This is a genomic window from Segetibacter sp. (genome assembly GCF_025963695.1).
Lineage (GTDB): Bacteria > Bacteroidota > Bacteroidia > Chitinophagales > Chitinophagaceae > Segetibacter.
This window is the reverse complement of sequence record NZ_JAOQAH010000098.1, coordinates 57,672-115,342: the sequence shown is the minus strand read 5'-3', so window position 1 is coordinate 115,342 and position 57,671 is coordinate 57,672. Positions and strand designations below refer to the sequence as shown.

49 protein-coding genes (2 of these 49 cut by a window edge) are annotated in these 57,671 nt (G+C 39.8%); 31 read left to right on the top strand and 18 right to left on the bottom strand.

Annotation, left to right across the window (positions count from 1 at the left end; all coding sequences use genetic code 11):
* On the bottom strand, window positions 1–365 hold the start of the coding sequence (locus JWR87_RS18085; protein ID WP_297822852.1) for a BatD family protein. 1,441 nt of this gene lie to the left of the window's left edge; 365 of the gene's 1,806 nt are visible here — the first part of the coding sequence; the start codon lies at window positions 363–365; the stop codon falls past the left edge of the window.
* Window positions 366–799: 434 nt separating this feature from the next.
* Here JWR87_RS18085 and cysS point away from each other — a divergent pair, with 434 nt between their 5' ends.
* Window positions 800–2,314, top strand: a complete 1,515-nt coding sequence (gene cysS, locus JWR87_RS18080) for a cysteine--tRNA ligase (protein WP_297822849.1) — start codon at window positions 800–802, stop codon at window positions 2,312–2,314.
* A 58-nt stretch (window positions 2,315–2,372) separates the two neighbouring features.
* On the opposite strand, the gene JWR87_RS18075 is transcribed toward cysS, so the two are convergent.
* Window positions 2,373–2,618: a hypothetical protein gene (locus tag JWR87_RS18075; RefSeq protein ID WP_297822847.1), complete on the bottom strand. Its 246-nt coding sequence runs from the start codon at window positions 2,616–2,618 to the stop codon at window positions 2,373–2,375.
* 201 nt (window positions 2,619–2,819) lie between these two features.
* Between JWR87_RS18075 and JWR87_RS18070 the strand changes: the two genes are divergently transcribed.
* The 4 genes from JWR87_RS18070 to JWR87_RS18055 all read left to right on the top strand — a co-directional run bounded on the left by JWR87_RS18070 (window position 2,820) and on the right by JWR87_RS18055 (window position 9,782).
* On the top strand, window positions 2,820–3,290 hold the full coding sequence (locus tag JWR87_RS18070) for a ribosome maturation factor (RefSeq protein ID WP_297822845.1): 471 nt from the start codon (window positions 2,820–2,822) through the stop codon (window positions 3,288–3,290).
* Window positions 3,291–3,333: 43 nt separating this feature from the next.
* Window positions 3,334–4,581, top strand: a complete 1,248-nt coding sequence (gene nusA / locus JWR87_RS18065; RefSeq protein ID WP_297822843.1) for a transcription termination factor NusA — start codon at window positions 3,334–3,336, stop codon at window positions 4,579–4,581.
* Between the two features lie 373 nt (window positions 4,582–4,954).
* Window positions 4,955–8,242, top strand: a complete 3,288-nt coding sequence (infB, locus tag JWR87_RS18060; RefSeq protein WP_297822841.1) for a translation initiation factor IF-2 — start codon at window positions 4,955–4,957, stop codon at window positions 8,240–8,242.
* A gap of 151 nt (window positions 8,243–8,393) precedes the next feature.
* Window positions 8,394–9,782: a peptidylprolyl isomerase gene (locus JWR87_RS18055; RefSeq protein ID WP_297822838.1), complete on the top strand. Its 1,389-nt coding sequence runs from the start codon at window positions 8,394–8,396 to the stop codon at window positions 9,780–9,782.
* Between the two features lie 151 nt (window positions 9,783–9,933).
* Here JWR87_RS18055 and JWR87_RS18050 read toward each other — a convergent pair whose 3' ends face one another.
* The 3 genes from JWR87_RS18050 to ssb form a co-directional block, all read right to left on the bottom strand.
* Complete coding sequence (locus JWR87_RS18050; RefSeq protein WP_297822835.1) at window positions 9,934–13,689, bottom strand: DEAD/DEAH box helicase; 3,756 nt, start codon at window positions 13,687–13,689, stop codon at window positions 9,934–9,936.
* 630 nt (window positions 13,690–14,319) lie between these two features.
* Window positions 14,320–15,057: a 2-phosphosulfolactate phosphatase gene (locus tag JWR87_RS18045; protein ID WP_297822833.1), complete on the bottom strand. Its 738-nt coding sequence runs from the start codon at window positions 15,055–15,057 to the stop codon at window positions 14,320–14,322.
* A 295-nt stretch (window positions 15,058–15,352) separates the two neighbouring features.
* Entirely contained in the window at window positions 15,353–15,679 is a 327-nt protein-coding gene (ssb, locus tag JWR87_RS18040; RefSeq protein ID WP_297822831.1) for a single-stranded DNA-binding protein, read from the bottom strand.
* A 183-nt stretch (window positions 15,680–15,862) separates the two neighbouring features.
* On the opposite strand from ssb, the gene JWR87_RS18035 reads away from it, so the two are divergent.
* Window positions 15,863–16,237, top strand: a complete 375-nt coding sequence (locus JWR87_RS18035) for a hypothetical protein (RefSeq protein WP_297822828.1) — start codon at window positions 15,863–15,865, stop codon at window positions 16,235–16,237.
* 16 nt (window positions 16,238–16,253) lie between these two features.
* Here the strand turns inward: JWR87_RS18035 and JWR87_RS18030 are convergent, their stop codons facing one another.
* Window positions 16,254–16,616: a septal ring lytic transglycosylase RlpA family protein gene (locus JWR87_RS18030; RefSeq protein ID WP_297822826.1), complete on the bottom strand. Its 363-nt coding sequence runs from the start codon at window positions 16,614–16,616 to the stop codon at window positions 16,254–16,256.
* 135 nt (window positions 16,617–16,751) lie between these two features.
* Window positions 16,752–17,837: a glycine cleavage system aminomethyltransferase GcvT gene (gene gcvT, locus JWR87_RS18025; RefSeq protein WP_297822823.1), complete on the bottom strand. Its 1,086-nt coding sequence runs from the start codon at window positions 17,835–17,837 to the stop codon at window positions 16,752–16,754.
* Window positions 17,838–18,577: 740 nt separating this feature from the next.
* Between gcvT and JWR87_RS18020 the strand changes: the two genes are divergently transcribed.
* The 4 genes from JWR87_RS18020 to JWR87_RS18005 all read left to right on the top strand — a co-directional run bounded on the left by JWR87_RS18020 (window position 18,578) and on the right by JWR87_RS18005 (window position 25,126).
* Window positions 18,578–19,765 (top strand): hypothetical protein, encoded by a 1,188-nt coding sequence (locus tag JWR87_RS18020; protein WP_297822821.1) that lies wholly within the window; start codon window positions 18,578–18,580, stop codon window positions 19,763–19,765.
* 306 nt (window positions 19,766–20,071) lie between these two features.
* Window positions 20,072–20,635 carry a hypothetical protein gene (locus JWR87_RS18015; RefSeq protein ID WP_297822818.1) on the top strand — a complete coding sequence of 188 codons (564 nt, stop codon included), beginning with the start codon at window positions 20,072–20,074 and terminating at the stop codon, window positions 20,633–20,635.
* The gene (locus JWR87_RS18010; protein ID WP_297822815.1) at window positions 20,622–24,272 is read left to right on the top strand and encodes an ATP-binding protein; all 3,651 of its coding nucleotides are present in this window, start codon (window positions 20,622–20,624) and stop codon (window positions 24,270–24,272) included. The genes JWR87_RS18015 and JWR87_RS18010 overlap by 14 nt, the downstream gene beginning before the upstream one ends.
* A complete protein-coding gene (locus tag JWR87_RS18005; protein WP_297822812.1) occupies window positions 24,269–25,126 on the top strand; it encodes a hypothetical protein in 858 nt (285 codons plus the stop codon). Before JWR87_RS18010 ends, JWR87_RS18005 begins: the two co-directional genes overlap by 4 nt.
* Window positions 25,127–25,433: 307 nt before the next feature.
* Here the strand turns inward: JWR87_RS18005 and dnaN are convergent, their stop codons facing one another.
* The 3 genes from dnaN to JWR87_RS17990 form a co-directional block, all read right to left on the bottom strand.
* Window positions 25,434–26,549 carry a DNA polymerase III subunit beta gene (gene dnaN / locus JWR87_RS18000; RefSeq protein WP_297822809.1) on the bottom strand — a complete coding sequence of 372 codons (1,116 nt, stop codon included), beginning with the start codon at window positions 26,547–26,549 and terminating at the stop codon, window positions 25,434–25,436.
* Between the two features lie 279 nt (window positions 26,550–26,828).
* Window positions 26,829–27,920: a DNA methyltransferase gene (locus tag JWR87_RS17995; protein WP_297822806.1), complete on the bottom strand. Its 1,092-nt coding sequence runs from the start codon at window positions 27,918–27,920 to the stop codon at window positions 26,829–26,831.
* A 102-nt stretch (window positions 27,921–28,022) separates the two neighbouring features.
* Window positions 28,023–28,643, bottom strand: a complete 621-nt coding sequence (locus tag JWR87_RS17990; RefSeq protein WP_297822803.1) for a hypothetical protein — start codon at window positions 28,641–28,643, stop codon at window positions 28,023–28,025.
* Window positions 28,644–29,322: 679 nt separating this feature from the next.
* Here JWR87_RS17990 and JWR87_RS17985 point away from each other — a divergent pair.
* A complete protein-coding gene (locus JWR87_RS17985) occupies window positions 29,323–29,976 on the top strand; it encodes a peptidase M10 (protein WP_297822800.1) in 654 nt (217 codons plus the stop codon).
* Between the two features lie 128 nt (window positions 29,977–30,104).
* Here the strand turns inward: JWR87_RS17985 and JWR87_RS17980 are convergent, their stop codons facing one another.
* Window positions 30,105–30,521 carry a response regulator gene (locus JWR87_RS17980; RefSeq protein WP_297822797.1) on the bottom strand — a complete coding sequence of 139 codons (417 nt, stop codon included), beginning with the start codon at window positions 30,519–30,521 and terminating at the stop codon, window positions 30,105–30,107.
* 99 nt (window positions 30,522–30,620) lie between these two features.
* Between JWR87_RS17980 and JWR87_RS17975 the strand changes: the two genes are divergently transcribed.
* The 5 genes from JWR87_RS17975 to JWR87_RS17955 all read left to right on the top strand — a co-directional run bounded on the left by JWR87_RS17975 (window position 30,621) and on the right by JWR87_RS17955 (window position 34,737).
* Complete coding sequence (locus tag JWR87_RS17975; protein WP_297822794.1) at window positions 30,621–31,097, top strand: regulatory protein RecX; 477 nt, start codon at window positions 30,621–30,623, stop codon at window positions 31,095–31,097.
* A gap of 102 nt (window positions 31,098–31,199) precedes the next feature.
* The gene (locus JWR87_RS17970) at window positions 31,200–32,006 is read left to right on the top strand and encodes an amidohydrolase (RefSeq protein WP_297822791.1); all 807 of its coding nucleotides are present in this window, start codon (window positions 31,200–31,202) and stop codon (window positions 32,004–32,006) included.
* Window positions 32,007–32,016: 10 nt separating this feature from the next.
* Window positions 32,017–33,114 (top strand): N-acetylglucosamine-6-phosphate deacetylase, encoded by a 1,098-nt coding sequence (nagA, locus tag JWR87_RS17965; protein ID WP_297822788.1) that lies wholly within the window; start codon window positions 32,017–32,019, stop codon window positions 33,112–33,114.
* 158 nt (window positions 33,115–33,272) lie between these two features.
* Window positions 33,273–34,256 (top strand): aldo/keto reductase, encoded by a 984-nt coding sequence (locus JWR87_RS17960; protein WP_297822785.1) that lies wholly within the window; start codon window positions 33,273–33,275, stop codon window positions 34,254–34,256.
* A gap of 55 nt (window positions 34,257–34,311) precedes the next feature.
* Window positions 34,312–34,737 carry a DoxX family protein gene (locus tag JWR87_RS17955; protein ID WP_297822782.1) on the top strand — a complete coding sequence of 142 codons (426 nt, stop codon included), beginning with the start codon at window positions 34,312–34,314 and terminating at the stop codon, window positions 34,735–34,737.
* A gap of 55 nt (window positions 34,738–34,792) precedes the next feature.
* Here the strand turns inward: JWR87_RS17955 and JWR87_RS17950 are convergent, their stop codons facing one another.
* Window positions 34,793–35,551: a PIG-L deacetylase family protein gene (locus tag JWR87_RS17950; protein WP_297822778.1), complete on the bottom strand. Its 759-nt coding sequence runs from the start codon at window positions 35,549–35,551 to the stop codon at window positions 34,793–34,795.
* Window positions 35,552–35,676: 125 nt separating this feature from the next.
* On the opposite strand from JWR87_RS17950, the gene JWR87_RS17945 reads away from it, so the two are divergent.
* Window positions 35,677–36,399, top strand: coding sequence for a DUF1080 domain-containing protein (locus JWR87_RS17945; protein ID WP_297822775.1), 723 nt, complete (start codon window positions 35,677–35,679; stop codon window positions 36,397–36,399).
* 314 nt (window positions 36,400–36,713) lie between these two features.
* Complete coding sequence (locus tag JWR87_RS17940) at window positions 36,714–40,382, top strand: AAA family ATPase (RefSeq protein ID WP_297822772.1); 3,669 nt, start codon at window positions 36,714–36,716, stop codon at window positions 40,380–40,382.
* A 42-nt stretch (window positions 40,383–40,424) separates the two neighbouring features.
* On the opposite strand, the gene JWR87_RS17935 is transcribed toward JWR87_RS17940, so the two are convergent.
* Complete coding sequence (locus JWR87_RS17935) at window positions 40,425–41,036, bottom strand: L-threonylcarbamoyladenylate synthase (RefSeq protein ID WP_297822769.1); 612 nt, start codon at window positions 41,034–41,036, stop codon at window positions 40,425–40,427.
* Between the two features lie 343 nt (window positions 41,037–41,379).
* On the opposite strand from JWR87_RS17935, the gene rplM reads away from it, so the two are divergent.
* The 4 genes from rplM (at window position 41,380) to tsf (ending at window position 44,299) form a co-directional block, all read left to right on the top strand.
* On the top strand, window positions 41,380–41,823 hold the full coding sequence (gene rplM, locus JWR87_RS17930) for a 50S ribosomal protein L13 (protein WP_297822766.1): 444 nt from the start codon (window positions 41,380–41,382) through the stop codon (window positions 41,821–41,823).
* Between the two features lie 21 nt (window positions 41,824–41,844).
* Complete coding sequence (gene rpsI, locus JWR87_RS17925; protein WP_297822764.1) at window positions 41,845–42,234, top strand: 30S ribosomal protein S9; 390 nt, start codon at window positions 41,845–41,847, stop codon at window positions 42,232–42,234.
* 113 nt (window positions 42,235–42,347) lie between these two features.
* The gene (rpsB, locus tag JWR87_RS17920; RefSeq protein WP_297822762.1) at window positions 42,348–43,247 is read left to right on the top strand and encodes a 30S ribosomal protein S2; all 900 of its coding nucleotides are present in this window, start codon (window positions 42,348–42,350) and stop codon (window positions 43,245–43,247) included.
* Window positions 43,248–43,459: 212 nt separating this feature from the next.
* Window positions 43,460–44,299, top strand: coding sequence for a translation elongation factor Ts (gene tsf, locus JWR87_RS17915; RefSeq protein ID WP_297822760.1), 840 nt, complete (start codon window positions 43,460–43,462; stop codon window positions 44,297–44,299).
* A 78-nt stretch (window positions 44,300–44,377) separates the two neighbouring features.
* On the opposite strand, the gene galK is transcribed toward tsf, so the two are convergent.
* Both galK and JWR87_RS17905 read right to left on the bottom strand, forming a co-directional pair.
* Window positions 44,378–45,532 carry a galactokinase gene (gene galK, locus JWR87_RS17910; protein ID WP_297822757.1) on the bottom strand — a complete coding sequence of 385 codons (1,155 nt, stop codon included), beginning with the start codon at window positions 45,530–45,532 and terminating at the stop codon, window positions 44,378–44,380.
* 8 nt (window positions 45,533–45,540) lie between these two features.
* On the bottom strand, window positions 45,541–46,491 hold the full coding sequence (locus JWR87_RS17905) for an aldose 1-epimerase (protein WP_297822755.1): 951 nt from the start codon (window positions 46,489–46,491) through the stop codon (window positions 45,541–45,543).
* Window positions 46,492–46,967: 476 nt separating this feature from the next.
* Between JWR87_RS17905 and JWR87_RS17900 the strand changes: the two genes are divergently transcribed.
* The 7 genes from JWR87_RS17900 (at window position 46,968) to JWR87_RS17870 (ending at window position 54,618) form a co-directional block, all read left to right on the top strand.
* Window positions 46,968–47,291, top strand: a complete 324-nt coding sequence (locus JWR87_RS17900) for a hypothetical protein (RefSeq protein ID WP_297822753.1) — start codon at window positions 46,968–46,970, stop codon at window positions 47,289–47,291.
* 119 nt (window positions 47,292–47,410) lie between these two features.
* Window positions 47,411–48,478, top strand: coding sequence for a 3-phosphoserine/phosphohydroxythreonine transaminase (gene serC / locus JWR87_RS17895; protein ID WP_297822750.1), 1,068 nt, complete (start codon window positions 47,411–47,413; stop codon window positions 48,476–48,478).
* A 119-nt stretch (window positions 48,479–48,597) separates the two neighbouring features.
* Window positions 48,598–49,830 carry a DUF1015 family protein gene (locus tag JWR87_RS17890; RefSeq protein WP_297822748.1) on the top strand — a complete coding sequence of 411 codons (1,233 nt, stop codon included), beginning with the start codon at window positions 48,598–48,600 and terminating at the stop codon, window positions 49,828–49,830.
* Between the two features lie 57 nt (window positions 49,831–49,887).
* Entirely contained in the window at window positions 49,888–50,919 is a 1,032-nt protein-coding gene (locus tag JWR87_RS17885) for a hypothetical protein (RefSeq protein ID WP_297822746.1), read from the top strand.
* Window positions 50,920–51,148: 229 nt separating this feature from the next.
* On the top strand, window positions 51,149–51,409 hold the full coding sequence (locus JWR87_RS17880; RefSeq protein ID WP_297822744.1) for a 2TM domain-containing protein: 261 nt from the start codon (window positions 51,149–51,151) through the stop codon (window positions 51,407–51,409).
* 152 nt (window positions 51,410–51,561) lie between these two features.
* Window positions 51,562–53,346 carry a long-chain fatty acid--CoA ligase gene (locus JWR87_RS17875; protein ID WP_297822742.1) on the top strand — a complete coding sequence of 595 codons (1,785 nt, stop codon included), beginning with the start codon at window positions 51,562–51,564 and terminating at the stop codon, window positions 53,344–53,346.
* 282 nt (window positions 53,347–53,628) lie between these two features.
* Window positions 53,629–54,618 (top strand): DNA topoisomerase IB, encoded by a 990-nt coding sequence (locus JWR87_RS17870; protein ID WP_297822740.1) that lies wholly within the window; start codon window positions 53,629–53,631, stop codon window positions 54,616–54,618.
* A 91-nt stretch (window positions 54,619–54,709) separates the two neighbouring features.
* Here the strand turns inward: JWR87_RS17870 and JWR87_RS17865 are convergent, their stop codons facing one another.
* From JWR87_RS17865 to JWR87_RS17855, 3 genes are all read right to left on the bottom strand, one after another.
* Window positions 54,710–55,063, bottom strand: a complete 354-nt coding sequence (locus JWR87_RS17865; protein ID WP_297822738.1) for a response regulator — start codon at window positions 55,061–55,063, stop codon at window positions 54,710–54,712.
* Window positions 55,064–55,198: 135 nt separating this feature from the next.
* Window positions 55,199–55,585, bottom strand: coding sequence for a response regulator transcription factor (locus JWR87_RS17860; protein WP_297822736.1), 387 nt, complete (start codon window positions 55,583–55,585; stop codon window positions 55,199–55,201).
* 103 nt (window positions 55,586–55,688) lie between these two features.
* Window positions 55,689–56,450, bottom strand: coding sequence for a response regulator (locus tag JWR87_RS17855; RefSeq protein ID WP_297822734.1), 762 nt, complete (start codon window positions 56,448–56,450; stop codon window positions 55,689–55,691).
* A gap of 309 nt (window positions 56,451–56,759) precedes the next feature.
* Between JWR87_RS17855 and JWR87_RS17850 the strand changes: the two genes are divergently transcribed.
* Window positions 56,760–57,548, top strand: coding sequence for an outer membrane beta-barrel protein (locus JWR87_RS17850; RefSeq protein ID WP_297822732.1), 789 nt, complete (start codon window positions 56,760–56,762; stop codon window positions 57,546–57,548).
* Window positions 57,549–57,635: 87 nt separating this feature from the next.
* On the top strand, window positions 57,636–57,671 hold the start of the coding sequence (gene hflX, locus JWR87_RS17845) for a GTPase HflX (protein WP_297822730.1). 1,155 nt of this gene lie beyond the right edge of the window; 36 of the gene's 1,191 nt are visible here — the first part of the coding sequence; its start codon is at window positions 57,636–57,638; the stop codon falls past the right edge of the window.

Here is a 57,671-nt window from a genome sequence, read left to right as displayed (position 1 = left end):
CTTACAACTATAGTTACGCCATTGCTTCTTTGTGGCTTGTTGTTTATAAGTGCTGTAGCCCCTGGTATTAAAAATGTTCCTGGTTTAGTAGGTTGCAACATCACCGAATAAGAAACCTGTTGCTTAGTAACATTTCCGATCTGGGTGGTACTACTGCTTACATTCGGACCCGAAACCACATTCCATTTATTAAATCTGGGAAGTACAAATTGATCTACAGCAACATCTTGCGCTATATATTCAATTTGTACAACGTCGTTTTTACCAATGCTTGTCGCCGAGGCTCTGGTAATGAAAGATTGCGCAAAAGAGCTTTGAACTATTAGCAGCAGAATTATAAATAAATTTCTTTTCAATACTTGCATAAATGGTTAGAGCAAAAGTAGCGTTTCGTTTAAATGAAAACTGTAATAACCGGTTAACCCGTAGTTAAAAAGTAATTTACGGTTACGAGCTACAGTTTTTCAAATTAAACATTGTTGTGTCACTCACTTGTACCGCATTTCCGGTGGCAGCTTTTCTCACAATTTTTTATCTTCCTTTAATTATTGCAGATGCACATAATACTGGTTACCCCCGACAATTTCTCGCTACCGAAATATTATAGAAATGCTCCTGAAATACTCGTTCTCCTATGTGCACCCTTAGCTGCATCTTAAAAATCTCTCTACGTCTTATAGTACAATATTCAAACTCCGGACTATAAATAATCTTCTTTTTGTTTCTTGCTGCTGCTAAGCAGTTCGGTTACCTTTGTGCCTATTTTTCCAAAACTTTAGTTTAATTAATTAGCAATAGCATGTCACTTAAAGTGTATAATACTTTAACCCGCCAAAAAGAAGAATTTAAGTCAATTACTCCTGGTCTTGTTGGTATGTATGTGTGCGGACCAACAGTAAGCGGCGAAAGTCATCTTGGTCATGCAAGACCCTACATCACCTTTGATATTGTTTATCGTTACCTGCAATACCTCGGCTACAAAGTAAGATATGTACGAAACATTACTGATGCCGGACACTTCGAAGAAGAAGGGCGGGAGGCTGAGGATAAGATCAGCAAAAAAGCAGTGCTCGAAAAGTTGGAACCAATGGAGTTGGTTCAGAAGTACACCAATTTATTCCATTGGGCAATGAAGCAATTCAATACAATAGAACCAAGTATTGAACCTACTGCAACGGGTCATATTGTTGAGCAAATTGTAATGATTGAAAAAATCATTAAAGATGGATACGCCTATGAAGCGAATGGAAGTGTTTATTTTAATGTAGAAAAATACAATACTGATTTTTCGAAAAAAGGACTTCCTTATGGTATGCTAAGTGGTCGTGTTTTAGACGATCAACTTGATACCACCCGCGATCTCGATAACCAGGAAGAGAAAAGAAACAAGCAGGACTTTGCCCTTTGGAAGAAGGCGCCGCCCGAACATATTATGCGTTGGGCAAGTCCATGGGGCGAAGGGTTTCCCGGATGGCACATTGAATGTTCTGCAATGAGTTCGAAATATTTAGGTGATCAATTCGACATTCACGGTGGAGGGATGGATCTTCAGTTTCCACATCATGAGTGCGAAATCGCACAGAGTGCCGTTTGCAACGATAAAATGGCTGCCCGCTATTGGATCCATAATAACATGATTACCATCAACGGTAAGAAGATGGGTAAAAGCTACAACAATGTTATAAAGCTTACCGAGCTGTTTAGTGGTAATCATCCGGCTTTAGAACAAGCTTACAGCCCAATGACTGTCAGGTTTTTTATTTTGCAGACCCATTATCGCAGCACTTTAGATTTTGGCAATGAAGCCCTGCAGGCTGCAGAAAAGGGTCTTAGAAGACTTTGGGAAGCACATGAAGCTTTGCAGAAAATGAATCTAGCCGAATGTCAATTCGATAAAGAATCTACCGATAAAGAACTTGATGCTAAAGTATTAACGCTGCTTTCGCAGTTTGAAGAATTTATGGATGATGACCTGAATACAGCAAAAGTTCTGGCCAATATGTTCGAGATAGTCCCTGTCATCAACTCAATAAAAGACAAACATATTTTGCCATCAGCTCTGCAGCGCGAGACCTTCAACCAAATTCAGTTGAAGATGAAGCTTTTCGTTGAAGATATATTTGGGTTGAAAAGCGAACTGCAGGGTGATTACACCAAACTAGAAGGAGTATTGCAGGTTCTTATTGAATTGCGTAAGCAAGCAAAATCAAAAAAAGATTATGTCACTTCAGATACTATCCGAAAGCAATTAATGGAGTTGGGAATTGCTTTAAAGGACGAGAAGGATGGAAACATTAGTTATTCCTTTGTTTAAACTAATCTGCCAAAAGAAGTATGATTTGTGAGAAAGCTGCAGCCATTTAAACCTCGGCTTACTTAACCTCTTCAAAATCTATATAGTCACCACTGCGGGGTGTAGTTGTTTCTTTTTTAGTAAAGGACTGAGAGTTGGTACTTGTATATTGATTCTTATTTTCGAATTCTCCCATGTTCTGCTGCATGTTCTTAATCTTCGATTGTAATGTATTTTTTATTAAAAGAGGTAACACAACACGGATAAGTAGCTTAAAAATCGAATAAAATACAATAAACCAAAAAAGAATGCGTATTAGTATCATTTAACGAAGGTAGTGTTAGTGAATATTACCAATAATTAAAAAAAGGCACTTTTCTGTTTTTTGCAAAAGGTTAACGCAAAAGAGAGCATTAAAAGGACATTAAATACAAGTGCATTTGGATTATATATAGCCTTTTACATACATTTGCTACAGAAATGAACAACTGAAGGGAACGAAAATCGTTCCCTTCCTCTTTTTTACATGGCTAACGAAACAATTATTGCAGAAGTGGAGGGCATGCTAAATGACCTTCTTGCAGCACAACCTGAAGACTTTTTGGTTTCCATTAAAGTGAGACCAACTAATAATATCAAGATTTTTATAGACAGCGATCTGGGAATGTCTATCGAAAAGTGTGTCCGCTACAATCGGAAACTGTACGCTCAAATTGAAGAAAAAGCGCTTTTCCCTGATGGCAATTTTTCCCTTGAAATTTCTTCACCTGGGGTAGACGAGCCTTTAAAAACGCATCGGCAGTTCGTAAAAAATATCGGGCGAAAAGTGCTAATCGTTTTTAACGACGAGACCGAAAAAGAGGGCAAGTTGCTGGAGGTAACCGAAACGGATTTGTTGTTAGAACAAATCACAGGAAAAGGGAAAAAAACTGAGACAAATCAATTTCTCATTCCTTTTGATAATATTAATAAAACGATTGTTCAGGTTGAATTTTAGAAAATAACGCTGTTAAAGAACCGTGTAATTCAATTCATAAATTATGGCAAGTATAAATCTCATTGAGGCATTCCAGGAGTTTAAGGACGCTGAAAATATTGACCGCCCTACCCTTATGAAAGTGGTAGAGGACGTGTTTAAAACCTTGTTGCGTAAGAAGTTTACAAGCGACGAAAACTTTGATGTAATCGTAAACGCAGAAAAAGGAGACCTTGAAATTATTCGTCGTCGGGTAATCGTCGACGATGGAGAGGTAATGGATCCACTTGCTGAGATTGCCTACAGCGACGCCACTAAAATTGAACCCGACTTTGAAGTTGGCGAGGAGCTGTATGAGGAAGTAAATATTTACGACTTTGGTCGCCGTGCTATACTCGCTGCCAAGCAAACCCTGGCTAGCCGTATTAGCGACTTGAAGAAAAATGTATTGGTTAAAAAATATGGTGAGCGCATAGGTGAGATTATTAGCGCCGAGGTTTACCAGGTCTGGAAAAAAGAGGTGCTGTTGCTCGATGAAGATGGAAGTGAATTAATTCTTCCAAAGTCCGAGCAGATTCCAAGTGACTTTTTTAAGAAAGGCGAAAGTATTCGAGCAGTCGTGGAAAGAGTGGACTTGAAAAACAATACCCCCGTTATTATTTTAAGCCGAACCAGCCCCAAATTCCTTTCTAAATTGCTTGAAATTGAAGTTCCTGAGATCTTCGATGGCCTGATTGTTGTTCGAAAAATCGTTCGGGATCCTGGTGAGAGAGCCAAGGTAGCAGTGGAAAGTTTTGACGACAGAATAGATCCTGTCGGTGCTTGCGTAGGTATGAAAGGAAGCCGTATTCATGGCATTGTTCGGGAGCTTAAAAATGAAAACATCGACGTAATTAACTGGACGAATAATATTAATCTTTTAATTCAAAGGTCTCTTACTCCGGCTAAAATAACCAGCATGGATATAGATCAGGAAACAAAACACGCGAGTGTTTACCTGAAGCCCGACCAGGTTTCTTTGGCTATTGGCCGACGGGGTGTTAATATAAAATTGGCCTGTGAATTAACTGGTTTCGAGATAGACGTTTACCGTGACAATGAAGGTGATGTAGAAGAGTTTGACATTGATCTTGAAGAATTCAGCGATGAAATTGAAGCATGGATTATAGACGAACTTAAGCGTATAGGTTGTGATACTGCCCGCAGCGTGTTGGAATTGACGCCAGAAGAATTAGAACGTCGTACGGACCTTGAGAAAGAGACAATAGATGAAATTCGCGGCGTATTAAAGCAGGAGTTTGAGAAAGAATAACTAGGTAAGATGTTTGGTAACGGACAGGGCAACACTTAGAAACATCGTTGCGACGCTCCGTTCATCTTCCTTTTTTTACGCAGCTAAAGGCATCGGCTTTTAATCATCGACACATTATTCATTCTATCGAAAATTCAAATAGTTTTAGTAAGAGTAGCTAAATAAATGTAAAGCCTAAAGGTTACATTTACACTTTTGCTGAATAAAGAACAGGTATATAAAAAGCGGCAGAGGCCGCAAGGCAGAAAACAGAACAGAAAGTTTCATCCATAACAAGAAAAGCGCTAAAAAAACAAAGGCTTTGGGATGTTACCATAGGATTACTTTTGCGTGCATTTTCAGAAATGTCGCCGACGAAAAATAAAAAAACTGAATGTTAGAACTTAAATTACCGAGATTATTAGCCGCTGCCAAAGAATTTAATGTTGGACAGGATACTATTGTTGACTTTTTGGTTGGCAAAGGTTTTAACCGCGATGAGCTAAAGCCTACTGCCAAGCTTAGCGAAGATATGTACCGCTCGCTCCAGCACCAGTTCCAGGGAGATAAGGTGGCAAAGAATAAAGCTGACCTGGTTGACATACCAAAAGGTGTGCAGCAGGAAAGCAGAAAAAAACGCGACGAACAAGAAATTACTTTTAATAGAAAAGAGGTACCTAAACCAGTTGCACCACAACCAGCACCAACACCAGTTGCCGTTGCCGTCACTGTGGCCGAAACAAAAGTACCAGAGCCGGTTGTAGAAGTACAACCACCGGTTCAGGAACAAATTAGACCAGCACCTCAAGCTTCGGCTCCTGCTGAGGAACAGCCAAAAGCTGAAGCACAACCAGCTGCACCGGTACCTGTCGCAGTAGTTACGCCGGTACCCGCTATTGTTCCTGTTGAAGAGCCTGCCATTACACCTGCACCAGCAGACGTACCGGTAGAGGAGCCAGGAACGACTGGTAACAACACTTCTCCTACATCACTAAAAATTGAAGCCCCCGAGCTTGAAGGGCCTAAAGTGGTAGCCAAAATTGATTTATCTGCAATAGACTCATCAACAAGACCAAAAAAAGGTGCTAAAAAGGCCGACGTCAAGAAGCCTGAAGAGAAGAAACCGGCGGTGAGTGCTGCTACTGACGAACAGCGACCCAATGAGCAGGTAAGACAAGTTGCACAGGCAACACCCTTTGTACCGACGCCGTTTGTACCTACGCCCGTCATTCCGCCAGCACCACAACTTCAACCGCAACAGGTAGAACTATCGCCCATTCAACCATTGGCTCCCGCTGCCGCGTTTGATGCCCCTGTTATTTCAAACATTAAAGCTGAAAAACTAGAGGGTCCTAAAATTTTAGGAAAAATTCAATTACCAGTAGAATCTGATACACGCCCTAAACCTCTGACCGCACAGGAGAAGCAGCGTAAGCGCAAACGAATTCCGGTAAAAGGCGAGCAAGCCATAGGCGGCCCGCAGCCAAGACCGGGACAGCCCGTAGGTCAAACACAAAGCACAGGTCCAAACAATCGTTTCGGTCCTCGTTCTTCTGAGTTGCCAGGTGCTCAACGTCCACCAGCTGGAGGTTCGGGTGGTTACAACCGGCCAGGCGGCGCCCCACAGGGGGGAGGCGGATTCAATCGTCCGGGCGGAGGACCAGGAGGTCCCGGCGGACAAAATCGCCCACCTGCAGGAGCAGCCGGACAGAACGCGAATCGTTTTGGTCCTCGCTCTACAGAAAAGCGCAGAGATGATAAAGAAATTGATCAAAAGGAAATTCAGGATAAAATACGGGAAACACAGGCAAAACTTGCTGGTGGATCGGGTCGTGGAAAGAGCCTGAAAGCAAAATACAGAAAAGCAAAAAGAGACGGTGTTGCAGATAATGCAGGGCCGGATGGAGATGATAACAAATTATTGGTAACTGAATTTATCAGTGTTAGTGAATTAGCTAACCTGATGGATGTAAGTTTTGCTGAGGTGATCGGTAAATGTATGGGGTTGGGTATAATGGTATCTATCAACCAGCGTTTGGATGCAGAAGTAATAGAACTGGTTGCCGGGGAATTCGGCTTTGATGTAGAATTTATTGACATGGAGGCACAAGCCGAAATGGAAGAAGAAGATGATATTGATGATGAAGACAACCTGGTACCAAGAGCGCCTATTGTTACAATAATGGGTCACGTTGACCACGGTAAAACCTCGTTGCTTGATTATATAAGAAGTGCAAACGTGGTTGCAGGTGAAGCAGGAGGAATTACCCAACACATTGGAGCTTACGAGGTAAAAACGGCTTCTGGAAGAAAAATAACCTTCCTTGATACGCCTGGTCACGAGGCGTTCACAGCAATGCGTGCAAGGGGTGCAAAAGTTACCGACATATCGGTGATTGTGGTAGCTGCAGACGATGCGGTAATGCCACAAACAAGGGAGGCTATCAGCCACTCTCAGGCAGCAAGTGTACCGATGATTTTTGCTGTTAATAAAATAGATAAAGACGGAGCTAATCCGCAAAAAATTTACGAGCAGCTTGCGGGAATGAATATATTGGTAGAGGAGTGGGGTGGCAAATATCAAAGCCAGGAATTGAGCGCCAAAAAAGGACAGAATGTTGATTTGTTGCTCGAAAAAATATTGCTCGAGGCCGAAGTTCTTGATTTAAAAGCAAATCCTGAGCGTGAGGCCGGCGGAACAATTGTAGAAGCAACGCTTGATAAAGGGCGTGGATATGTGGCAACCATACTTGTACAGAGTGGTACTCTTCGCCAGGGAGATATAATGGTAAGTGGACAGTATTTTGGAAAGATCAAGGCGATGTTCAACGAACGTAACCAACGACTTACTGAAGCACCTCCGTCAACACCGGTTCTGGTTTTAGGATTGAACGGTGCGCCACAAGCAGGTGAGAAGTTTCGCGTTTACCAGGATGAAGCGGAAGCGAAAGACATTGCGACCAAACGTGCACAAATACTACGTGAGCAGGGATTACGTGCAAGAAAACACATTACCCTTGATGAGATTGGACGTCGTTTGGCTCTGGGTAACTTCAAAGAGTTGAACCTGATTATTAAAGGTGACGTGGATGGATCTGTAGAAGCTCTAAGCGACTCATTGCAAAAACTTTCTACCGAAGAAATTGCAGTTAGAGTAGTACATAAAGGAGTAGGTCAGATCTCTGAAAGCGATGTAAACTTAGCTACTGCATCTGATGCTATTCTAATAGGGTTTAACGTGCGGCCTTCAAGCCAGGCAGCAAGAGTTGCTGAGAATGAAGGTCTTGAAATCAAGCTTTATTCAATCATCTACCAGGCCATCGACGAATTGAAGAGTGCAATGGAAGGTATGTTAGAGCCTAAGTTCACGGAGAAGATTACGGCGAATGTTGAGGTTAAAGAGGTTTATAAATTCGATAAAGCTACCGTCGCTGGTTGTTTGGTATTGGATGGTAAGATATTCAGGAACTCAAAAATTCGTGTCATTCGAGACGGTATTGTTGAATACCCTAAGGGAGAAGGTGCAGCTGCAGAACTAGGTTCGTTGAAGCGCTTTAAAGATGATGTGAAGGAGGTTGCGAACAATATGGAGTGCGGTCTTACAATTAAAAATTATAATGACCTGCGGGCAGGAGATATTATTGAGGCATTTGAATCAGAAGAGGTAAAGAGGACGTTGTAGTATATAACAGGTGCCTAGTTATTTGTAAAATAGAAAATAGCTTCGTGAAAAATTGCACAGCAATTTCCGAAGCTATTTTTTTTGTTAAAACAAATTCAATCACCTCTTTTGAGTTTCCGATTCGATATTTTTGAGTGAGTAACAAAAAGTTATGAATAATACTAAAGAGAAGTTTTTCAGGGCTCTTACCGTAATTGCCACTATCGCAATTTTGTCTGGCAATGCACTTGCCCAAACGAAAAAAGTTATTGCCGATAAAATTGTGGCGCAGGTAGGAGACAAAATTATATTACGTTCAGATATTTTCAATTCAATACTTGACGCCCAGCGTGAAGGTGTTCCTTTGCCTCCAAATCCTGAATGCGTTTTGGTTGAAAGAGCTTTGATTGAAAAGGCGTTGGTATTACAAGCCCAGAAAGACTCTCTTCCCTTAAGTGAGGAAGACATCGAGGCTGAGCTGGATAACCGGATCCGTGGATTTATAATGAAATATGGCTCGAAAGAGGTGTTGGAAGAGGTTGCTGGCAAAAGCGTTTATCAATTAAAGGAAGATTTCCGTGAGCCGATTAAAGAGCAGAAATTAAGCATGCAAATGCGAAATAAAATAGTTGAAAATGTAAAAATAACGCCTAATGAAGTGCGGGATTATTTTGAGAAGATTCCAAAAGACAGTCTTGCATTTTACGAAAGTGAATTAGAAATAAGTGAAATTGTTGTTTATCCGAAAGCCAACCGCGATGTTGAAAGTTATGTAACTCGCGAATTGAACGACTGGAAGAAGCAGGTTGAGGATGGAACAAAAAAGTTTGAGCAACTTGCCAAGTCTTATACAGAAGACCCGGGCAGTAAAGAAACTGGCGGTCAATATAGCATTAACAAGAACGACAAGTTCTGGGATCCTGCTTTCATTTCCGCCGCATTTAAATTAAAGGAAGGACAGGTATCACCTGTAGTAAAATCTAAATTTGGATTACACCTTATTCAAATGGTTAGTCGTGCTGGTGATGATGCAGTTATTCGTCATATCCTCAGAATTCCTCCTGTTACTGACGAAGAGGTTAAAGAGGCTGTAGCCAAAATGGATTCAATAAAATCGAGAATTATTGCGGGAACAATGGGTTTTGGTGAGGCTGTGAATAAGTACAGTGAAGATGAGTCAAGCAAATTTAGTGGTGGAAGAAAGCAGGGTCGTGATGGATCAAGCTTTGTAACCATTGACCAATTGGATAAGGAAATGGTTTTAGCACTTAAAGATTTGAAGCCTGGACAATATTCTAATCCTGTAGCTTATGCTGATGAAAGAGGTAAAAAAGCGGTAAGAGTTATTTTTCTTCAAACGCGAACGGAGCCGCATAGAGAAAACATCAAAGACGATTATAGTAAAATTTCGGGCCGTGCTATCGAGCAAAAAAAGAATGATGTTCTTGAAAAATGGTTCAAGTCACATATTCCAAGTTACTACATTACCATCGATAAAGAGTTTGCGGGTTGTGCAAGTGTAAAAGACTGGTTAGGAAATTCTGTAGCATCTAATCCATAATGGATAGTTAGAAGACATACATCTTATAGGCCTCCTTTTGTAAGGGGGCCTTTTTTGTATTAATATGGTTTTCTACCCAATGCGAACGAGACAGGTAGTTTATAAAAAAGCCGCCATCTTTTTTATTGCCGGCTTTCTTAACTTTTAAATCTTAGCTGAATAAATATTCAAGGTCTTCTCTTGTAAGATTTTTTACAAAACCTGCATCATCTGTTATCAGGTCTGCTGCTAAAGCCTTTTTCTTTTCCTGCAATTTTAAAATTTTATCTTCGACAGTATCCTTACAAATCATTCTGTAAGCAAAGATGTTTTTTGTTTGACCAATACGGTGGGTTCTGTCAATTGCCTGTTGCTCCACTGCAGGGTTCCACCAGGGATCTACTATATACACATAATCCGCTGCCGTAAGGTTTAGACCTACACCACCGGCTTTTAGTGATATAAGAAAAACACGACAGGTTTCATCGTTCTGAAAACCTTGTATAGCCTTTTCTCTGTCAATAGCAGTAGTACTGCCATCAAAATATTCATATTTGATTCCCATTTCTTCAAGCCTTTGCCTGATTAAAGCAAGCATTCCTAGAAATTGAGAAAAAATAAGTGCTTTATGATCGCTTATGTTCTCTGTTATTTCCCTAACCAGCTCATCCAGCTTAATTGAAACATTAGGAAAAGGTTCGTCATCTTTCATTATTGCAGGGCTGTCGCATATCTGGCGCAGCTTCATCAAACCCTGTAGAATAGTTAATTGCGATTTGCCGATCCCCTGGTTCTCAACCACGCCCAGAATTTTATCTCTGAAGTCATTTCGGAAAGCTTCATAAATTTTACGTTGCTCATCTCCCATTTCACAAAACAGGATCATTTCTGTTTTATCAGGCAAATCTTTCGCAACCTGTTCTTTCGTTCTGCGCAAAATAAAAGGAAACAACAATCTTCTTAAATGCTCTTTCTGCTCTTGTTCTCCGAATTTGTCAATGGGAACAGCGAACTCCTGTTTAAAAAATTCCATAGTACCTAACATACCTGGATTTAAAAAATTCATCTGAGCAAAAATGTCAAAAGTGTTGTTTTGCAAAGGAGTACCGCTTAAGCATAACCGGCTTTTCGCCTTTAAAAGACTTGCCGCTTTTGTTACTTTGCTTGAAGGGTTTTTAATTGCCTGGCTTTCATCAAGAATGATATAATCAAAATCAGGCTCAACAAAAGATTTAATATCGCTCCTTAATGTTCCATAGGTTGTAATAATAATATCTACCTCTGGTTTTGCAACCCGGCTTTTGTCCCTAATACCTCCGTGATGTATATAGTAAGTAAGCGAATGGGTAAACTTTTTAATTTCATTCTCCCAGTTGTACATTAAAGTGGTTGGGCAAACAACCAGCGCTTTTAAAGCGCCCTTACTCTCTTTTATATGTTGTATGAATGAAAGCGCCTGGATAGTTTTACCAAGGCCCATGTCGTCCGCAAGAATGCCTCCCCATTTCACTTCGTGCAAATAATTTAACCACTGAAAGCCCGACTCCTGGTAGGGTCTCAATATCGATTTAAGATGTTGCGGTGCTTCGATCGGTTCAATGTTCTTAAACTCCTTTAGTTTGTCGTAACGTTCTTCAAGCTGAAAAAACAATTCTTCTTCGTCACGATTCTCGTACAGTTCTTCAATTACGCTAAAATGGTAACGGCTTAGCTTCATCTTTTCGCTTTTACCCTCGCCAATTCTAAATAGCAATGAATATTTTTTTATCCATTCTTCAGGTAGAATTCCTAAAGATCCGTCCTGTAACTGTACAAACTGTTGCTTGTTACCCAGCGCTTTCTTTACATCCGCTACCGTTATCTTTTGTTCACCAAAAAATATTTCAACTTTAGCATCGAACCAGTCTGTGTGGCTGCTGATGTAGATTTTAGTAGATGGCTTTGAAGTATTAAACCTGAAATTCTTCAGTGCCTCAAATCCAAACACCGGAATTTCTAATTCCTTCATTGCATCTATAAAAAGAAAAAACCAGTTGTTCTTTAAAACTTCGGCGCCTTTTAATACAAGATTATCAGATTCATCAGGACGAATAAACTGAGAGTGAAGGCTTTCTATCTTACTAACCAACGCCTTCTCATCCTCCATGTTCCGTTGAATAACCAATAATTTGTCTTGCTGCGGAATTATTATTTTTTCTTTATCCGATGGTTTTACTTCATAGCCTTTGTAAACAAAAAGGGGCTGAAACATTAAGTAGTCTCCCTTCTCTTTCAACATCAGCTTTACTTCGGGCTTCAAATCCTTTATATCTTCCCGCTTAACATTATTGAATTGTACGTTGTAGTCTTTGGCGAGTGGCAAAACCATGTCCTGCAGTTTTTGACTCCAGTCTTTTTCTTCTATTCGTACTTTACCAAGAGGTAAAAATTTTTCTACCAGCAACACATCGTTTGGCCTTTCGTAGAGGAACAACGTTTCGTTGTGCAAAAAAAGAAGAGGAGAACTTATTTCACTTTCTGTTAATGGAACTTCGATGTGATTTAGCTTAACAAAGCATTGTACATCATAATAATCTTTATGGTAGGTAATATTGAAATTTAATATAGCAGGATCTTCACTTAAATGAATTTTTTGAAGATTAGCAGTAGTAAATGCCTTGCGCTGAGGTAACAGGAAACTAAAATGTGGGCTGGCATCAGTAAAAAGCTTCTTAAAACGTGGTTGCAGAAATTCTACAATCAGTCTTCGTGTTTCTTCCGGCAGTTCGTCGTTATGTTGCTGTACTATATTCTCCCAAATACCACTAAAGGGGGAATTTCGGTTAAGGTAGCGGGTAATCTCCGATGGTTGAAACTTTCGTAATTGCTGTACCAGCATTTTGTCATCATCACTGAAAACCTCGGTATTGATAAACTTATTAAGATCAAGCTTTTCAGATTTATTAGCAAATGCATTTCTCTCCTCGTTTGGTTCACCTTGTACACCTTCTACCTGCACAAATGGATACTGCTCGCTTGTTTCTATAAATACAAGACCCAACTGCATCGGTGCTGGTTTGGCTGTTTCTTCCTCAACCTCTATGTCGGCTACAGGTGCATACTCAGGTCTTTTTTGCAGGGCAATGGTAGGTGGGGCAATCCGCTTTATTGATGAGTCAAGAACGCGTAGAAAAGGCTTTCCATCTTTATAAGCAAATTCAAACTTGCCTTTTAAATTGTCGTTTAGTGAAAAGCCATACGCTTCAAGCAATTTGTTTTTTTCTTTATCCCAGTTGCGAATGCTGTCAAAATAGCTTACTCCATACCTTGATAGCAACTGCACGAGCACAATTGTTTTATGAATACACAAAGGATGTTTATCATCGCTATCGCAATTGCAGCTGGTATCAAAGTTTCTCTCTTCATTTTTTTGAATCAGGACTTTGTATTTCTCTTTATCCTTTTCAACTTCTGCCTTTACACGCTCGTCTTTTGCTTCAATTATGTTGGCTTTATTATTTCTTAAATATTCTTCTGCTTCAGTATAAGATTGAGGAGAAGTTAGCAGCCGGATCATTTTTAAATCAAGTTGCTTCATTTTTACAACCGTATGCTTCTGATCGTACAAAAGATCTTTTTCATCCAGCATGTTTCTATCCAGCAACTCTTGCAACTGAAACAAAGCAGCAGATTCATGACGACAAATTTCGCCAAGATTGTATGGACAGCTACAACGAAGAGATAGTGTTGGGGCTTCTTTAAATTTATTGATTAGTACCTTATAGTAGGTGGAATATATGTCGTCTTTTACCCTAAAAGTTACAGCAGCCATTAGGTCGTCGTAGTCCATCAGTTCTACATTACCAATTGCGTGTATCTTTTTTCCCCGTCGGATTACTTCGTCTGTTCCGTTGTTATATATATGTTTGATCAGGTGCGGTAAAGCCATGAATAGTTATTGTAGTTTCAATTGACAATTGCTGTACGATCTCTCACCAATTCTTCCTGTTCCGCAACTGCCAACCGTCTTTTGTGTTCAAAAAAAGGCAATTCACAAAAGTAACGTAAAGCGTCGAGGTACCCGTATCAAAAAGAAACGTGTAAATGAAATGTTTGTTAAGAAAAATAACTTTTAATGATTGAAGTAATGCAAGGAAATTGAGGGGCAGTTGAAGACACTAAGGAGTGGAAGCATCGTTTGGTGGCAGGAAGTATTTTGACCGCAGAAAGGAAAAAGCATAGTAGTGCAGGAGTAAATAGTAAATTCTTACCTTTTTAGTATAAGCATCAAATCCTCAAATCTTCATCAACTTTTCGGGGGTACTCCCAGTAATAATAATGCAAGTAGATTTCAAAGTGCAGTTATAAAGTAATTCACCAGGCCTTGCAATTAAAATCTGGATGTTCAAAAACAGTATTTTGTCAAATTGAAAAGAGACAAGTATTGTATTACAATGGTGACGAGGTAAGTTGTAAGCCAGGATTGCGGCTACATAAATGGGTGATGAAATTGTGCCAGCAATGGCGAAAAGAAGAAGATTGAAGCTTCCTTATTGGCCGATGATCGCTGCTAGAATTTTTACTTTGGATATTCGTACGCTACCAATTCTCCGTTTTTAAAAATGGGCAAAACATTAGCAATATCATTGGTAATGCAATAGTGAAGATCTTTTTGTAAACCATAGGCGGCAAGCCGATGCCAGTGAGTTGTATTTTGTATAAACTTATAGAGGTTATTCTCGTGCAGTCTATAAATCTGTTGCGCCATTAAACTGGCGTCGTCATGTATAATGAAACGTTCCTTTACGCGGTCAATAACAGCACCGGCAAATAAGGTGTCTTCGAGGTTTACCATGTCTTTCCATCCCGAGCAGCCCAATACCACATTTTTGTTCTCGTTTACCAGGTATTCGCATACTGCGCTCAAATTAGTAAACGAGCCGGTTACAACTTCAGCACACCCTTTTGCAAAAGCCATATGGAGCAATTTAGTTCCATTGGTGGTAGTTAATACAAGCGTTTTGCCTTCGATAAATGATCTTGGATACTCTGCAGGAGAGTTACCATACTGTAAGCCTTCGATTACCTTGCCTTCGCGTTCGCCTGCTGTAACAGCGTTAGGAATTTGACTGCCTAATCTTTTGCAATCATCCACCGCTGCAACGGGAATAACCTTTTCCGCCCCATTGTATAGTGCAGTGGAAATAGTAGATGTAGCACGAAAAACATCAATAATTACAACTATAGCATCTGTCAGGTTAGTTAAGTGAAGCAAGGCAGGAGATAAGGATGTAAACAGCGTCGGCTTTTTATTCATATCGGCAAATATAAAACTGATATGAGTGTAATGAACTCAACTATGTTTTTAATAACATCAGAAAGTAGATTGTTTTTAATGGAGAGAAGGAATTGGGTTCTTCGCCGGTTTCCAATATGTAATGTAAATGCTCCGGAATACGATGAGAAAACGCCCACCCTTTCTTTTTTTTAACCTGCAAGCAAAATTGAAGTATTAAAAATGCCGAATAAAAAAATTATGGTACAAGTGAGTGACACAACGATGTTGCAAAGAGTGCTGGCCCTTGTACCATAATTTCAATTCGCTTTTTCAATTACTTTCTTGAGAAAACCAATAACTCATTTGCCTGCACTTCCGTTACATACTTTTTATTCCCCTCTTTATCTGTAAAACTTCGATTAACTAATCTGCCATCAATCAAAACTTCCATGCCTTTTAAGAAAAGCTTTTCTGCTATTTCAGCTGTCTTCCCCCACGCTACCACATTGTGCCATTGGGTTTCTGTCACCTTTTCGCCTTTAGCATTGGTGTAGGTCTCATTTGTAGCAATATTGATGCGTGCTAGTTTCCTTCCGCCTTCCATTGTTTTGATCTCGGGGTTTGCGCCTAGATGTCCGATCAGTTGTACTTTGTTCTTCATCTTGTTTGTTTTTATAGTTTTAAAATTTAAGACCCTAATAACTTGACAAGACAAAGATGAATGACAGTGTAAGCGGTAGTAGGTTATTACTCATTTACATCCGCATATAATTGCTTTTAACCGTTTGAAAACGGATAATTAAATAGTAGTTTTATTTATGCCTTAGAACATAGGAATGTTTGTATGGAAACAAATGAAAAAAAATGCAACGAATGCAATAAAACGCTTAAAGGCAGAGCCGATAAGAAGTTTTGTGATGACTTATGCAGAAACAGCTACAATAACAAACTCAATAGCGACACAAATGGCTATGTCAGAAACATCAATAATATTTTAAGAAAGAACCGTAGGATTCTGGAAGAAACACTTTCAGCAACCGAGGAAATGGCTAAAATACCAAGGCATAAAATGATGGAGAAAGGTTTCCAGTTCAAATATTTTACTCACACCTACACCAACAAAAAAGGTAACATGTACTATTTCTGTTACGAATACGGTTACTTGTTGCTGGAGGGTGACTGGGTATTGATTGTAAAAAGAAAGGAATTGGGAGTGTAAGTACTATCTAGAAAAATTATTTAACGGGTACTCCTTTGTATTTGATTTCTACGTTTGCAACGCCGGCATTTACCATATCGAGTTTTTTAGCTGCTCTTTTACTTAGATCAATCATCCGTCCTTTTACGAACGGGCCTCTATCGTTGACACGAACTTTCACTGTTCTTCCATTTGCCAGGTTTGTAACGGTTACTTTAGTTCCGAAAGGAAGTGTACGATGTGCTGCGGTCTTTTTTCTTTGTTTAAAGATTTCTCCATTAGAGGTTTGCCTGCCGTCAAACTTGTCTGCATAAAAAGAGGCCTTTCCGGATTCTACTATTTTAGGAGAACAGGAAACAAGAAGCATTATTAAAGCAGCACCCATTAGCCTTACCACCATTTAGCAAAATTAGAAGTATGAAAAAGCGATAACGTAAAAGTGGATTAATAATGTTGGTTCGTTTTGTAATGCACAACCATTAAAAAAGCCAGAGCAACTAATGCTCCGGCTTTTTTAATATTTATGTTCTAATATTTATACAAAAGGCATTTTAACCACCTTAGCTTCCAGTTGCCGGTCCCTAATTTTTACGAATATTTTTGAGTCTATTGCAGCGTATTCTTTGGCTACATATCCCATGGCAATAGCCTTTCCTAATGACGGAGCCTGGGTGCCACTTGTTACTTCGCCAATCTTTTTTCCGTCTTCACTTAATATCTCATATCCATGACGGGGGATACCTTTCTCAACCATTTCAAGACCCACAAGTTTTCTTCTGATACCTTCAACTTTCTGCTTTTCAAGAATTTCCCTTGCTGTAAAATCTTTAGTAAATTTTGTGATCCATCCCAATCCACCTTCTAAAGGAGTAGTGGTATCGTCTATATCCATTCCGTAGAGGCAGTAGCCCATTTCTAGCCGTAGCGTGTCACGGGCGCCTAAGCCGATGGGCTTTAATCCCTGTGGTGTACCCACTTCAAATATTGCATTCCATATTTTATCTGCATTATCATCTTTGTCTTCAAAATAAATTTCTACACCCCCGCTACCTGTATAACCCGTAGCACTTACCATCACATTGTCTACACCTGCAAATTTTCCTCGTACAAACGTATAATACTTCAAATTCATAATGTCCGTCTCAACAAGAGGTTGCAATATTTTACTTGCGTTCGGTCCTTGTATTGCCAGTAAGCAAGTTTTTTCACTGATATTATGCATCTCAACTCCCTCCGTATTGAACCTGGTTAACCAGTTCCAATCCTTTTCTATGTTCGATGCATTTACTACTATCATGTACACTTTATTTTCTTCAATGCAGTAGATAATAAGGTCATCGACAATGCCCGCATTTTCGTTAGTGAAACAACTGTACTGCGCTTTGCCTGCTGTTAGTTTCGAAGCATCGTTAGTTGTTACCCTTTGAATTAAATCTAAAGCATTCTCTCCTTTTAATATAAACTCACCCATATGGCTTACATCAAATACTCCGGCATTGTTTCTTACAGTAGCATGTTCGTCATTAATGCCGGTATAACTAATGGGCATGTTATATCCTGCAAATTCTGCCATTTTAGCCCCCATTGCCTTATGCTTTTCTGTAAAAGGAGTGTTTTTCATACATGTGGTTTAGGCGGCAAAAATAGGGAAAGAAGCGAAGGTATAAGGTGGAAGGTTTAGTACTTAGGGTCTAAGTTTAAGGGGTTCAGACGTTGTCTTTTTTGAACCAGAGAGACACACAATGACCCACAATGACACGGAGTTACAAAAAGAATGCATTCTTAATATCCCAACAAAGCAAAAAACCGGACTTTTCCAGTTTAGGCTTTCATCCACGGATGCTTCAATAACCTGACGAAACCTTCATTATTTTCATTTGGATAATTCTTGTCGATTCCATGTTAATGTCTTTTGGGGTCAAGTTTCATAAAGGTGCCGGGTACGCAGTACCAGGTAGAAAACACAGCACGCTGTCGGTAAAAGTTAATTAGTAGTGGGGATGAACTTTATGCATGTTTGGATAGACCGTAATCCAACTCAGGCTCTTGTCGAGCCAGAGCTAGGTAAATTAATGTTTGGATGTGAAAATTGAACTGTAATCACGAGTAGGGTCTGAAAGATTATTACAGCATATACCGGCACTTATACCGCCCTTCAGGTTCCAAAAGAAAAGCTTCACAAAGATGTGCCGACGAACGAAATGCGACGCAACGGTGATGCTTCGGGAACTTCCGCTGGTACCAAAAAAAATAATTTCTATTGTATGAATGATACGTTCATGTCGACAAGCTCCATCTAAGACTGGTTGAGTAAATTAGGGATAGCATTCTTCCAACTATTTTCATTCTTTTGCAGCCTGTATGTCGAGCTTTAGTAACATAAAAGAGTTGATTAACACCCTGGCGTGGGCAAGAGAACTGCTGCATGAGATGTTTGAAAAACGGAAGTCGTTCGTTTACAAATACGATCATGCGCTTGAAATTTTGAGCCAGGAGCGAGTGGAAACACTAATAAGTAAAGGCGTTATCAGGAACAATGGTTCATACCTGGAAATGGACGACCAGTTCCAGCTTTTTTTCGAACAGATATTAGAGGTTAACGAAGAGATTAACACTTCATACATTAATGAAAATATTCAGCAGGTAAAACAGCAAATCAACTTTTACCTGCAGGAGAATAATGAAAACCGTAAGTATGCGTACCTGAAACAGGTGAAATCTGCCTTACGAAAAATTGGCCGGATTACCCTACGCAATATTATAGACCTTAACAGGAACATAGAAAATGCATTTAAGGCTGAAGCCAATTATACCATAAAAATTGCGCGACTGGAAGCGTTTGACGAAAAGCGAAGGGTAATTTTTATGTTGATAGAACAGACAGACAGGCTGGTAACAGAAGAAGAACGCACGTTTTTTATATCTGCAACGGACGAGGAACTAAAGCAATTGGTGAACCAACTAAGGCAACAGTTAACAGAGGCTCGCCACAACCTGATAGAGACACAAAAGCAGATCATTGAGTACCTGAACCAGGTAAAATACCACAGCAGCATCATTGAAAAAATTAAGCAGGTTAAGTATCTCAAGGATCAGTTCGAGTTACGTGCGAAGACAAACGTTTTAGAAATATTAAAGGAGAATAATGCGGTGATGTTTGAGCCGAAACCCTCTTATCCGCTCAAACTATCGCTTGATTTTTTACAGACCGACGCCGGACATCAAAGCAAACTAAAAGTGGCGGCCCGCGCAAAACTGTCAAAAGGCAGGGGACTGCCTGTGGCGGAAATGATTGCCGGTGAGTATCTTATTACAGAAACAGAAGATGAAATATTCATTAACCTTGACGAGCTTAAGAACGGCTTCATCGCTTCGGGCACCCACCTGTTCAACTTTATCAATAACTACCGATATCCCCGTTCTGTTAGCTTCGAAGAAAAAATTACCATTTTCTGCCAGATGGTCGGCATTTACGAAAACGAGTTTATTGTTTCGGATAAATATTACCAGGATGAAACGGTGGAATATGCATTGGTTTACCCCAAATAATTAAAGAAATATTTTAGGAAGCGCGGGCGAAAAGCCCGCCAGCCCCCTCAGGGTCATTCCGGAGCACGGGGAGTGACTGACTTCTCGCATTTGTTTGGTGTCGGCGCCAACAACTTCGGGAATAAAGACCGTTTAAAACTATGTGACAAGTAGCAAGCCCGCTTCTTTTTTTATGGTAACTGCTCCTGATCTATTTAATTTTATGGTGAAACACGTAAAGCAAGCTTCAATTCCTCGTTCGTTACAATTAATTCCTAAAAAAGAAAGCTCATTTTATCTCTCAGCTAGAAAAATTACTTTTGCCCCATGAATATGCCCGGGCAAGCGAAAGAGATTTTTGAAAAGATGAGTAAGGGCGATTTTATTTGCTCAAATAGTGTCGAAGACAGCAACAGGAAGCTTTTTAATATTATTGACGACAACTTTGAAGACCTGTATACTTACTTTTCAGCAATAGGTTTTAACCTTGAAAAGGGAGACGAATATTTTTATTTTTCGCGGGATGAGGCAAGAGCGAGCCTTGAAGACAAGATCGAGCAGGTATACCGGTGGATAGATATCCTCGACTTTTTTAAAGCCTTTGATAACGGCTTTAGTTCCGGCTATCGCTTTACAGCCAGCGATATCATCACTCAAATGAAAATGGATGCGAGCCTGAATGACAAATTGCAGGGTATGAAGAAACTAACAGGTGAAGGTACCCAGCGCGAGAAGGTGCAGGCACTGATTGAAAGAGTGAAAAAGTACGGGGTGATAGAGCTTGAAAATGAAATCAACGAACAATACAAGGTTCTTTCTTCTTTTAAGTACCTCGAACAATTAATTATTAGCGTTCATATTTCCGAAGAGGTTAAACATGAGATTTCTTAATAAAGTCGTTTTTATAAACAGCGCAACCATTCGTTATGCCGAAGTGATGGTGAACGGTAATGTACACCTGATAGGTACCCAGGGGGTTGGTAAGAGTACCTTACTGCGGGCAGTGCTATTTTTTTATAATGCTGACACCCTTAAACTGGGTATTAGCAGGGAGAAGAAGAGTTTTGCGGAATATTATTTTCCATACCAGAACTCATACCTGGTATACGAGGTCATGCGCGAAAATGGTGCTTATTGTATTGTTGCAATGAAAAGTCAGGGCAAAGTTTGTTTCCGTTTTATGGATACAGGTTATGACCGAAAGTATTTTTTAAATGATGACGGACTTGCTTTTGATAAGTGGGAAGATAGCCGTCAGACTTTGGATAATGACAAGATCTTCTACAGCAACAAAATTGACCGCTACGAAGACTACAGGAATATACTATATGGCAATAACGATGGCATGAAGCGTGACTTTGCAAGATTCGCCTTGTTGCAGAGCCGGCAGTACCAGAACATTCCAAGAACGATTCAGAACGTGTTTCTCAATTCAAAGCTCGAGGCCGAGTTTATTAAGCAGACCATTATTATGTCGCTGAATGAAGAGGACATTTCGATAGACCTGCAGAGCTATACGCATCACCTGAAAAATTTTGAAGAGCAACTGGCTGACATCCACCAGTATAAGCAAGCTTCGGTACAAAAGCTGGCCGAAAACGTGGTGAAATTGCACCTGGCTATTCGTCACCTGGAAAAGGAAAAGAACCAGCAGGCATTGCAGTTGGCGTGGGCAGCTGCAAATGTTGAACGGCTAATTCCGAAACTGTATGATAAAAAAGAAAAAGGCCAGGCAGATAAAGACAGTCTTAGCCAAAAAGCAGAGGGTGCTGTAACGCGGTTTCGGAATAAGGCAGAAAAAATCCGTGGTGAAATAAGCGTGCTGGACAATGACTTGAAACGTGCAAAAGATAAAGCGGAATACTACAATAAGTTGAATATAGAACAGTTGGTGAATTTGGTAGGGAAGAAGAAGGACCTGGAAGCCGAATTTAACCAGATGACGAAAGAGCGCGAATTGCTGACATCCCAATTTGGTGAGGTATCACAAAAATATACTGCACTGTTGCTGGCCCTCGAGAATGGGCTGAAAGGTTTTGAGCAGGAGAAAAATGGAGAGCGATTACAAGTTCATCAACAGGCGGTTATTGAGGAGAAGGCAGTACGCAAGTGGCTCGACAAAAGCCTGGCGGAAGTGAGACAAAATAATTTGCAGGCTGTAGAACAAGCTAAAGAGGGTTTGGAACAGCAAAAACAGTTGATCGTTACAGAACGGCTGAAAAGAGAAGCCATTAAACATAAACGATTTTTTGAAAATGAAACAACCGCAACCCAACAAAATATTGTTGACCTCGATCTTTCAGTTAAACAGGCAACGCAGCAAATAGGTTACCTGAAAAGCCTGGAGGAAACCCTGAAAAAGCAATGGGAGCTGGATGAGACAGGAGTAAAGCAACAGGCCGAAAGGAAACAGGAGAAATTACAGGATAAGGTGGCAGCTTTAAAGCTTCAAACACAGGAAATAGAGACGAAACTTCAAAACAGTGAAAATTCTTTTTATGGCTGGCTCAACAGAAATCGAAAGGGATGGGAAAATAACATAGGAAAAGTTTGTAGTGAAGCCGTCTTGTTTAGTAGTTCTCTTGAGCCGAAGAATAATGCACCTGCCAACAGCCTTTTTGGCGTTGAACTGGATTTGAACGAGTTGAATGTGCAAGTGAAAACAGTTGCTGAACTAGAGGTGGAAAAGAATAAGTTGGAGCAGGAAATTGCCACAAATCAAAAACAATTGCACGAATTGCAGCTACAGCTGCAGGAGCAACTCGATAAATTACGTCGAAAATACCAGCCGCAGATCAAAGAATGTAAAGACGGCATCATTGAGCAACAATATAAAGCAGAGCAGGATAGCCACCAGTTGCAGCAAGCCCAATTGCAGAAGAAGGACCTGGAGATAAAAGCGGGTGACGAAAAGAAGAAGGCTTTGGCCGAGGTGGACTCAGCCATTGCAGCAGCAAATGAAGCACTGGTAATGGCTGAGCAATCTTTGCGTGAAGTAGAAAATGAAGTTCATAAACAGCTTAAGTCTAAAGAAAGAGAATTTGATAAAAGAGTTGACGCAATTGAGCAAAATGTGACATCAAGGGAACGTTCGGTTGATGCGAGTATAGCCGAATATAGGAGTGAATACGAGGAGCAAAGAGCACAGGTACTTGCTCGCCAGCAAGCTGAGTTGGCGGGTAAAGGGGCAGATACAAAAAGGATCGCAGCGGTTGAGGAGCGGTTAACAGAACTACAGCGAGAACTGCTTCGAATAGAAAAAAACAGGGATATAGTTGCTGAATACAAAAAGGACAAACGCGAGCTGATAGATAAGGCCGATGAATTTAAAAGCCGTAAAGTAAACCTCGAGCAACAATACCACCACGAAGAACAAAAGCACCAGTTGCAAAAAGAAAACTTCAGGCAGGAGGTTCAATTAATAGATGAACGTATAGAACAAATTAAAGAACAATTGCACCTGGCTGAGGAAGATAGTGAAACATTTAATGCATTTTCGGTTACCGAAGCATACGCAAGTATTGATGCAATTTATAAAGAAGAAAAAGATACGTACAGAACGGATAAGCGGAGCAAGACCTTGATAGATGATATTAATCGCGTTTATTATACAGCTATCAAAAGATTGGATGATTTGAAGGAGGCCGTTAACAAATTTCTTGGCAACTTTTCGGAGCGGAATATATTTAATTTCACCACAAGTCTTTCTGACCGGCAACAATACCTGGAGTTTGCCGAACAGTTGAATGAGTTCATCAACAACAGTAAAATTGAAGAATTTGAGAAGCGGGTAAATGAACGCTTTGCAACCATCATTCATTCTGTGGGAAGAGAGACAGGAACACTAATGTCGAAAGGCGGTGAAATTCAAAAAGTGATTGCATCTATTAATAATGACTTTGATAACAAGAATTTCGTTGGTGCAATCAGAAAGATCGAATTACGACTCGATGAAAGTGAAAATAAGGTTGTTCAGTTGTTGTTGCAGATAAAGAAGTTCAACGATGAGCACAGCTTTGATCTTGGAGGAATGAACCTTTTCTCAACCATTGACCAGGACAGTAAAAATAAAAAAGCTTCAGACCTACTAAAGCAGCTGGGCAAAGCAATCGCCGAGTATAAAAAAGAAAGCATTTTGTTATCCGACTCATTTGAGTTGAAGTTCAGGATTGAAGAAAACCAGAATGATACCGGTTGGGTAGAGAAACTTTCGCATGTAGGTTCTGAAGGAACAGATGTGTTGGTAAAGGCAATGATCAATATTATGCTGCTCAACGTTTTTAAAGAAGGGGCATCTAAACGGTTTAAAGATTTCAGGCTGCATTGTATGATGGATGAGATCGGTAAACTGCATCCTAATAATGTAAAAGGAATTTTGCAATTCGCCAACGACAGGAATATAAACCTCATCAATGGCTCGCCAACCGAAACCAATGCAGTGGACTATAAGCATATATACAAACTGGAAAAGGATAGTAGCCGCCATACCAGGATAAAGCGAATCATTACTAATTATGGCATGTCATGAGACTTTCAGCAAGCATAGCAAACAAATTATGGAAGATGATAGAGGAGGGAGCAGCGGTTCCCTCTTCTTCTTTAAAGGATGCTATTGTTGAAAAAATGGTTGACGATGGCGTGCTGCATAAATTACAAAGCGGAAGAACTAAGGCCTTGCTTTATATAAAAGATAAGGCTGCCATTAATGCTTATTTACTCAATCATTTTGGTATCAGTGACCTTGCTGATTACATTGAAAAGCTGGCATCGGCAGAATTAACGCGAAGCGAATCTGTAGTCGTTTCCGGTAATTCGAAACTAAAAAATATTAGAACTTTTAAAGGGTTTTTGGTAAATAGTTATTTAACTGTTGAAGGTACTTTAAACCGAAAGCCCTTTGTTGTTCAACCTGCGGAAGGCAGCTTCACATTCATTTATGATTATGAAAACTTTGCCCCCAATACAACTGTTACCATTGTTGGTATTGAAAACCCGGAGAACTTCAGGAAAATTGCAAATCAACAGTATTTGTTTAAAGACATTCAGCCATTGTTTGTAAGCCGGTATCCGCAAAGTAATGACCTGGTGAAGTGGCTACAAATAGTTCCAAACCACTACTTACATTTTGGAGACCTTGATTTTGCCGGAATGCAGATTTATTTGAACGAGTATAAGCGCCATCTTGGTGAAAAAGCTTCCTTTCTTATTCCTGGTAATGCCGAAGAGCTTTTGCAGAAGTTCGGTAACCGGGATCTGTATTACAAGCAATTGCACCTGGCAAATAATTCGTTCAACGAGAAAGGAATGGAGGCACTGGTGAAGCTTTTTCACAAGTATAAAAAGGTGTTAGAGCAGGAGGTTTTTATACAGGTTGAAAAGTAGTTAGCGGGTTGCCGGGCTTATGCCTGCAGGGTTTTTTGAACCAAAAAGACACAAAGGCAGAATGCTACACAAAGGGATCCATCTTAACCATACCACAAATCCATTCGTCTCCTATTCCACGCTTTAGTTAAAAAAGCAAAACAAATAAGGCCGCACAAAGCTTTGCGGACGAACGAAATGCGACGCAACGATGAATCATTAACTTCCTTCCGCCTGTACCAAAAGAAACAAAAAACCCCTTCGCAAAAGAAGAGGTTTTAAAAACATTTTATTTCACTAAATCTAAATTATTTCCAACATCCTGGTTCTAATTATTCAACATCAACGGCATCACCAACATCAGCAAATCTTCATTTGGCTCACTCTCAGTTGGTTTCAAAATGCCTGCTTTTGTAGAAGTTGCCAATTCAACTTTTACGTCGCTGGTCTCAGCTGCATTTAACATTTCAATTAAGAAACGGGCGTTGAAAGCAATCTGCAGGTCTTCGCCATCGTAGGTGCAATTCATTCTTTCGTTACCCTCAAAACTAAAGTCGATGTCTTGAGCCGCCATTTGGAGTTCGCTTCCGCTAATGCTGAGCGCTACCTGGTTAGTGCTTTTATTACTGAAAACACTTACGCGGCGAAGCGCACCCTGAAAGTCGCCTTTGTTCACCACTAATTTATACGGGTTGTCGGTAGGTATTACCACTTTATAATCAGGAAAACGGGCATCAATCAAACGGCAAATCAACTGGGTAGTACCAAGAGAAACAAACAGGTGATTGCTATTATAGCTAATTGTAAGCAGTTCCTCGTTATCGGGCAGCGCGTTCTTTAAAAGGTTCAGTGGCTTTTTGGGAACAATAAAACTCTCGTTCTTTGGGCACGAAACATCTGTTCTCTTATAACGAACAAGGCGGTGAGCGTCGGTAGCCACAAATTGGATATAATCTTTGCTTAGCTCAAAAAACACCCCTGTCATTGCGGGACGAAGGTCATCGTTGCTAACTGCAAACAGCGTTTTATTGATGGCAGTGACCAAAGCGCTGCTAGGCATGGTGAAAGCGGTGGTGTCGTCAGACCCTGGTTCTTTCGGAAAATTATCGGGGTTCTCTCCCATTACCTTGTACTTACCATTGTCGCTGGTGATTTCGACCGCAAAATTGGTATCAATATTAAAGGTTAACGGTTGGTCGGCAATGTTCTTTAGCGAGTCAATCAGGATTTTAGAAGGAATGCACACTCTTCCGTTCACTTTGCTTTCAACCTCCATTTGCACCCGCATCACTGTTTCCAGGTCGGTTGCCACAATAGATAGTTTTCTGTCTTCTATTTCAAAAAGAAAATCTTCCAGTATTGGTAAAACAGTATTCGAATTAATTACACCGCTTATTTGTTGTAAATGTTTTAATAGCGATGATGACGAAACAATAAACTTCATGCTTTGGTCTGTTTAAAAAAATTGTAGAAAAACAAACCTACAGTAAATAAAGCAATTGCACAAAGTGAGGTTGATCGATCGGGGCCAATGTTGATAAGATTGTATTGGTAGTTTTCAACCTTATGGGGGCAGCGTTTAAAGGGATTTTTTTTATTGCACCGGCAGTTGAACATGTAGGAGGCATTGTTGCGACGCTCCCTTCAACACCATATCACTTCTGTAGCAATTCTCCGAATTTTGATAATAAATATTTTTTATGATCTGTTCTAATGTGCCTTTTCATATCTCGTTATTCAAAAACCTCTTCTCATATTCAAGCCTTAATTCATCAATACTTATTAACTGCTCATTTCTTTTGACGTACCAAAAACTCCAGCCATTATTGTTTTCTTTATTTAAAATCGCCGCACTTACTTTATGTATAGATCCTGCGGTGTCTGCAAACTTCAACGAAGCATCTGCCTGTACAATAGCAGAAACTTTTTCGTGTTTGTCAAATACGCTTTCTCCCACAGTAATCAATCCTTTTTCTATTAAATTTCCAAAAGGCACTTTAGGTTTTTTCTTTTCTACGCGGTAGTCAAGTAGATCGCTTTCTATCGGAGTTATTTGTGCCAGTCGCTCGTTTGACACTTTTACATAAAACTCCTCCCGTTCAAAGCCGATAAATTTTCGCCCAAGCTTTTTGGCCACCGCAACCGTTGTTCCGCTTCCGGAAAAGGGATCCAAAACAATATCATTTACGTTAGACGTAGCAAGAATAATCCGGTAAAGAAGCGCTTCAGGTTTTTGAGTAGAATGGGCTTTTTCACCATTTACTTTAATTCTTTCTGCGCCCAAACAAATAGGAATTAGCCAATCGCTTCGCATTTGCAAATCATCATTCATCACTTTTAAAGAGTGGTAATGAAAAGTATACTTTGATGCTTTGCTTCTGGTTGCCCAAAGCAATGTCTCGTGGGCATTATTAAACCTTGTGCCTTTAAAATTTGGCATCGGGTTCGTTTTTATCCAAACAATATCATTAAGGAACCAAAAGTTTAAATCCTGCAAAATAGTTCCGATGCGGTAGATGTTGTGGTAGGTTCCGATCACCCAAATGCTTCCTGTGTCCTTTAATACACGGTAACATTCGCACAACCAACTTTTACAAAAAGCATCATACACTTCTTTTGATTCGAACTTGTCCCATTCGTCATCAACCGCATCCACTTTTGTTTGGTTGGGCCTGTATAAATCGGCATTAAGCTGAAGGTTATAAGGAGGGTCGGCAAAAATCAGATCTATAGAATTATCAGGAACCTTTTTTAATAAATCCACACAGTCCCCCAAAACAACGGAGTTCAAATCATACGGCCCCAACTTGGTCATCTGCTTTTTTCACAAATCTATGTTTTTGGATCAGTATAATAGTAGCCTTCCCCCTTACGGCGCAAATAACCATAAAACGTATTTGGCACTACACACTTTCTGTTATTGGCTAACCGGCCATTTCCACTCTATAAGCTCCTTTAGGCTGAAGTGAAAGTTTACGGTTACACCTTTATGCACCCCATCTACAATATCTCCGTCACCAGATTTCCGTCTAAATGTCCGGTGCATTTTTTCGACTTCATAAATTCTCTTCAGTTCGCTCGAGGATTGATAAAAGAGCCGGAAACTATTTTTCGGTACAATGCATAACCGATTTAGTAAGACCCATGTTATTACCGTATTTACTCCGGTTGTTTCTTCAATGGTAAAATATCTTAAAAGATCGCTTAGGTTTAAAGCCACAGTTTCTGAAGGGGCAAGTTTACTACCAGGCAGATACTTTTCAATATTCATAAATGTTCGCTGTTGTACTTTAACCTCCAAAAACCTGTAAACCTCTCCTTCCTTGTTTTTAATTTCTATATCTGGAAATCCGTCAGTAGTGCATTTGGACGAAGTGTATTTTTCATAAGAGTTAATATGTTTAATAATTATTTTTTCGTAGTACTCAGAAAACGAAACATCATTATCAAAAATATAAACGCCTTTACTTATGCCATCGCAACGCGTATGACATTTTGAGCAGTCATATACAAATTCACCAGACTGTATATAAGCCATAATTAATAGAGTGTATGTGAAAGCTTGATAAGCAATAGCGTTACAAGAAGTTGTTCTACTAAGTCTAGCGTGCCTAACTCCATAAGCATTTAATTAACGGGAGTGTCTGTAACTAATGAAGTGAATAAAGCTGATGAAAGATTCGATACTCTAAAACTTCCGGTACTTCCTCTAAGCTACCTCTTTAAAATCTTCAATCCAATCTTTCAATCTTATTGCATAGAAATGCAAGAACGGGAAGTTGAAAACTTTAACGGGTTCACTTTTGATTGTGATTTTTTGGTTTGCAAATTTGGCTGGCCTTACTTTTCCGCTTATCTTAAAACCTAATATTTAACTATTCCTAAATCTCGAATGTCTAAAAAATATTACTTCTTCATTTTCTTATTATCCTGCCTGCTATGTCTCCACAGTTACTCGCAGAGGAAAGATTTTATTTATACTAAAGAGTGGCAGATACAAAATAAATAGCATACAAATAGGCAGCTATACGTTGAACAATATTGTTATTACTGTAACTGATAAAGGCAAAAGAATAATAGCCGGCAAAGGCCTCTTAAACAAGTTCACAAATTGGGTTTTAAATAATAAAGAGAATACATTGGTCCTCACTAAGTAGCTATATAGTGCAGGCAATATTACCAGCAAGATTGGTTATTGTAAAGTCAATCCTAAAAGAATGGGAGAAGTAGAAATGAACCACGAAGAACAGATAATTCTCATCAGTTCACACATCATTACTTATGGAAGTGCAGCTGATGAGAAGGTTACAGAGTTAGTCAGGGATGAGATAGAAACAATGTGGAACGAGCCGAAAGGAACGATACCTGTAAAAGGTGTTGTGTACCTGGTAACTTTTAAAATAACCGCAGAGTTGCGGCCAGGGGTTGAAGAGGAAGAAGTTTTTAGCAACACTGACCCCCGTAACAATTATTTTAGGATTGAAGATTATGCCCGTGGAAACATCTCTTTTGTAGACGGTCTTGGTTGCAATACAGGTTATTTTAAGCTTGAGAATTTATATATAGGTTCTACCACCGCCGCTCATGAGTATGGTCATACACTAGGTCTTGGCCATCCGCGTGATTGTGATTATAGAGGCAAGGGTGTTCCACCCATTATGTACCCAAGGGGCACTTTGGTTGATCCGCAATTTCAATACGATCCATTAAAACCTGCGGGGGTAACCGGAGGTACAATGCATCCTATATATCGAAAAGTTTTTGCTGAAGATATAGCGGCACTAAAACTGGAAAGACTAAGATTTAAAAACGAAAAAGCAATTGTAGGTGAATTTACCAACGTATTTCACGAAAGCCATAGAGAAGTATGAACGACGGATGAAATTGGTAACAATACTTGAGATGGGAATAGCTGAATAAAGAGCAAATTGTATAAGTGAGTGACACAACAAAAGCAGGTTAAAGTTATCCTGTTCGTTACAAAAATATGTAGAAATACCTAAACCATTGAACGCGAAGACTGAAGTATTGCCCGCATCATTTGCTTGTTTATTGGTTTTTCGATGAAATCTTTTACATTAAAACCTTTACTGCGGATTTTATCCTTTTCATCAACCGACGAACTAATCATATAAATACTAATTTGTTTATCCAGGGTTGTCTTTATGCTGTTGTAAGCATCTAAAAACTCCCAGCCGTTCATAACAGGCATGTTAATATCGAGAAAGATGACATCTGGAAGGGGGTCCCTATCCTGTGTTTGTTTCGAAAAAAAGTCCATCGCTTCTTTTCCATCTGAAAAGATCAGCACCTTCTGTAGGGGGTCTACTAACTCAATCATTCTTTTAGCGGTGAACTGATAGATGCGGTCGTCGTCGATCAAACAAATAGTAAGGGGGGGGGAATTTGGAGCCATGCTAGTTTTATTTGGATTAATTGCCTTTCTTCAACTGTTTGAAAGCCAACTCGAATGCCAGAATAAATTTACACCTATTTTGATCCTTAATTTTGTAAAATGTTTTCTTCACAAAGATTTTCGAAAGAGGAAGCCTTAAAAAAGATTAAAAACTACTGTAGTTATCAGGAAAGAAGCCACAATGAAGTAAAGGAAAAATTATACTCGTTTGGCTTATTTAAGGTAGAAACAGAGGAAATTCTTTCTATTTTAATTGAAGAAAATTACCTGAATGAAGAGCGTTTTGCAAAACAGTTTGCAGGTGGAAAATTTAGAATGAAACAATGGGGACGAAGAAAAATACAGTATGAATTGCAGCAAAAAGGCGTAAATAAGCAGAATATTAAATTAGGATTAAAAGAAATAGAAGAGAAACAATACGAGGCTGTGCTGCAGAAATTGGCTGCCAAAAAATGGAAGGAGCTTAGTGGCGAACAGTACCTGGTGCGCCAGGCTAAAACCAATGCGTATCTTTTGCAGAAAGGGTACGAGCAAAGTTTAATAAGCACCGTTATAAACAGTCTTATTAAGGGATGATGTGTAAGTTTTTTAGAATTAAAGATTGCAGCAATAATTCTTAAATAATTCGTACCATGTGCTGCAACAACCATTTAACAATACCTATTATAACAATACTACATGTCATCTTTAACCTTTACCATCATACAAACTCAACTTCATTGGGAGGATAAGGCGGCCAATAGACGGATGCTTGAGGAGAAAATCAACAGCCTTACTGAGAAGACCGAGGTGGTTATTCTTCCTGAAATGTTTAGCACAGGTTTCAGTATGAAGCCGGGGCAACTGGCAGAAGACATGGATGGCGAAACGGTAGCATGGATGAAGCGTATCTCTGCGCAAAAAAAAATTATTCTTACCGGTAGCCTGATTATTAAGCAAGATGATAAATACATGAACCGACTGGTGTGGATGCTTCCAAACGGACAGATGGGTTTGTACGATAAGCGGCACCTTTTTGCGTATGCACACGAGGATGAGCACTACACTGCCGGCAGTAAGCGTTTGATTGCTTCTGTAAAAGGTTGGAAACTAAACCTGCTTGTATGCTACGACCTGCGTTTTCCCGTTTGGTCGCGACAGGGGCAGCATGCACCGGATAAACACCAGGGGCTGGAGTACGACATACTGATATATGTAGCAAACTGGCCAGAAAAACGCAGTCACATGTGGCGAACACTATTGCAGGCAAGAGCTATAGAAAATCAGTGTTTTTGTATAGGTGTTAACAGGGTGGGTAAAGATGGAAACGGCATTCAACATAGTGGCGATAGCATGGTAGTAAATCCACTTGGCGAAGTGTTGTATCATAAAGCCAATGAAGAAGATATTTACACCTTTACCTTGCAGAAAGAAGATTTGATTGACATCCGTGAGAAAATGCCATTCTGGAAAGATGCCGATCCATTTTTAATTATTCCTGACTAAAAACTTTGCTATGATACATGCACACGAAGCAATCAGAATTTTTACAGGCGAAGAGTGGCTAATGAATCGGGCTATTCTTGTAGAAAATGGAATTATTCACGACATTGTTCCTAATAATGAGATTCCTCCAGGCGCCATTATCACAAATTATGTTAGTGGTTTTTTAGCGCCTGGCTTTATCGATATCCAGATTTATGGAGCTGAAGGTTCTTTGTTAGCGGTTGATCCAACCCCTCTAAGTCTTCAAAAAACATATGAGTATTGTAAAGCAGGCGGGGCCCCTTATTATCAACCAACCGTGGCCACCAATTCTTACGATGTCTTTTATAAATGCATCGATGCAGTTAAAGAGTACTGGCACAACGGAGGCAAAGGCGTTATCGGCCTGCATGTAGAAGGGCCATGGATTAACAAAGCAAAAAAAGGCGCACACGCCGAGCAATACATTCATTCACCTACCGTAGAACAGGCAAAAGCATTGCTGGAGTATGGCAAAGGAGCCATCACTATGATTACCCTTGCACCAGAAGTTTGCAGTACAGATGTGATTGAACTTATACAATCGTACGGAGTAGTTATTTCTGCCGGCCACAGTAATGCAACTTTTGAGGAGGCGAATGAGGGCTTTCTCAAAGGCATTAACGCGGCTACTCATTTGTACAATGCAATGAGCCCTTTACAGCATCGTGCACCTGGAATTGTTGGTGCAGTATTGAACCACGAAAGGGTAATGGCAAGTATTGTTGCCGATGGTTTTCATGTTGACTTCCCCGCAATAAACATTGCAAAAAAAATAATGCAGGACAGGCTTTTTTTTATTACTGATGCCGTAACCGAAACAAGCGATGGATATTATCCCCATAAATTAGTTGGGGATAAATACGAATCGAATGGTGTTTTAAGCGGGTCAGCCCTAACCATGGGAATGTGTGTACGTAATGCGGTAGAAGAAGTGGGAATTGAATTGTCAGAAGCTTTGAGAATGGCTGGTTTATATCCTGCTCAAGTGATGAAACTGGATAAGCAATTAGGAAGAATTGCCCGCGGTTATAAAGCTTCATTTGTTGTAATGAACGACAACCTCGAAGTTTTGCAGGCAGTAGATTAGAACCTTTTGTTGCAAGCATTTGTTCCCCGGTGTATCATCCTTGCGACGCTCCGTTCAACTGGTCATCTCCATGTAGCAGTTTCCATGCTCTTCTTGCGAAGAAGGGCATAGTTATTTTGTCGGCCATAGTAGCCCCCTACACCAAATATTCGCACTTTATGAAATACAGAACGCTTGGTCAAAACGAACAATTATCAGCAATAGGTTTAGGGTGTATGAGTATGAGCCATGCTTATGGCGTGCCCGACGATGATGAATCTATTGCAACACTTCACTATGCGCTTGACTTAGGTATCAACTTTTGGGATACTGCTGATTTTTACGGAAACGGTAGCAATGAAGAATTAATATCAAAAGTATTAACTACGAATCGAAACAAAATTTTTATAGCCACTAAGTTTGGATTTCGCGCAACAGAAGATGGCAAGGGAAGTTATTTCGACGGTTCCCCCGTATATATGCGCCAGGCAATAGATGCAAGTTTGAAAAGATTAAAAGTTGACGTAATCGACCTGTATTATGCGCACCGCATAGATCAGCGGATTCCCGTGGAAGAAATGGTGGGTGCCATGGCTGAGCTGGTAAAACAAGGCAAGGTCCGTTATCTTGGTTTATCTGAAGCCTCTGCAAATTCTATTAAAAGAGCTCATGCGGTACATCCGATAGCTGCGCTGCAAAGCGAATACTCTTTACTTACTCGGGGTGTTGAAGAAGAAATTTTGCCTTTGTGCAAAGCACTTGGAATTGCATTTGTTCCATACAGCCCACTTGCCCGCGGCCTGATGACGAATACCCTAAATTTCAATGATCTTCCTGAAAATGATTTCCGAAGAACACTTCCCCGGTACCAGCAAGAATACCAGCAAAACAACGTAAACCTGGCCCGGGCGTTTGCAGAATTAGCAAAGCAAAAAGCGTGTAGTGCTGCTCAGCTTGCATTGGCGTGGGTGTTGGCACAGGGATCAAATGTGATCCCTATTCCGGGAACAAAAAAGCGGGATAAACTAAAAGACAATGCGGCTAGTGTAGATGTAATACTAACAACACAAGACGTCCACGACATTGAAGCTGTTTTGGCAAAATATCCGAATGTTGGCGACAGGTATAGCGAGGCGAATTATAAATGGGCAGACAAGAATTAAGAATAACTTTGTTTAAGCAAAATGAAGCAAAAAATAAAATAGTAAAAACAGATCCATGAGAAGAACCTTTTCTACTGCGGTAAATAATAACGGGGTTAATATCTGGCTACTTATTGCCCGGCTGGTTGTAGGCGCTTTGATGCTTACTCACGGCATCCCAAAATTGCAAAACCTGGTTTCGGGAAATGTTCAGTTTGCCGATCCCTTTGGAATCGGTGCAACCGCAAGTTTGGCTCTCACTGTTTTTGCAGAAGCATTTTGTTCCATACTCCTCATTCTGGGACTGGCCACCCGGCTTGCAAGCGTGCCTTTAATAATAAATATGCTTGTTGCTATTTTTTATGCACACGCCACTCAACCCCTGGCAAAAAAGGAGCTGGCCATCGTGTACCTAATTTTTTTCGTTGGCTTTCTCATTTTAGGCGGCGGTAAATATTCGGTCGATTCTTTAATTTTCGGTAAAAACCGGAGCAGGTATTAGCCTTGGCTTTCGTATATAAGCAGTGCGGGAAGAAATACGGCTTATATTTAAACTGCTACAAATACAAATTAGATAAAGAACTTTGCTTTCTGCCAGTCATACAAACAAATGCTTCTGCTGCTTTTACGCCTAGCTCTCTTCCCCTAAATTCTTCCATAGCGGCATGTCCGCAACTATAGATACCCGGCGGATCTTGGCTGGTATGGCAAAACACTGCTTTTCTTTTTAATTCCTGGGTTTCTGTAATATCAATATAGTCAGTAGGATGGAAGGTCATCGTTTGTTCACCCGCACAAACTTCAAAGAAATAGAGCGGAAATTTTTGTTGCGCTCTTACCCACGACTGAATAGTTAACAAACCCGCTACCTGGTGATCTTTATGAGAATCCAGCGGCCAGTGTGTAAATACAACATCGGGCTTTTCATCATAAATTAATTTTTGAATTCTACCTAGCCATGCGTTATCCATTATGGTATCTCCATCAACCTGGCCAGCAAACACCGGCTTAGCCCCTAATATTACGCAAGCATTTAGCGCTTCCTGTTTTCTTATTGCAGCAGCTTCAGCATGTGATTTACCTTCAATACCCGCTTCGCCTGTTGTTAGGTAAATAATCGTTATCGAATGTCCTTTTTTACCAAGCGCTGCCAATGTACCTCCGCATCCACTTTCAGGGTCGTCAGGATGTCCACCTACACATACAATTTTCTTCTTTTCAATTTTCTCTTTTTTCTGTGCATTTAATACACCTGGCAATGAAAGCAAACCTACACTTGCTGATGTATTTTTCAAAAACGCTCGCCTTGATTTCATGTTTGTTATAAAGATTTTTCCATTAAAGCCAAATATCCACCGGTAGTATTTCGCACATAAAAACTTCTGTTATAGCCGCTTCATTTTGTGCTATATTTCATTTTTATAAAATAATGAATAAACATATGAAAAAGCTGGTTTTATTCACGATAATACTTTTGTCAACTCTTTCATTTAAACTTAAACCAAAAACAATTAGCCTTTTTAACGGTAAAGATCTTAAGGGGTGGCATGCAGATATTCCCGCTATGGATACTGACAGCTCTTTAAAAACTCCTTTCATTATCAGAAATGGCTTGCTGGTAAGTTTGGGAACCCCCGGCGGTCACCTTATTACGAATGCTGTTTACAAAAATTATAGGCTGCAGGTAGAGTACCGTTTTGCAGGTGTGCCCGGCAATTGCGGCGTTTTAGTACATGCTTCCACGCCGAGGGCATTGTACAAGATGTTTCCCAAAGCTATAGAGTCCCAGATGATGACAGAAAATGCAGGCGATTTTTGGTGCATACAAGAAGATATCGCAGTTCCTGATATGGAAAAAAGGCGGGGCCCCAAAGCAGAATGGGGCATAAACGGAAATAAAAAACGACGCATACTAAACCTTACCGATGGGTCTGAAAAGCCGGTAGGTCAATGGAACACTATGGTGATAGAGTGCGTAAAAAGATCAATAAAAGTTTGGGTTAATGGCGACCTGGTAAATTGTGGTTTTAACTGTACTGCCGACCACGGACAAATTGCATTGCAAGCTGAAGGTTCAGAAGTCGAATTCAGGAAAGTTGAGCTAACGCCTATTAGCAAATTAACAGGAACACCATGTGAACTGGTAACCGATAAAAGAAGTTAGCATTGGTGAAGAAAGATTAGCTCTGTTTGATTTAAACGGACGTACAAGCGGTAAGGGGTTAATTCAATTTTTCCTTTAGTTAATAGGCGGAGTTCCACATGTTGAACCTTTGTTGCGACGCTCCGTTCAACTGCCGCAATTCTATTTGGCTTTTTCCATTTTTTACTCAAAATCTCCCTACTACTTATCAGAAGAATACTAAGCTTGATGGCTACCAAACTGGTATTAAACGAGTCTCAGGCAGTTTTACCGCTTTTAAATAAATTGCATGCTTAAACCTTTGCAGTTTAAATTTCCACATTGCTCCTTTCACCATGAAGATCATAAGTATAAAGTTTTTGAACCTGAATTCTTTAAAAGGTGAACATGAAATAAAGTTCAACAAACCTCCTTTCACCGAAAGTGGTTTGTTTGCTATAACCGGTCCTACAGGCGCAGGCAAAACAACTATCCTCGATGCAATAACGGTAGCCTTGTATGGTCGTGTACACCGGCATGATAAGGATGCAAGCGAGAGCATGACCAGGTTTACAGGAGAGACGTATGCCGAAGTTGAATTTGAAGTAAACAACCAATTGTTTAGGGCAAAATGGTCTTTACGAAGAAGCCGAAACCGACCCGACGGCGCTTTACAAACAGCTAAGATGGAACTGGCAAATGCCTTAACAGGCGACATCATTATTGCTCATCCTCTTATTGCTGTACAAAGTAAAATAGTTGAATTGTGTGGGTTGGATTACAGCCAGTTTTTACGTTCGGTTATGTTATCACAGGGTGACTTTACACGGTTTCTAAAAGCAAGCGAAAACGAACGAAGTGAGCTGCTTGAAAAAATTACAGATACTGGTATTTACTCGCAGATTTCGGCATATGTATTCGAAAAGTCTAAAGAAAAAAAAGTGCTGCTGGAAGCATTACGTGCAAGAATGAGTGATGTGATATTGCTGTCAGAAGAGGAGAAAAATGCCATAACAGAAAGACTGCAACAACAGAAAGAAGAAGAAGCAAGGATAAAACAGTTAAAGCTGGATGCAGAAATCAAAATAAACTGGCTGCAAAAAATAAACGCACTTGGCAGTAAAAGACAGTTGCACGCACAGGAACTGGAGGGCTTCAGGCAACAGGCAAAAGACAATGAAGCCGGTTTTGAAAAGCTGAAACAGCACACTGTGGCATCCGCTCATCAGCTTGCTTTACAAGCAGTGTACGAACAAAGAAAACAAAGAGCAGAAATTGAAAATAGGTTGGCTGAAGTAAACAACCAACTGCCTGTTTTGAAAGAAGAAGCTGAAAAAGTTTCAGCCCAACTAGAGGCTGCAACAAATAGGTACAACGAGGCGCAAATTGCACTTTTAGAAGCAGAGCCATTACTGGAAACTGTGATTATAAAAGACACGGAAATAGAGGGTAAAGAAGAGCATCTTTGTCAAACGACCAATGCATTTGCAGCTTTACAAAAGGAAGCAGAGAAGTCAACGCTCTTAATGAGTCAAAAGCAGCAGGAGCTGGAAGAGTGCGAAAAGCAAATAGCAGCTATAGAAAAATGGTTGGACGAACATAAAGCAGAAAGCAACATTGAAAAAGATTTGCAGGCATACCAGCAAATTAAAAAGGAACTGGCGGCAACGGATGAAGTGATTTCGAAGGCAACTAAGGAAACCACGAAATTTGAGGGTCAGCAAAAAGAAGAATGCTTAAATCTTAAAAAATCAACTGAACAAGCAGAAACCGTTAAAAAGGTTATAGCGCAGCTTCATCTTCAACAAGAAGCAACGAACCAAAAGTTACGTGAAGCTACAGGTGAACAAGCCGTTGAAGAAATTGAATTACAAGCCAATGCTTTGCCTGCTTTAATAGCTGTTTGTAAAGATCAGTTGCGGTTGTCGGCGGATTATAAGACGCACCTTGACCGACGACAACAGGTTAATCAGCAACTCGATGATTTGAATAAAGAATGTAACAAAGAAAATGAACAGCTCAAGCAATTGGAAATCGACAAAGAGAAAGCTGAAGAAATATTAGCGGATTTTCAACATTTGGTTGAGTTGCAAATGCGGATACAAAAATATGATGAGGAACGCCAACAATTAGAGCCGGAAAAACCCTGCCCTTTATGTGGATCAATGCACCATCCTTTTGTTGATAATTATTATAAAAGCCGCGTGAGCGAAGCCGTTCAAAAAAGGGACAATCACAAAGCTTATTTAGATGTGCTTGTGAAAAAATACACAAAAAAGGCTTTAACGGTTAATACCCTTTCTAATAATGTTTCGCAATTAAATCATGAGCGGCAGCAGCTTGTTATAGCAATAAGAAACGCTTTCGATGCATTTGAAAAAAACAACGCAGAACTTCCAAAACCATTACATATTGAAGACAGCAAAGTGATTGGCGCTATCATAGCAAATAAAGAAAGAGAACATAAAAAGCTTTCAGAGCAAATCTTTACAATCAGAACTTTACAACAGCAATTTACTCTTCAGGCAAGCCAGCTTAATAGTAAAGAACAGGAATTAATCCGATTTGAAAGCTCGGTATTGCAAATTGAGGAAAGAATAAATGCCATAAGACGCAACATAGAACGACTACAGGAAGATTTAAAAGTTCATACAAGCAATAAGCAAAATATAAACGATGCTGCCATTACGCTTTTATCTGGCTACGGTATTGCTTATAATCCCGCTATAGGTTATGCTTTCGAGGAAGCGTTAAAAATGAAGTTTGGCGAATACAGCAGGTACTTAAAAAATCAACAACAATGTAAAATCGACAAAGGAAGGATTGAAGCTGAATATATTAGTGCAAAAGGGGTTACTACTGAAAAAACAGGAAAGCTGGATGTACACGCAGTCGCTCTGAAAGCGGAGCAGGAAAATTTGCAGGTATTACGAAGTGAAAGGAAAGAAATATTTGGTGATAAAGACCCTTCAATGGAACGTAAAAAATTGAATGAAGCATTGCAGCAGTCTAAAAGTATGGTGGAGAACCTTCAAAACGATTTACACCAGAAAGACCAAACTTTAAAAGTAAGTGAAGAAAGAAATAGGGAATGGCAAAGCCAGTTACGAGCGGTCAGTGAGAAGTATATGGTGGCCCACGACCAGTTAATTAACAAGTTGGCAGCAGAAGGAATTGCTTCCATAGAACAATTGGAAGTACTATTTATTCCGGTTGAAGAAGAACAAAGAATATCTGGTTTAAAACAACAAATTGAACAAAACATTGCAACCACGGCAGGCATTTTAAAAAATGTAGAGGAAGAATACAAAGCAGAGATTGAAAAAAATCTGACCGTGGAAAATATAGGTGCATTAGAAGTGGTACAGAGCCAACAGGATCAATTAATACGAGAGTTAAACCAACAAATCGGAGGTCTGCAGTGTACAGTTGAAGAGGATGCACGACAATCTGCTAAGCATAAAGAAGTAGCAGCACAGGCAGAAGAACAGCAAAAAGATTGTAGTCGATGGGATAAAATATCACAACTAATTGGTTCAGCAGACGGAAAGAAGTTTAGCAAATTTGCACAGGGGCTAACCCTTGCAAGACTAACTGAATTGGCAAACCGGCACTTGAACAAATTAAGTGACAGATACCGGATTCTAAAAAGTGCGGAGAAGGATTTAGAACTTCAAATTATAGACTCTTACCAGGCAGATGTTATTCGTCCAATGACTACACTTTCCGGAGGGGAGAGTTTCCTCGTTAGTCTTTCACTTGCCCTCGGTCTGTCCGACCTTGCCGGAAGTAAAACACAAATCAACTCCCTGTTTATCGATGAGGGTTTTGGAACGCTTGATGCCGAAACCCTGGATGTAGCAATTTCAGCATTAGAAAACTTACAAGCCTCTGGAAAAATGATTGGTATCATCTCGCACGTAGAGGCGCTGAAAGAACGAATAGGCACACAAATAGAAGTTAGCAAACAGCCAGGAGGTTACAGTAAGATTAAGGTGAAGAGTTATGGAAAAGAGTATGTGTAGAAGTTTTAGGTTCTAACCTGCAACAGGCAACCGCTAATGGTTTCACTCTTCGCCCCATTCGCCAAGCCCCTGCCTGATAACCTCATAAGGTTCGCGTGTACAATCCACAATGGTAGAAGGGGTCATACCTCCCTGTCCGCCGTCAATTACAATATCAACCAGTTTTCCAAAGTTCTCGTAAATTAATTCAGGATCAGTGTATTCTTCTACCATATCTCCCGGTAAAGAGGCACTTAGTATGGGGTGGCCCAGCTCCTGTACAATTGTATTTGCAATCACATTATCAGGAATCCGCAAACCGATTGTCTTCTTCTTGCTATGTAAAATTTTAGGTACTTCGCTGTTTGCGGGTAAGATAAAAGTATACGGCCCGGGTAGATAGTTTTTTAAAGTTCTATACAGGGGAGTAGAAATGCTTTGAGTGTATTTACTGAGGTCACTTAAATCATGGCAAACAAAACTCAGTTGTGCTTTTTGAGGATCAATATGCTTAATGCGACAAATTCTTTCAACTCCTTGTTTTTTAAAAATGTCGCAGCCCAACCCATAGATAGTATCAGTAGGATAAATAATGACTCCTCCATCCAACAAACATTCTATAATTGTTTTTATTTGCCTCGGTTGCGGATTAACAGGATGAAGATGAATAAGCATGTTACGGATGATTAAAATATTATACCATTTTTTGTACAGCACCTAAAGCACTATTTCTCGAAGAAACAACAATTGAGGCATTTCTTAAGCCTTTGCCTTAAACCGGCTGCAATGCTTGATACAAGTACAAGAGAGTGACACAACCAAAGCAAATAGCGGCAAAACAGCCCCCCACAATAGCACAACAAAAAATTAACAACAAAATTATAATTGAAAATGAACCAGTTACAAAGGTTGCATTTAAAATAGTTGTTCAAAGCTTTCTTTTTTCCAATATATGCTACTACCTTCGCCGTCCATTAAAAATTGGTGGGATAGCACCAATGAACTTAAAAATTATAAAATGAGCAAACTACATTTCACAACCAAATCTGCGAACGAGGCTACCGTACAGCGTAACTGGCACGTTGTTGACGGCACTAATCAAACCGTTGGTCGCATTTGTGCTAAAATCGCAGCAGTTCTTCGCGGTAAGAATAAGGCGTATTACACTCCCCACGTTGATTGTGGTGATTTCGTTGTCGTTATTAACTGTGATAAGGTTAAATTAACCGGTAACAAAATGGATGAAAAAGAATACATGCACTACACGGGTTACCCAGGTGGCCAAAAAGTGGAGATCGCAAAAGACCTTTTAAAGCGTCGCCCTGAAGTGATCGTTGAAAGAGCTGTAAAAGGGATGCTTCCTAAAAATCGTTTAGGTCGTAAGATGTATAAGAAACTATTTGTGTACGCAGGCGACAAACATCCTCATACTGCACAGCAACCTCAACCATTAACATTTTAAAACAGGCTACAAGCATAAAAAATGGAAAAACAAAAAAATGCCGTAGGTCGTCGTAAGGAAGCTGTTACCAGGGTTTTCCTGAATAGAGGCGAAGGTAAAATCATCATAAACGGTAAAGATTACAAAGAATATTTTCCGCTGGTTTACCTGCAAAACCAGGTAGAACAACCTTTTAAAGTTATTGAAGGCACTGATAAATTTGATGTAAAAATCAATGCAACTGGTGGTGGAATGAAAGGTCAGGCCGAAGCTGCAAAGCTTGGTATTTCCCGTGCTATTCTCGAAGTTAATCCTGAATTACGTCCTACTTTAAAAGCGGCAGGTTTATTAAAGCGTGACCCTAGAAGCGTTGAGCGTAAGAAACCAGGTAAGAAGAAAGCAAGAAGAAGCTTCCAGTTCAGTAAGAGATAAGGAAAGCTACGAGCTATCAGCTTCGAGCCTTGAGCCTTTTCGGTTTTTGCTCGAGGCTCAAAGCTCGTTGCTCACGGCTAATAATATTTACAACATTAATCATAATCAAGACAATGGAAAATAACACTTCACTACAACAACAACTTCTGGAGGCCGGTGTTCACTTTGGTCACCTGAAGAAGAAGTGGAACCCAAAGATGTTGCCTTACATCTTCGCGGAGAAAAAAGGTATTCACATCATCGACCTTAACAAAACCGTAGAAGGTTTGCAGGAAGCTGCTGCCGCTATGAAAAGCATTGCTAAGAGTGGAAAGAAGATCATGTTTGTTGCAACTAAAAAGCAGGCAAAAGAGATCGTGATGGAAGCTGCTAAAAAAGTAAACATGCCTTTCGTAACCGAGCGTTGGTTAGGTGGTATGCTTACCAACTTCAACACTGTTCGTAAGAGCGTGAAGAAAATGCAGAGCATCGAAAAAATGTTGAACGACGGTAGCGCTGAAAGCCTTACTAAAAAAGAGCGTTTGACACTTACCCGCGACAAAGAAAAAATGGAAAAGGTGCTTGGTGGTATCGCTCAACTAGGTCGTGCCCCTGCTGCTTTGTTCCTTGTTGATATTGGTCACGAGCATATCGCTCTTTCTGAAGCAAAACGTTTAGGGGTTACCACTTTCGGTATGGTAGATACCAATTCCGATCCTAACAAAGTTGACTTTGCAATTCCTGCTAACGACGATGCTACAAAATCTGTTGCCATCATTACCAACTACATAGCTGCTGCTATCGCTGAGGGACTTGCCGAAAGACAAGCTTCTAAAGACGATGATACAGATGGTGATGTAGACAATGATGCTGAAAGAAGAGCTGCCCGTTTACAAGCCGAAGCCGAGGCTGAAGCTTCACGTGGTGGTGGTAGAGGTCGTGGCAATACAACCGGCGGTCCTGCTGGTCCTCAAAAGCGTCGTGTTCCAGGTGGAGCTAGCCGCAGACCAAGTGGTCCCGGAGGTCCTAGATAGTTACAGTGGTAAGTATTAAGTTGTAAGTAAAGAGGAAAGTGTTTTTGATCCAGCTTTAGTACTACTATTTATCATCGTTGCGTCGCACACTTGTACTGGATAATTTATTATTCAGCTAATAATAAAACCACATAGGCACATAGACACGTTTCGTGTGACTTATGTAACTATGTGGTTTTCGTTTTTAATTTTTAATTTTTAATTTTTTCAATATGTCAACTGCAACAATAACCGCGCAGGATATAAATAAATTGCGCCAGGCAACTGGTGCCGGCATGTTGGATTGCCGTAAAGCCCTAACCGAAACCAACGGAGATTTTGAAGGAGCTATTGACTGGTTGCGTAAGCAAGGTCAGAAAGTTGCTGCGAAACGTAGCGACCGTGAAGCTAAAGAAGGTGTCGTAGTTGCAAGAACTACTTTCGATCACAAAGTTGGTATCGTACTTACCATCAGTTGCGAAACAGACTTCGTAAGCAAGAATGCCGAATTTGTTGCTTTCGCAACAAGTATCGCCGATGCTGCTATCGCTAACAATGCCAAAAGTGCAGAGGAAGTAAACGAAGTAACCGTTAACGGAGCGAAGGTTTCAGACCTTATCAACGACAAGCTCGCGTCTATAGGTGAGAAAATCGGTGTAAGCCGCTTCGAAAGAATTGAAGCTCCTTACGTTGCTTCTTACATTCATGGTGCAAACCGTATGGGTGTTTTAGTCGGATTGAACAGAGAGTCTGCTGAAGCAGGTAAAGACCTTGCTATGCAAATTGCTGCAATGAATCCTTTGGCTGTTGATCCGTCTTCAATTCCTGCTACAACCGTAGAAAGAGAAAGAGCAATCGTAACTGAGCAAATTGCATCAGATCCAAAAATGGCTGGCAAGCCTGCAGAGATGATTGCAAAAATCGCAGATGGTAAATTGAATGCTTTCTTTAAAGAAAACACGTTGGCCGCCCAGCTTTTTGTAAAAGACAACAGCAAAACTGTTTCTGATTATCTAAAGAGTGTAGATAGCGAATTGAAAGTGCTTGATTTTAAGCGTGTGGCTTTAGGATAAAATTTTGCGACTAAGTATAAAAATAAAAAGGGACCGCCACGCGGTCCCTTTTTATTTTATACTTAGTCATATAGATACTTACCCTCCAACAATCTCGTGCGTTCCATCGCTTGTAGCTACTTCATACACTTCTGCATCAATATCAAATTCTTGCTTGTAAGCAGTTGTTATCTTCTCAGCTACCTCTGCCCAATCCTTTTTATGTACCAGGTTTATGGTACAGCCTCCGAAGCCGCCACCCATTAACCGGCTTCCAATAATTGAAGCATGTTTTTTTGCCTGTTCAACTAAAAAGTCAAGTTCTTTGCAACTCACTTCATAAAGCTGGCTAAGCCCTTCATGTGTTTGAAACATCAATTTTCCAAATGCTTCCTGTTCATTGTCTTCTAATAGAACAGCAGCTTTTTGTGTACGCTCAATTTCTTGCGTTACATACAAGCATCTTTTATAATTCACGTCACCAAGTTCGGCCTTATGCTTTTCCACTTCTTCAGGTTTAATGTCCCTGAACGACTTCACGTTGGGCAGTAACGTTTGTAGCTTGGCAAACCCTTCCTGGCATTGTTGACGTCGCTGGTTATACTCCCCGGTTGCTAAAGAATGTTTAACTTTTGTATTGATCAGAACGAGGGAATATTCTTCCAAATCCAATGGCAGGTACCTATAATCGAGAGTCATACAGTCAAGTAGAATAACGTTGTTTTGCTTACCCATCAGGCTGGCAAACATATCCATGATACCAACCTTCACTCCCGGAAAAGTGTGTTCTGCTTTTTGAGCCATTGTTGCCATTGTCGTTCGTTGCAGCTGAAGCTCAAAAATTTCGTTTAGTGCAAACAGCAATCCGCACTCTACAGCGGCAGACGAAGACATGCCTGCACCAATTGGAACGTTTCCCCCAAAAACACAATCAAAACCCTGTATCGTTAATTCTCTTTTTTGCACCTGGTCTATTACTCCAAGCAAATAGTTTTGCCAGCCTTCAACAGGCGTAATAGTAGTTAATGGCGTTGAGTAAGCCTCATTAAGGTCAGCGCTGTAAAAGTTTGCAGTATCTGTGGCATTGGGCGCAACAGCAAACCAGATGCCTTTATCTGTCGCTCCCGGCATTACATATCCGTCGTTATAATCAATATGTTCTCCTATGAGGTTTATTCTGCCCGGAGAAAAAAAAAGTCTTGGCGTAGTACCAAACTTTTCGGCAAATTTTTCAGCAATCTTAATTGAAGACATAATTATTTTTATAAAGATCTTGTAATAAATTTTGTAGTAAAAATAGTTGATTCTCCAGGTTGCAAAACTTTTAAGCCCATGCCATTATTAAAGGCATCAGGTGCACCGCTTAGATTTTCTACCGCTATACTTTTTCTATGTTCGGGGGTATACAGTTGTAAGTACGGATAACTTTCATCCGGGTGGAATTCTATCTGAACTTTTTTCTTTGGGTGCCGGATCACACACATTGGTTGACACCCGGCAAAATTTAAAGTAAAGCAGTTATCTAATTCGTTTGTTCCAAAGTTTTTTATAGAGCCAAACTCCTGGTAAGGAATAAGTTTTCCGGTAGGCACCAGGTCTCCGTCGAACTCTAGCATTTCCTTGCTTTGAAATTCCACCTGGTAATCATTTATACTATCGCCTAAGGTAAAGTAAGGATGCCAGCCGTCGACTACGGGCATTAGTTGCTCGTCCAGATTTGTTACAGTGGTTTTTACAGTAAGGGCATTACCCGTGGTCAACTCATATTCTACTTCTGACTTGAATTTGAATGGATAACCCTCCATATCGTTCTCATATACGTAACTCAATTTAACAGATGCCTTTTCGTCATCCTTAAACTGCTCGCTTATTTCAAAAACAGCATTATATATCAGTCCATGTATTGCAGTACCTCTTAAAGCAAACTTGCTTAGCAAATAATGGTTCTCTCCAAACTTATATTTCGAATTTTTAACCCTGCATGCAAAAGGGGAAAGTTTTGCACTTTTAAAAAACACGGTTACTTTATCTGCAGCCTCTGCCGGGCTCGAAAAACCATCTATAATATTGATAGCAGTTCCATGGTGTTCAGAGGTAAAATTATTAAGCAAGGCGCCAAAATTATAAATCTCCGCAAAAGTGTTAGTAGTTACATCCTTTAGAACGATAACAGAATGTTGCCCGTAAGAAGATACTATAACTTCAAATGCCATATGAAAAAATTACTTGTATGAATAATCCTTTTTGCCCTGATTTACCTTTAAAACTTAAGGGAAAAATATTTTTTTAGCCAGCCGCGTCACTACTATTAAACTTTACTTGCGTCGCACCCTTGTACCTGTTTTTCATTATTCAACCCAAAAACATAACCAGCGACTTCAAAAACAAAACCGTCTCAAGCCGAAGCTCGGTAAAGTTCATTAACATTGATTGCACCAGTAGTAAAACTTTATCTTTTTGTTGTTTCTGTTGCAAATTTATAAGAACAAGAATAAAATGAATGAAACGAGCAGTTACAAGCTAAATTGAAAAGACACAGATGAACGAAATGCGTCGCAAGCAAAGTTTGGTTGGGGAACAAATGTTTGTACCAAACAAATATAAATCTTAAGGGTAATTCTTATTCACTTAGGCGTGCTCACAGGCTCCATGGCATAACATTAGTAGTTTTTTCAAAAAAAGAAAAGTTATGCTACATCAAGCGGAGGATGAAAATGGCGTGTCAGTAAATGCTAATAGTAGTGCAAATGCAGGAAACAGCAATACCGATGAAAACAGTCTTTTTAAGGGTAACAGTATGCTGCAAAGACCGGCGGAGTTTGAAAAAGATAAGAAACAGCACCATTTACAAGAAGAAAATATGCTAAGTGCATCTATAGTTGACGACCTGCAAACAAACAGCGATGACGCCGCAGGAACGGATAGAGCCGGCACAGCAGAACGAAAGCCCTACGGTGATACAGAACTAAATAAAGGATTGGAAGCGCAGGCACGCGATGAGGAAGGAGCTTAATAACAGGTTCGATAACAACCGCATTTTTACATTCTGTTGAAAATTGAAAGCACCCGTAAATGAAAGATATTGCTTGAACTTTTTACTGCTTTCGTTTACTTTGCACTTCAATTTTTTTTATGGTTCATAATTTTAATGCTGGTCCAAGTATACTTCCGAAGGAGGTGTTGCAACAGGCAAGCGAGAGTCTTTTAAATTTCAACAACAGCGGTCTTTCTATTTTAGAAATTGGTCATCGCACGGCATTGTTTGAGGAAGTTTTGCACGAGGCAGTGTCACTGGTTAAAGAGTTGATGCGCCTTGATGCCGATCATGAAGTTTTATTTCTTCATGGTGGCGCAAGTACACAATTTATGCAGGTTCCCTATAACTTGCTCGGCGAAGGGCAAACGGCTGCTTACATCGACAATGGGATTTGGGGTAGCAAGGCAATTAAAGAAGCGCGGCTTTTTGGTAATGTAAACGTTGTTGCCTCTTCAAAGGATAAAAACCATACATACCTTCCAAAAGAATTTACTACGCCTGCTGATGCGGTATACCTGCACTATACTACCAATAATACAGTAGAAGGTACACAGTGGCAAACCGTTCCTGAAACACATCTTCCGCTGGTAGCCGATATGAGCAGCGATATTTTGAGCCGCGAGCTTGACTTTAATAAACATGCATTAATATATGCAGGCGCACAGAAAAACATCGGTATTGCGGGAGTGAATTTGTTGGTCATAAATAAAAATATGCTTGGAAAAGTATCGCGTAAGATTCCTACAATTTTAGATTATCGAATTCATATCGAAAACGGTTCGATGCTAAATACCCCACCGGTTTTTGCTATTTATGTAAGTATGCTTACCCTCAGGTGGATAAAAAAAATGGGCGGCGTTGCTGGCATAGAAAAACTAAATAATCAAAAAGCAGATTTGTTCTATTCTACCCTCGACGCCTTACCAATATTTAGGGGACCGGTGGCCAAAGAAGACCGCAGTAAAATGAACGCAGTATTTGTAATGGAAGACACTTCGTTGGAAAAGCAGTTCCTTAACGTTGCTAAGGAGGAAAATTTGTACGGCATTAAAGGTCACCGTTCTGTTGGTGGATTTAGAGCTTCATTTTATAATGCATTGCCTCTAACCAGCGTTGAAGTGCTGGTGCAGGTAATGAAAGATTTCGCAAACAAAGTAGGATAGAAAGGCCGTTACAGATCGCCGGTTTCCTGTTACCAGTCGTAACCAACCATGGGAAACAGGTAACCGGAGGGAGGTAACCGGTAACATTTCCTATCTTGCATTCATAATTTCTTTAATTAATGGCAAAAATTTTACCCTTTAAAGCCCTGAGACCAGCAGCAGAATTGGCTCCTAAAGTTGCTTCACGTCCCTACGATGTGTTAAACAGCAAGGAAGCAAAAGTTGAAGCGCAAGGCAACTCTTATTCATTCTTACATATAACTAAAAGCGAAATTGACCTGCCCGAAAGTGTGGATATACATAGCAAAGAAGTTTATGAGAAGGCAAAACAAAACTTAAATGCCTTCGTGCAGCGCAATGTCCTTTTCAGGGAGAGCAAACCTTGTTATTATATCTACGAGCTGCTGATGAATGGTCGTAGCCAAACCGGTCTTGTTTGTGCAAGTTCTATTGATGATTATGAAAATGATATCATCAAAAAACACGAATTTACCCGACCAGAAAAAGAAGAGGACAGGATAAACCATATAAAAACAACTGGTGCTCAAACTGGTAATGTGTTTTTAGCTTATCGAAATGTAGAAGCTATTGACAACCTTTTGGGTCAATGGAAAAGAGACCGCAATGCGGTGTACAATTTCAAGGCTGATGATGACATTCAACATTCAATTTGGGTTATCAATGACTCTGCTTCAATAAGCCAGATAACGGCTCTTTTTGAAGAAGAAGTTCCTAATACGTACATCGCCGACGGGCATCATCGGGCCGCATCTGCTGCTAAGGTTCGTGCATCTTTAAATGGTAAAGCGGGCGATGAAGCCAATTATTTTTTAACCACCCTGTTCCCGGCTAATCAGTTGCACATTATGGATTATAACCGGGTTGTTAAGGACTTGAATAATTTGTCGGCTGAAGCCTTCCTTGAAAAGGTTGGTGTAGATTTTGACATAGAGAAAACCGGAGAAAATGAAGTAAAACCTTCTGCTCTTCACCAGTTTGGTTTGTATTTGGATAAAAATTGGTATTCATTGACGGCTAAAGAAGGAACTTTTGGGAGCGATCCGATAGGTGTTTTAGATGTAACTATTCTTCAAAATAATATTTTAGATAAAATATTAGGCATAAAAGATCAAAGGACCGATAAGAGAATAGATTTTATAGGCGGGATAAGAGGATTAAGTGAATTGATTCAAAAAGTGGATTCTGGCGAAATGGCTGTGGCCTTTAGCTTGTATCCTGTTAGTATTCAGCAGTTGTTTGACATTGCAGATAGTGGAAACGTAATGCCACCCAAAAGCACCTGGTTCGAACCAAAGTTGCGGGATGGATTGTTAACCCATCTGATAAATTAAAAATTTAGAAAGCGAGGCGACAAGGTTCGTCTCTTTTCGTTTATAGAAGAATATTTTATGAAAACATTTCTGTGTTTGGTTTTATTTTTTGCAGTTTCAGCTTGTTATGCTCAAACTGAGCAAGATGCAGGTAAGCTGCATGAAACGGCTCAAACTTTTTTGCGGCAGGGTGATTATGAAAATGCCATTCTGGTATTAACAAAGGCCCAGCAAATGCAGCCAAATAGTCTACAGATAAACAAAGACTTATTGTTTGCCTATTACCTTAAAAGGGATTTTGCCAAGGCTATGGAAGTGGGTCGACCCCTTGTTGCCAGGCCAGATGCAGATGCCCAAAGTTTTCAAATGCTTGGTCTTGCCTTTAAATCTGTTGCTGAGGATAAAGAGGCTGAGAAGTTATATAAAGCAGGTATCCTTAAATTTCCAAACGAAGGAATTTTGTATAGCGAGTATGGGGACTTAATAGCCAATAAAGAACCTGAAAGAGCTCAGAAATTATGGGAAAAAGGTATAGAAGAGGACCCCAATCACAGTAGTAATTATTTTTTCCTTTCAAGGCAGTATGCCCAGAAGGGCGACATAGTTTGGTCTATTCTGTATGCAGAAATGTTTTTAAACATGGAAAGCTTTACAGCCCGTACCACCGAAATGAAAAACCTGTTGCTTGATCAGTATAAAAAGTTTTTTATTTCCGGCTACAAGCCCCCTGTTGACGCAGACCCAAAAAAGAAGAAGAAACCTACTGTTATGTTTGCCACCGCAGTGGGTGAAACTTTAAATTTGCAACAGGCACATGTAACTTATGGAATAACGCCTGAAACCCTAACAGTTATCAGAACGCGTTTTATCCTCGATTGGTACAATAAGTATGGCAATACATTTCCATTTAAGTTATTCGAGCATCAAAGGCAGCTTTTACAGGAAGGTATGTTTGAAGCCTACAATTTTTGGATGTTCGGTCCTGCCTCAAATTTGAAAACGTATCAGACCTGGCAGCAATTTCACCAGGCTGAGTTGAACTCTTTTCTTGCTTTTATCCGGAGCAAAGTTTTCAAAATTCCCGAGGGCCAGCAATACCACCCAATGTAATTTTCTTGTAAATCGGTTTTAGCCAGGCGTTAGTCGCTTTGGTATGGCTTCCGTTGCGTCGCACTCTTGTACTTTTATTCTATTAGGTACAGGTACTACTTTTAAAATTGCTGTCTATTCTGCTATTTTTTATAACTCGTTATAGAATTTGGTCCTCCAGAGACTGAAGTATTCGAATACTTTTTTTATTCGTGTCAATATGCTTATTTTAATGGCAAAATAAATCCCAATGAACGAAGCCAATGATGAACGTCTTCAAAATATCGCTCGTAAAAGGGCTGATTTTAGAAAGAGTTTATATTCATACGTAGCTGTCATTGTTTTTCTGTGGATTATCTGGTGGATTACTACCGGCCGGATCACTGGCTTTACCGGTTATCCCTGGCCTGTCTGGATAACGCTTGGGTGGGGCGTTAGTCTTACTATTCAATACTTCAAAGCTTATAAAGTCAACAAAAAAGAACTTGCTGACGAAGATATAAAAAGCTGAAAACGCAGCATAATAGGGGTAAATGTGTTATTAGAGGCAAAAATATCGAAGTGGTTACCTGCTGATATCACAATCAAGTGTACAAGTGTGCGACGCAACAATGCCTGAGCAAGTGATTAAGCCGACCTAAAAAAAAATCTAACGACTGTTATATGGAATTAAAAAGATTGTTTGACTGCTTAGATTACCAGTTATCAAAGTTTCCAAAAGCGGACATGCTGGCTGCAAAGGTTGATGGTAGCTGGCAACGACACAGCACCAGAGAAGTACAGGAAACTGTAAACGCGCTTAGTGCCGGTTTGCTACAAAAAGGAATAAGTGGGAATGATATGTCTGTAGAAAATGCAGATAAAGTGGCAATCATAAGTAACAATCGGCCCGAATGGATTTTTGCAGACCTTGCCGTACAACAAACAGGTGCTATTTTGGTTCCGGTTTACCCCACAACCAGCTCACTGGAATTAGAGTTTATTTTTAGAGATGCGGCAATTAAAATGATTTTTGTAAGTAGCAAAGAACTGCTGGAAAAGATTCTAATAGTGGCAGATAGGGTGCCTTCCTTGAAAAATATTTACACTTTTGACAATGTGCCAGGGGCTGAAAACTGGAGAAGTCTGCTAGTGCATGAACCTGCATTGTTGCAAGAAGCGGGTGAGCTAAAGGCCCGGATTTCACCTAAACAAGTGGCTACCATTATTTATACATCTGGTACAACAGGTACGCCTAAAGGTGTAATGCTTAGTCATGAGAACATATACACCAACGTTCAGTTTAGCCGCGAGAGTTTTCCTTTTCCGGATGCGCCAATGCAGAAGGTTTTAAGCTTTTTGCCTTTGAACCACATTTTCGAAAAAATGGTCACCTATATTTTTACGTTTAGTGGTATTAGCATTTACTACGCAGAAAGTTTAGAAACGATTGCTGAGAATTTACGGGAAATAAAACCCGACGGGTTTACTACCGTTCCCCGGTTATTAGAGAAAGTTTTTGAAAAAATTATGTCGAAAGGCAATGATTTGACAGGGGTAAAGCGAAAGCTGTTTTTTTGGGCTGTGGCATTAGCCGAAAAATATGATAATCATACAGATGGAGGAATTTGGTATAATGCACAACTGGCCCTTGCTAACAAACTAATTTTTAGTAAGTGGAGAGATGCCCTTGGCGGAAACATTTCATTTGTTGTAACTGGTGGTGCTGCTTGCCAGGTTAAACTGCTAAGAATATTTACAGCAGCGAAAATACCCATATATGAGGGATATGGCCCAACGGAGAATAGTCCGGTTATAAGTGTAAACAGAAAAATTCCTAAGACAGATACCCGGTTTGGAACAGTAGGTCCGCCAATCAAAGGAATTGAAGTAAAATTAGCTGAAGACGGAGAGATATTAGTGAAAGGTCCCACAGTAATGTTAGGCTATTATAAGCGGCCCGATTTAACTGAGGAGGTAATAATAGATGGGTGGCTGCACACAGGTGATATAGGCGTTTGGGAGTCTAACCGCTACCTGAAAATTACAGACCGAAAGAAAGAATTATTTAAAACAAGCGGAGGAAAATATGTGGCGCCTCAACCTATAGAGAACAAACTAAAGGAAAGCACTTATGTAGAACAGGTAATGGTTGTGGGCTCTGGTTACAAATTTGTGGGGGCTTTAATTGTTCCGTCTTTTACTATGTTGCGCGAATGGATGAGGGATAATGAAATTCCGTTTACTACCAACGAAGCGGCCATTAAACATCCTAAGGTTATAGAATTATTTATTGACTTAGTTGACAGTTTCAACAAATATTTCAACCACGTAGAGCAAATTAAAAAGTTTGAACTACTACCAAATGAGTGGGGAATTGAGACCGGTGAAATGACACCAAAGATGAGCTTGAAAAGGAAAGTGGTTTTAGAAAAACACCAGGCAGCGGTAGATAGAATTTATAGCTAGTGATTTGGAAAGGGTTAAGAAGTGGTTTTTAATAAAGCGCTCTAAAGCCATTTGTAGAGAGCGTTCCTCAAAATATTAAACAAAAATTATAGGCTTTTTTTTAATTGTTTCTCCATCAGCTATTTGCATTCAGGTACGATTTTTCGCCCTTTCAAAAGCAGGAGAAAACATTTTATGCCTGCAACCGTACAAGCCGATCACATAGCATTAATACCAAAGAGAAGAATAAGGGCGCTTTTAAAAGATCCCGTAAAAACCGCTCAAGCAGTTAACTTAGTTTACATGAACGACACCAAACCCGGAATAAAAAGGGTGAAGGTAGGGGACACGTTTGAGTATTATTATGAAGGCGAACAGGTAACGGACGACGAAACACTGCTGCGGATAAAACAATTGGTAATCCCTCCGGCCTGGGAGCAAGTATGGATCTGTCCGGTGGATAATGGCCATCTTCAGGTTACCGGTATAGATACTAAAAATCGAAAGCAATATAAGTATCATGCTTCCTGGAATGCTTTACGTAACCATACAAAATTTTATCGTCTCTATCAATTTGGTACTGTCATTCCTTCATTAAGGTTGCAGATGGAAAAAGACCTGGCCCTTCCTGGCCTACCTCTTCAGAAAGTGCTGGCGGCTGTGGTAAGTGTTATGGAAAGAACAAATATCCGGGTAGGGAATTGTTCGTATGAAAAAGCGAACGGTTCTTACGGCATCACTACTTTAAAAGATAAACACGTAAAAGTTCAGGGAACGAGCATCAAGTTTTCCTTTAAAGGTAAAAAGGGTGTTTATCACGATATTGACATAAAAAGCAAAAAGCTGGCAAGTATTGTAAAAAAGTGCCAGGATATACCCGGCAAGGAATTGTTTCAATACTACGATGAAAATGGCCAAAAACGTGACATCGACTCCGGAATGGTCAACGATTATATTAAAGGTCTAACTAATGGAGACTTTACTGCTAAGGACCTACGTACCTGGTCCGGCACCGTTCAGGCACTTTTAGCCTTTAAAGAACTGGGCTTAAGCGATACTCAAACTCAAACAAAACGAAACATCGTTCAGGCTTTAGACACCGTCTCAAAGGCTTTAGGCAACACTCGTACTGTTTGTAAAAAGTACTACGTGCATCCTTTGATTATAGGTTTATACGAAACCAAAAGCATTGAAAAATACCTTAAAGATTTAGACAAAATTGAAGAGGATGATAACAGGTCAGGTTTGACACACGAGGAAAAAATACTGATGAGCATTCTTAAATCGAACTAATTTTTTGTTACCGGCAGAAATCCCCCGGTTCATCTTTTGTTGTGTCACTCACTTGTACCAGATCTTTCCATAGCAACTATTCTAAAGCCATTTAAGCTACCAGCGATCGGGTTAAAATACTAACCCTCAGTGTTAATTCACTTAATGATACCGGTAAAGTCATATAGTCGTCGGCGCCTTTATCAAACGCCTGTTGAAGTTCTGTTTCTTTACCGTTTGCGCTAATAACTATTACAGGTACATTTTTCTTTCTTGCCTCCTCAACATAGCAGATGGCCGTACCGTTGCTAATGTCAGCAATAACAATGTTTGGATTAACCTGGTTCATAACAGAGCAGGCATGTGTGGTATCTTCGGAAACAACCAGATCGAAGCCTTTTGATAGCATGGTTAATTGCAAGGCTGTTGCCAGGAATGGCTGTTCCTGAACGAAAAGAACTTTCATTAAAAAATGGGTTTTTATATAGGATTGGAAATAGGATAAGTAGCTCATCTTCAAAAAGCTACGTGTTTATTAAACTAAAAAGACCTCCTTTTATTGTCAGGAAGTCTTTTTAGGTTACTTAAAAAATTTTTAGCACTATTTATTTTTCTTAGTGGTACCGGTAGGGATTTTTAAAAGGCGCTTAACTCTTACTGAAAGTTCTGTCGGATTAAATGGTTTTGTAATAAAATCATCGGCGCCTAATTGAAATGCTTCCATAACTGTATCTTCCTGTCCTAACCCGGATAAAACAATAATTGGTATTTTTTTATTTTGACCTGATTTTACAATGCTTATCAATTCAAGTCCTGATGTATAAGGCATCAATATATCAGTAATAATAAGGTCGGGAACAATGCTTTCTAAAGATTTTAATGCCTGCCTGCCGTCTTGCGTACCTATCACTTCAAATCCTTCATTTCTTAATTTAGCTTCTATTGCCATCAACATCAGTGGCTCATCTTCCGCTACTAAAATTTTCATATAGGTTTAAATTGGTCCGAACTGAAGGCTCTTTAATTCTACTGCAAAGTACAACGTACCAACAATAAAAGCTAAACAAGTTAGTTATAACGTCAGTTACAGTTTACGAGAACTTTTTGCCAAGAATGTCTTGAGCAATCGAAAAAGAGTCGGTTACTTTTTGTAGCAGTGCAGGCAACGTTTCCAGATTTGTTTTGTTTTTAGCACTTGCTTCAATAGCTAAAACTGCGTCAAACATCTCGCTTACTTTAATAACGGAAAGAGTGGATTTAGCATAATGGGCGGCTTGGTATAAACCTTCCCAGTTCTTATCTTCCAAACACTGCTCTATTTTTTTTAAAGTATTAGGCATGTTCTCAAGAAAAGTTTGCACCATTACACCAATATATCCTTCATCATCCGCAGAAATATCGTATAACATTGTTAGGTCAACCGAAATATTTTTACTTACGAGGATATAAGGATTAGAAGTAATTTCTAATGGCACTGATAAAACTTTTTGAATTACACTGCTTAAATTCTCAATTGTAAAAGGTTTTGAAACAAAGCTATTCATCCCGCATTCGTAACACTTTTCATCTTCACCGTTTAAGCCAAAAGCTGTCATAGCAATAATTGGAACATTACTTTGAAGCTGATTTCTAATATACATCGTAGCGTCGTACCCATCAATAAGAGGCATCTGTATATCCATCAGTATGAGGTCATATTTATTCTTCTTAAATTTCTCTATTGCTTCAGCACCATCACCTGCAATATCAGCGCTTGCTCCTAGCTTTAATAATGTGTGTTTCACAACCATTTGGTTAATGGCGTTGTCTTCAGCTACCAACACATTTTTATTCAATAAAATGTTATCACTCATAATTGCTTTTATAAATACTAATCCGCCAAGTGCTCGCCCGACACTTAACGCTAAATAAGAGATAATAATTTTACTTTCATGATAATTTTTTCCTTGCTGGCTTTTTATGAAATAGCAATTCTGCTGATGTAATCGCTTGTTACGGCAGTGGCAGCTGCCGTAGCATTAACCCTTTAGCGCCTATTTCTTTTGACTTTATTTTAACCAATTAAATGTAAACGATTCAGTTATTTTTGCCACACTTTAACAACTGCTGCGCAGAATTACAAATAACATCTGCATCAAAACATTATCAATAGAACACACTTTATGAAGTATTTCTTCTTTACTGCGATTTGTATCATCTGCTTACAGAACGTTTATTCACAAACTACCCCAACTACTCCCAGGCCCGATAGTAATCTTGTTGCACCTGCACAACCTATACCAGTCGAAACACCGAAAAAAACTTGGAATAAAATTGACCTCAGCAATCGCTCGAACGATCATTTTATGGTACAATATGGGTTTGATAACTGGACGGGTACAAACGACAGTACGAAGCCGAGCGGCTTTTCCCGTTTCTTCAATGCTTATGTAATGCTTGATAAACCGTTTAAAACGAATCCTAAAATGAGCGTAGGTTTGGGTGTTGGCATTGGAAGCAGTAATATATTTTTCAACAAAAGATATGTGGATGTTAAGTCAACTTCAAATGCGCTACCTTTTAGAAGAGTAGACTCGGCAAATCATTTCAAAAAGTTTAAGTTAACCACCGTATTCGTTGAGGCTCCTATTGAATTACGGTATTCTTCTAATCCAGAAAACAGCAACTCTTCTTTCAAAGTGGCATTAGGGGTTAAGATAGGAACAATGTTAGCTGCCTACACAAAAGGGAAAACACTGCAGGATAAAAACGGCAACACAATAAATCCCTATATACAGAAGGAAAGTAGTAGGAAGTTTTTTAATACAACACGTTTAGCTGCCACTGCCAGAATAGGGTATGGCATTCTTAGCTTTTACGGAGCTTACCAAATTACATCTTTCCTGAAAGATGCTGCCGGACCTACGGGAATAAGGCCTTATTCACTAGGTATCGCCTTAAGTGGCCTGTAATTTGAAACACCTTTTTTGGCAGCCATCGGTACTATGCCGATGGCTTTCTTTTTTTTAGTTTTGTACCTTTAAAAAAACGATATCATTTTGATTGATAAGAGTAATAAAATACAGCAAGAGCAA

Bases quoted from the DNA above. Each gene is read 5' to 3' on its own strand.
- cysS (WP_297822849.1), top strand. From the start codon at position 800: ATGTCACTTAAAGTGTATAATACTTTAACCCGCCAAAAAGAAGAATTT.
- JWR87_RS18075 (WP_297822847.1), bottom strand. From the start codon at position 2,618: ATGATACTAATACGCATTCTTTTTTGGTTTATTGTATTTTATTCGATT.
- JWR87_RS18070 (WP_297822845.1), top strand. From the start codon at position 2,820: ATGGCTAACGAAACAATTATTGCAGAAGTGGAGGGCATGCTAAATGAC.
- nusA (WP_297822843.1), top strand. From the start codon at position 3,334: ATGGCAAGTATAAATCTCATTGAGGCATTCCAGGAGTTTAAGGACGCT.
- infB (WP_297822841.1), top strand. From the start codon at position 4,955: ATGTTAGAACTTAAATTACCGAGATTATTAGCCGCTGCCAAAGAATTT.
- JWR87_RS18055 (WP_297822838.1), top strand. From the start codon at position 8,394: ATGAATAATACTAAAGAGAAGTTTTTCAGGGCTCTTACCGTAATTGCC.
- JWR87_RS18050 (WP_297822835.1), bottom strand. From the start codon at position 13,689: ATGGCTTTACCGCACCTGATCAAACATATATATAACAACGGAACAGAC.
- JWR87_RS18045 (WP_297822833.1), bottom strand. From the start codon at position 15,057: ATGAATAAAAAGCCGACGCTGTTTACATCCTTATCTCCTGCCTTGCTT.
- ssb (WP_297822831.1), bottom strand. From the start codon at position 15,679: ATGAAGAACAAAGTACAACTGATCGGACATCTAGGCGCAAACCCCGAG.
- JWR87_RS18035 (WP_297822828.1), top strand. From the start codon at position 15,863: ATGGAAACAAATGAAAAAAAATGCAACGAATGCAATAAAACGCTTAAA.
- JWR87_RS18030 (WP_297822826.1), bottom strand. From the start codon at position 16,616: ATGGTGGTAAGGCTAATGGGTGCTGCTTTAATAATGCTTCTTGTTTCC.
- gcvT (WP_297822823.1), bottom strand. From the start codon at position 17,837: ATGAAAAACACTCCTTTTACAGAAAAGCATAAGGCAATGGGGGCTAAA.
- JWR87_RS18020 (WP_297822821.1), top strand. From the start codon at position 18,578: ATGTCGAGCTTTAGTAACATAAAAGAGTTGATTAACACCCTGGCGTGG.
- JWR87_RS18015 (WP_297822818.1), top strand. From the start codon at position 20,072: ATGAATATGCCCGGGCAAGCGAAAGAGATTTTTGAAAAGATGAGTAAG.
- JWR87_RS18010 (WP_297822815.1), top strand. From the start codon at position 20,622: ATGAGATTTCTTAATAAAGTCGTTTTTATAAACAGCGCAACCATTCGT.
- JWR87_RS18005 (WP_297822812.1), top strand. From the start codon at position 24,269: ATGAGACTTTCAGCAAGCATAGCAAACAAATTATGGAAGATGATAGAG.
- dnaN (WP_297822809.1), bottom strand. From the start codon at position 26,549: ATGAAGTTTATTGTTTCGTCATCATCGCTATTAAAACATTTACAACAA.
- JWR87_RS17995 (WP_297822806.1), bottom strand. From the start codon at position 27,920: ATGACCAAGTTGGGGCCGTATGATTTGAACTCCGTTGTTTTGGGGGAC.
- JWR87_RS17990 (WP_297822803.1), bottom strand. From the start codon at position 28,643: ATGGCTTATATACAGTCTGGTGAATTTGTATATGACTGCTCAAAATGT.
- JWR87_RS17985 (WP_297822800.1), top strand. From the start codon at position 29,323: ATGGGAGAAGTAGAAATGAACCACGAAGAACAGATAATTCTCATCAGT.
- JWR87_RS17980 (WP_297822797.1), bottom strand. From the start codon at position 30,521: ATGGCTCCAAATTCCCCCCCCCTTACTATTTGTTTGATCGACGACGAC.
- JWR87_RS17975 (WP_297822794.1), top strand. From the start codon at position 30,621: ATGTTTTCTTCACAAAGATTTTCGAAAGAGGAAGCCTTAAAAAAGATT.
- JWR87_RS17970 (WP_297822791.1), top strand. From the start codon at position 31,200: ATGTCATCTTTAACCTTTACCATCATACAAACTCAACTTCATTGGGAG.
- nagA (WP_297822788.1), top strand. From the start codon at position 32,017: ATGATACATGCACACGAAGCAATCAGAATTTTTACAGGCGAAGAGTGG.
- JWR87_RS17960 (WP_297822785.1), top strand. From the start codon at position 33,273: ATGAAATACAGAACGCTTGGTCAAAACGAACAATTATCAGCAATAGGT.
- JWR87_RS17955 (WP_297822782.1), top strand. From the start codon at position 34,312: ATGAGAAGAACCTTTTCTACTGCGGTAAATAATAACGGGGTTAATATC.
- JWR87_RS17950 (WP_297822778.1), bottom strand. From the start codon at position 35,551: ATGAAATCAAGGCGAGCGTTTTTGAAAAATACATCAGCAAGTGTAGGT.
- JWR87_RS17945 (WP_297822775.1), top strand. From the start codon at position 35,677: ATGAAAAAGCTGGTTTTATTCACGATAATACTTTTGTCAACTCTTTCA.
- JWR87_RS17940 (WP_297822772.1), top strand. From the start codon at position 36,714: ATGAAGATCATAAGTATAAAGTTTTTGAACCTGAATTCTTTAAAAGGT.
- JWR87_RS17935 (WP_297822769.1), bottom strand. From the start codon at position 41,036: ATGCTTATTCATCTTCATCCTGTTAATCCGCAACCGAGGCAAATAAAA.
- rplM (WP_297822766.1), top strand. From the start codon at position 41,380: ATGAGCAAACTACATTTCACAACCAAATCTGCGAACGAGGCTACCGTA.
- rpsI (WP_297822764.1), top strand. From the start codon at position 41,845: ATGGAAAAACAAAAAAATGCCGTAGGTCGTCGTAAGGAAGCTGTTACC.
- rpsB (WP_297822762.1), top strand. From the start codon at position 42,348: ATGGAAAATAACACTTCACTACAACAACAACTTCTGGAGGCCGGTGTT.
- tsf (WP_297822760.1), top strand. From the start codon at position 43,460: ATGTCAACTGCAACAATAACCGCGCAGGATATAAATAAATTGCGCCAG.
- galK (WP_297822757.1), bottom strand. From the start codon at position 45,532: ATGTCTTCAATTAAGATTGCTGAAAAATTTGCCGAAAAGTTTGGTACT.
- JWR87_RS17905 (WP_297822755.1), bottom strand. From the start codon at position 46,491: ATGGCATTTGAAGTTATAGTATCTTCTTACGGGCAACATTCTGTTATC.
- JWR87_RS17900 (WP_297822753.1), top strand. From the start codon at position 46,968: ATGCTACATCAAGCGGAGGATGAAAATGGCGTGTCAGTAAATGCTAAT.
- serC (WP_297822750.1), top strand. From the start codon at position 47,411: ATGGTTCATAATTTTAATGCTGGTCCAAGTATACTTCCGAAGGAGGTG.
- JWR87_RS17890 (WP_297822748.1), top strand. From the start codon at position 48,598: ATGGCAAAAATTTTACCCTTTAAAGCCCTGAGACCAGCAGCAGAATTG.
- JWR87_RS17885 (WP_297822746.1), top strand. From the start codon at position 49,888: ATGAAAACATTTCTGTGTTTGGTTTTATTTTTTGCAGTTTCAGCTTGT.
- JWR87_RS17880 (WP_297822744.1), top strand. From the start codon at position 51,149: ATGAACGAAGCCAATGATGAACGTCTTCAAAATATCGCTCGTAAAAGG.
- JWR87_RS17875 (WP_297822742.1), top strand. From the start codon at position 51,562: ATGGAATTAAAAAGATTGTTTGACTGCTTAGATTACCAGTTATCAAAG.
- JWR87_RS17870 (WP_297822740.1), top strand. From the start codon at position 53,629: ATGAACGACACCAAACCCGGAATAAAAAGGGTGAAGGTAGGGGACACG.
- JWR87_RS17865 (WP_297822738.1), bottom strand. From the start codon at position 55,063: ATGAAAGTTCTTTTCGTTCAGGAACAGCCATTCCTGGCAACAGCCTTG.
- JWR87_RS17860 (WP_297822736.1), bottom strand. From the start codon at position 55,585: ATGAAAATTTTAGTAGCGGAAGATGAGCCACTGATGTTGATGGCAATA.
- JWR87_RS17855 (WP_297822734.1), bottom strand. From the start codon at position 56,450: ATGAGTGATAACATTTTATTGAATAAAAATGTGTTGGTAGCTGAAGAC.
- JWR87_RS17850 (WP_297822732.1), top strand. From the start codon at position 56,760: ATGAAGTATTTCTTCTTTACTGCGATTTGTATCATCTGCTTACAGAAC.